Source organism: Mucisphaera sp., from assembly GCF_965279675.1.
Classification (GTDB): Bacteria; Planctomycetota; Phycisphaerae; order Phycisphaerales; family Phycisphaeraceae; genus Mucisphaera.
Genome location: NZ_CBDIIJ010000002.1, coordinates 856569 through 914239 on the forward strand (window position 1 = coordinate 856569; position 57671 = coordinate 914239).

General features: G+C 63.7%; 49 protein-coding genes (2 of these 49 cut by a window edge). 31 read left to right on the forward strand and 18 right to left on the reverse strand.

Features of this window, described 5'->3' with window-relative positions; genetic code table 11:
• Window positions 1-121 carry the 3' end of a type II secretion system protein gene (locus ACQZAB_RS03830; RefSeq protein WP_428387226.1) on the forward strand. The gene continues 707 nt to the left of window position 1, outside the view, so 121 of the gene's 828 nt are visible here — the last part of the coding sequence; its start codon lies beyond the left edge, outside the window; the stop codon is at window positions 119-121.
• Between the two features lie 9 nt (window positions 122-130).
• Here ACQZAB_RS03830 and ACQZAB_RS03835 read toward each other — a convergent pair whose 3' ends face one another.
• Complete coding sequence (locus tag ACQZAB_RS03835; protein WP_428387228.1) at window positions 131-1297, reverse strand: N-acetylmuramoyl-L-alanine amidase-like domain-containing protein; 1167 nt, start codon at window positions 1295-1297, stop codon at window positions 131-133.
• A gap of 150 nt (window positions 1298-1447) precedes the next feature.
• Between ACQZAB_RS03835 and ACQZAB_RS03840 the strand changes: the two genes are divergently transcribed.
• Both ACQZAB_RS03840 and ACQZAB_RS03845 read left to right on the forward strand, forming a co-directional pair.
• The gene (locus ACQZAB_RS03840) at window positions 1448-2779 is read left to right on the forward strand and encodes a beta-ketoacyl-[acyl-carrier-protein] synthase family protein (RefSeq protein WP_428387230.1); all 1332 of its coding nucleotides are present in this window, start codon (window positions 1448-1450) and stop codon (window positions 2777-2779) included.
• Between the two features lie 18 nt (window positions 2780-2797).
• On the forward strand, window positions 2798-4093 hold the full coding sequence (locus ACQZAB_RS03845; RefSeq protein WP_428387232.1) for a beta-ketoacyl-[acyl-carrier-protein] synthase family protein: 1296 nt from the start codon (window positions 2798-2800) through the stop codon (window positions 4091-4093).
• A 20-nt stretch (window positions 4094-4113) separates the two neighbouring features.
• Here ACQZAB_RS03845 and ACQZAB_RS03850 read toward each other — a convergent pair whose 3' ends face one another.
• Window positions 4114-6261: a methyl-accepting chemotaxis protein gene (locus ACQZAB_RS03850; RefSeq protein ID WP_428387234.1), complete on the reverse strand. Its 2148-nt coding sequence runs from the start codon at window positions 6259-6261 to the stop codon at window positions 4114-4116.
• A gap of 258 nt (window positions 6262-6519) precedes the next feature.
• Here ACQZAB_RS03850 and ACQZAB_RS03855 point away from each other — a divergent pair, with 258 nt between their 5' ends.
• A complete protein-coding gene (locus ACQZAB_RS03855) occupies window positions 6520-8940 on the forward strand; it encodes an inverse autotransporter beta domain-containing protein (RefSeq protein WP_428387236.1) in 2421 nt (806 codons plus the stop codon).
• Between the two features lie 28 nt (window positions 8941-8968).
• Here the strand turns inward: ACQZAB_RS03855 and ACQZAB_RS03860 are convergent, their stop codons facing one another.
• Window positions 8969-9994 carry an NAD(P)H-dependent glycerol-3-phosphate dehydrogenase gene (locus ACQZAB_RS03860; protein WP_428387238.1) on the reverse strand — a complete coding sequence of 342 codons (1026 nt, stop codon included), beginning with the start codon at window positions 9992-9994 and terminating at the stop codon, window positions 8969-8971.
• Between the two features lie 286 nt (window positions 9995-10280).
• On the opposite strand from ACQZAB_RS03860, the gene ACQZAB_RS03865 reads away from it, so the two are divergent.
• The 11 genes from ACQZAB_RS03865 (at window position 10281) to truD (ending at window position 27703) form a co-directional block, all read left to right on the forward strand.
• Window positions 10281-11822, forward strand: a complete 1542-nt coding sequence (locus ACQZAB_RS03865) for a polysaccharide biosynthesis/export family protein (RefSeq protein WP_428387240.1) — start codon at window positions 10281-10283, stop codon at window positions 11820-11822.
• Window positions 11823-12072: 250 nt separating this feature from the next.
• On the forward strand, window positions 12073-14175 hold the full coding sequence (locus ACQZAB_RS03870) for an exosortase/archaeosortase family protein (protein ID WP_428387242.1): 2103 nt from the start codon (window positions 12073-12075) through the stop codon (window positions 14173-14175).
• A 67-nt stretch (window positions 14176-14242) separates the two neighbouring features.
• Window positions 14243-15346, forward strand: coding sequence for a hypothetical protein (locus ACQZAB_RS03875; RefSeq protein ID WP_428387244.1), 1104 nt, complete (start codon window positions 14243-14245; stop codon window positions 15344-15346).
• Window positions 15232-18732, forward strand: a complete 3501-nt coding sequence (locus ACQZAB_RS03880) for a tetratricopeptide repeat protein (protein WP_428387246.1) — start codon at window positions 15232-15234, stop codon at window positions 18730-18732. The genes ACQZAB_RS03875 and ACQZAB_RS03880 overlap by 115 nt, the downstream gene beginning before the upstream one ends.
• 18 nt (window positions 18733-18750) lie before the next feature.
• Window positions 18751-20940 (forward strand): GumC family protein, encoded by a 2190-nt coding sequence (locus ACQZAB_RS03885; protein ID WP_428387248.1) that lies wholly within the window; start codon window positions 18751-18753, stop codon window positions 20938-20940.
• A 50-nt stretch (window positions 20941-20990) separates the two neighbouring features.
• Window positions 20991-22001 (forward strand): NAD-dependent epimerase/dehydratase family protein, encoded by a 1011-nt coding sequence (locus tag ACQZAB_RS03890; RefSeq protein WP_428387250.1) that lies wholly within the window; start codon window positions 20991-20993, stop codon window positions 21999-22001.
• Window positions 21998-23278: a glycosyltransferase family 4 protein gene (locus ACQZAB_RS03895; RefSeq protein WP_428387252.1), complete on the forward strand. Its 1281-nt coding sequence runs from the start codon at window positions 21998-22000 to the stop codon at window positions 23276-23278. The genes ACQZAB_RS03890 and ACQZAB_RS03895 overlap by 4 nt, the downstream gene beginning before the upstream one ends.
• 301 nt (window positions 23279-23579) lie before the next feature.
• The gene (gene rpsB, locus ACQZAB_RS03900; RefSeq protein ID WP_428387254.1) at window positions 23580-24437 is read left to right on the forward strand and encodes a 30S ribosomal protein S2; all 858 of its coding nucleotides are present in this window, start codon (window positions 23580-23582) and stop codon (window positions 24435-24437) included.
• Between the two features lie 82 nt (window positions 24438-24519).
• Window positions 24520-25326: a translation elongation factor Ts gene (gene tsf, locus ACQZAB_RS03905; protein ID WP_428387256.1), complete on the forward strand. Its 807-nt coding sequence runs from the start codon at window positions 24520-24522 to the stop codon at window positions 25324-25326.
• Window positions 25327-25343: 17 nt separating this feature from the next.
• Window positions 25344-26285 (forward strand): branched-chain-amino-acid transaminase, encoded by a 942-nt coding sequence (ilvE, locus tag ACQZAB_RS03910; protein ID WP_428387258.1) that lies wholly within the window; start codon window positions 25344-25346, stop codon window positions 26283-26285.
• 116 nt (window positions 26286-26401) lie between these two features.
• Entirely contained in the window at window positions 26402-27703 is a 1302-nt protein-coding gene (gene truD, locus ACQZAB_RS03915) for a tRNA pseudouridine(13) synthase TruD (RefSeq protein WP_428387260.1), read from the forward strand.
• Here truD and ACQZAB_RS03920 read toward each other — a convergent pair.
• The 4 genes from ACQZAB_RS03920 to efp all read right to left on the reverse strand — a co-directional run bounded on the left by ACQZAB_RS03920 (window position 27700) and on the right by efp (window position 32069).
• Window positions 27700-29268, reverse strand: a complete 1569-nt coding sequence (locus ACQZAB_RS03920; protein WP_428387262.1) for a glycine--tRNA ligase — start codon at window positions 29266-29268, stop codon at window positions 27700-27702. The genes truD and ACQZAB_RS03920 overlap by 4 nt on opposite strands.
• Window positions 29269-29440: 172 nt before the next feature.
• A complete protein-coding gene (locus ACQZAB_RS03925) occupies window positions 29441-30181 on the reverse strand; it encodes a class I SAM-dependent methyltransferase (RefSeq protein WP_428387264.1) in 741 nt (246 codons plus the stop codon).
• Window positions 30181-31440, reverse strand: coding sequence for a hypothetical protein (locus ACQZAB_RS03930; protein WP_428387266.1), 1260 nt, complete (start codon window positions 31438-31440; stop codon window positions 30181-30183). The genes ACQZAB_RS03925 and ACQZAB_RS03930 overlap by 1 nt, the downstream gene beginning before the upstream one ends.
• A 68-nt stretch (window positions 31441-31508) precedes the next feature.
• Window positions 31509-32069, reverse strand: a complete 561-nt coding sequence (gene efp, locus ACQZAB_RS03935) for an elongation factor P (RefSeq protein ID WP_428387268.1) — start codon at window positions 32067-32069, stop codon at window positions 31509-31511.
• Window positions 32070-32237: 168 nt separating this feature from the next.
• On the opposite strand from efp, the gene ACQZAB_RS03940 reads away from it, so the two are divergent.
• The 3 genes from ACQZAB_RS03940 (at window position 32238) to ACQZAB_RS03950 (ending at window position 35714) form a co-directional block, all read left to right on the forward strand.
• The gene (locus ACQZAB_RS03940; protein ID WP_428387270.1) at window positions 32238-33044 is read left to right on the forward strand and encodes an ABC transporter ATP-binding protein; all 807 of its coding nucleotides are present in this window, start codon (window positions 32238-32240) and stop codon (window positions 33042-33044) included.
• Entirely contained in the window at window positions 33041-34615 is a 1575-nt protein-coding gene (locus tag ACQZAB_RS03945; protein WP_428387272.1) for an ABC transporter permease/substrate-binding protein, read from the forward strand. The genes ACQZAB_RS03940 and ACQZAB_RS03945 overlap by 4 nt, the downstream gene beginning before the upstream one ends.
• Before the next feature lie 211 nt (window positions 34616-34826).
• On the forward strand, window positions 34827-35714 hold the full coding sequence (locus ACQZAB_RS03950; RefSeq protein ID WP_428387274.1) for a hypothetical protein: 888 nt from the start codon (window positions 34827-34829) through the stop codon (window positions 35712-35714).
• A gap of 199 nt (window positions 35715-35913) precedes the next feature.
• Here the strand turns inward: ACQZAB_RS03950 and ACQZAB_RS03955 are convergent, their stop codons facing one another.
• From ACQZAB_RS03955 to ACQZAB_RS03970, 4 genes are all read right to left on the reverse strand, one after another.
• A complete protein-coding gene (locus ACQZAB_RS03955) occupies window positions 35914-37563 on the reverse strand; it encodes a hypothetical protein (RefSeq protein ID WP_428387276.1) in 1650 nt (549 codons plus the stop codon).
• A 30-nt stretch (window positions 37564-37593) separates the two neighbouring features.
• Window positions 37594-38181 (reverse strand): hypothetical protein, encoded by a 588-nt coding sequence (locus ACQZAB_RS03960; RefSeq protein WP_428387277.1) that lies wholly within the window; start codon window positions 38179-38181, stop codon window positions 37594-37596.
• 14 nt (window positions 38182-38195) lie between these two features.
• Window positions 38196-38795, reverse strand: a complete 600-nt coding sequence (locus ACQZAB_RS03965) for a hypothetical protein (protein ID WP_428387279.1) — start codon at window positions 38793-38795, stop codon at window positions 38196-38198.
• A gap of 76 nt (window positions 38796-38871) precedes the next feature.
• Window positions 38872-40338 (reverse strand): MFS transporter, encoded by a 1467-nt coding sequence (locus tag ACQZAB_RS03970; RefSeq protein WP_428387281.1) that lies wholly within the window; start codon window positions 40336-40338, stop codon window positions 38872-38874.
• A 139-nt stretch (window positions 40339-40477) separates the two neighbouring features.
• Here ACQZAB_RS03970 and ACQZAB_RS03975 point away from each other — a divergent pair, with 139 nt between their 5' ends.
• The 3 genes from ACQZAB_RS03975 to rplU all read left to right on the forward strand — a co-directional run bounded on the left by ACQZAB_RS03975 (window position 40478) and on the right by rplU (window position 42185).
• Complete coding sequence (locus ACQZAB_RS03975) at window positions 40478-40816, forward strand: nucleotide pyrophosphohydrolase (protein WP_428387283.1); 339 nt, start codon at window positions 40478-40480, stop codon at window positions 40814-40816.
• 339 nt (window positions 40817-41155) lie between these two features.
• Window positions 41156-41617 (forward strand): hypothetical protein, encoded by a 462-nt coding sequence (locus ACQZAB_RS03980; protein ID WP_428387285.1) that lies wholly within the window; start codon window positions 41156-41158, stop codon window positions 41615-41617.
• Between the two features lie 256 nt (window positions 41618-41873).
• A complete protein-coding gene (rplU, locus tag ACQZAB_RS03985; protein WP_428387287.1) occupies window positions 41874-42185 on the forward strand; it encodes a 50S ribosomal protein L21 in 312 nt (103 codons plus the stop codon).
• Between the two features lie 502 nt (window positions 42186-42687).
• Here the strand turns inward: rplU and ACQZAB_RS03990 are convergent.
• Window positions 42688-43002 carry a hypothetical protein gene (locus ACQZAB_RS03990; protein ID WP_428387289.1) on the reverse strand — a complete coding sequence of 105 codons (315 nt, stop codon included), beginning with the start codon at window positions 43000-43002 and terminating at the stop codon, window positions 42688-42690.
• A 41-nt stretch (window positions 43003-43043) separates the two neighbouring features.
• A complete protein-coding gene (locus tag ACQZAB_RS03995; RefSeq protein ID WP_428387291.1) occupies window positions 43044-43895 on the reverse strand; it encodes a 6-carboxytetrahydropterin synthase in 852 nt (283 codons plus the stop codon).
• 12 nt (window positions 43896-43907) lie between these two features.
• On the opposite strand from ACQZAB_RS03995, the gene ACQZAB_RS04000 reads away from it, so the two are divergent.
• From ACQZAB_RS04000 to ACQZAB_RS04010, 3 genes are all read left to right on the forward strand, one after another.
• Window positions 43908-44945 (forward strand): tetratricopeptide repeat protein, encoded by a 1038-nt coding sequence (locus ACQZAB_RS04000; RefSeq protein ID WP_428387293.1) that lies wholly within the window; start codon window positions 43908-43910, stop codon window positions 44943-44945.
• A 32-nt stretch (window positions 44946-44977) separates the two neighbouring features.
• On the forward strand, window positions 44978-45427 hold the full coding sequence (locus ACQZAB_RS04005) for a hypothetical protein (protein ID WP_428387294.1): 450 nt from the start codon (window positions 44978-44980) through the stop codon (window positions 45425-45427).
• A gap of 174 nt (window positions 45428-45601) precedes the next feature.
• Window positions 45602-47014, forward strand: a complete 1413-nt coding sequence (locus ACQZAB_RS04010; RefSeq protein WP_428387296.1) for a glycosyltransferase — start codon at window positions 45602-45604, stop codon at window positions 47012-47014.
• Window positions 47015-47414: 400 nt separating this feature from the next.
• On the opposite strand, the gene ACQZAB_RS04015 is transcribed toward ACQZAB_RS04010, so the two are convergent.
• Window positions 47415-47744, reverse strand: coding sequence for a hypothetical protein (locus ACQZAB_RS04015; protein ID WP_428387298.1), 330 nt, complete (start codon window positions 47742-47744; stop codon window positions 47415-47417).
• Between ACQZAB_RS04015 and lexA the strand changes: the two genes are divergently transcribed.
• Window positions 47743-48363, forward strand: coding sequence for a transcriptional repressor LexA (gene lexA / locus ACQZAB_RS04020; RefSeq protein WP_428387299.1), 621 nt, complete (start codon window positions 47743-47745; stop codon window positions 48361-48363). The two genes, ACQZAB_RS04015 and lexA, sit on opposite strands and share 2 nt — an antisense overlap.
• 201 nt (window positions 48364-48564) lie before the next feature.
• Here lexA and ACQZAB_RS04025 read toward each other — a convergent pair whose 3' ends face one another.
• The 3 genes from ACQZAB_RS04025 to ACQZAB_RS04035 all read right to left on the reverse strand — a co-directional run bounded on the left by ACQZAB_RS04025 (window position 48565) and on the right by ACQZAB_RS04035 (window position 49903).
• Window positions 48565-49077 carry a hypothetical protein gene (locus ACQZAB_RS04025; protein ID WP_428387301.1) on the reverse strand — a complete coding sequence of 171 codons (513 nt, stop codon included), beginning with the start codon at window positions 49075-49077 and terminating at the stop codon, window positions 48565-48567.
• A 65-nt stretch (window positions 49078-49142) separates the two neighbouring features.
• Entirely contained in the window at window positions 49143-49439 is a 297-nt protein-coding gene (locus ACQZAB_RS04030; RefSeq protein ID WP_428387303.1) for a helix-turn-helix transcriptional regulator, read from the reverse strand.
• Entirely contained in the window at window positions 49436-49903 is a 468-nt protein-coding gene (locus ACQZAB_RS04035) for a hypothetical protein (RefSeq protein ID WP_428387305.1), read from the reverse strand. The genes ACQZAB_RS04030 and ACQZAB_RS04035 overlap by 4 nt, the downstream gene beginning before the upstream one ends.
• Window positions 49904-50115: 212 nt before the next feature.
• Here ACQZAB_RS04035 and ACQZAB_RS04040 point away from each other — a divergent pair, with 212 nt between their 5' ends.
• The 5 genes from ACQZAB_RS04040 to ACQZAB_RS04060 all read left to right on the forward strand — a co-directional run bounded on the left by ACQZAB_RS04040 (window position 50116) and on the right by ACQZAB_RS04060 (window position 56307).
• Window positions 50116-50586 carry a DinB family protein gene (locus ACQZAB_RS04040; protein ID WP_428387306.1) on the forward strand — a complete coding sequence of 157 codons (471 nt, stop codon included), beginning with the start codon at window positions 50116-50118 and terminating at the stop codon, window positions 50584-50586.
• 336 nt (window positions 50587-50922) lie between these two features.
• On the forward strand, window positions 50923-52608 hold the full coding sequence (locus ACQZAB_RS04045) for a hypothetical protein (RefSeq protein ID WP_428387307.1): 1686 nt from the start codon (window positions 50923-50925) through the stop codon (window positions 52606-52608).
• Between the two features lie 119 nt (window positions 52609-52727).
• The gene (locus tag ACQZAB_RS04050) at window positions 52728-52913 is read left to right on the forward strand and encodes a LexA family protein (RefSeq protein WP_428390133.1); all 186 of its coding nucleotides are present in this window, start codon (window positions 52728-52730) and stop codon (window positions 52911-52913) included.
• A gap of 324 nt (window positions 52914-53237) precedes the next feature.
• Complete coding sequence (locus ACQZAB_RS04055) at window positions 53238-55196, forward strand: LamG-like jellyroll fold domain-containing protein (protein WP_428387309.1); 1959 nt, start codon at window positions 53238-53240, stop codon at window positions 55194-55196.
• Window positions 55197-55296: 100 nt separating this feature from the next.
• Window positions 55297-56307 (forward strand): LpxI family protein, encoded by a 1011-nt coding sequence (locus tag ACQZAB_RS04060; RefSeq protein ID WP_428387310.1) that lies wholly within the window; start codon window positions 55297-55299, stop codon window positions 56305-56307.
• Here ACQZAB_RS04060 and ACQZAB_RS04065 read toward each other — a convergent pair.
• Window positions 56293-57234 (reverse strand): hypothetical protein, encoded by a 942-nt coding sequence (locus tag ACQZAB_RS04065; protein ID WP_428387312.1) that lies wholly within the window; start codon window positions 57232-57234, stop codon window positions 56293-56295. The two genes, ACQZAB_RS04060 and ACQZAB_RS04065, sit on opposite strands and share 15 nt — an antisense overlap.
• Window positions 57235-57452: 218 nt before the next feature.
• Here ACQZAB_RS04065 and ACQZAB_RS04070 point away from each other — a divergent pair, with 218 nt between their 5' ends.
• Window positions 57453-57671, forward strand: partial view of an acyl-CoA desaturase gene (locus ACQZAB_RS04070; RefSeq protein ID WP_428387313.1) — the start only. 672 nt of this gene lie beyond the right edge of the window; 219 of the gene's 891 nt are visible here — the first part of the coding sequence; its start codon is at window positions 57453-57455; its stop codon lies off the right edge, out of view.

Consider the following 57671-nt stretch of genomic DNA (forward strand, 5'->3'; position numbering starts at 1 on the left):
GTTCGTGTTTGCCGACGGGCACGCCGAGGCGATGACAACAGAGGCGCTGGACGACAGCGACAGCGATGGTCAGCTGGATAACGGCTACTACAACGGGTACGGCGACGCCGAGCTTCGGTGAGTTGGGCGCTTACTCGGGTTGTTCGAGCACCGGGACATCGGGGATCGTGCGGACCAGAGCGCCGAGCGGGAGCTTGATGCTCGGAGCATCCGGGCCGTCCAGTTCGACGAGGCGTTCGAGGGGGTTGTCGTTGAGGCGGAGGAACTTGAAGCCCTGGAAGTAGGCTTTGCCCTCGGCTCTTCGGCGGTCGGCGCGGCGGAGCTCGGACTGGATGTAGCCCTGAATGGATTCTTCGCGGACAACGGGTCTGGCGGAGTGGATGAGGTTGATGGCGTCGTCTTCGGTGCGGATGACCATGGTGACGTGGCCGACGTAGACATCGGTGGGGCTGGTGCCGCGGACGATGAGGGCGAGGTCGCCGGTCTGGAGTTCGGGGATGGCCCGGCCGGTTTCGCTGAAGGGGAGGTAGGTATCGACGTGCTGCTGGACGAGGATGTCGGTTTCGAGACCGAAGGTGTTTTTGAGGAAGCGGGCGCGGTCGACGCGTTGCTCGAACCGGACGACGGCGTCGCCGCCGAGGTCATCGGTGACGTCGGTGTAGAGCCAGGCGTTGGCGGGGACCCAGTCGGACTCGGTGTAGTGGTTGCGGGTGGCGACGCCGATCTGGCCGTCGCGGTAGCGGATGCGCTGGAGCATGCCGAAGAATCGGGTCCAGTCGCCGCCGAGGCCCATGGCGAGGGTGTGTTCGGCGAAGACGACGCAGTCGCTTTCACGCAGGGAGTAGAGGGGCTGGGGGTCGAAGGTCTCGAAGGGGGCTTCGCCGAGGAGGTAGATGTTGTAGGGCTGGCCGAGGTTTTTGCGGGCGAGGATGCCGATGCGGGTGCGGAGGTCGGGTTCGACGGCGTGGAGGAAACGCAGGAACTTGTGGACCTGGGCCTCGTTCATCTGGTAGAGCGGGAGCTGGCGGAGCCGGGCGACCTCGATGGGGTCGAGGCCCAGGGCACGGCACATGGCGATCTCTTCCTGGAGCATCGCGAGCGGGGCACCGGCGAACGTGGGGGTCGGTCGGCTGGTTCGCTGGGCCGTGGTGGAGGACGACGTGCGTTCGACAGTTCTGGCCGATGTCGGCCGGTCTTCGGGAGCGGATGCGGTTCCGTCCGACTGGCATCCGGTGGCCAGCAGGGCCAGACTCAACAGACAAACCCCAAGCGGCGCAACCCGTCGATTTCCACGCATGACAGCGGTCTCCATGGCTGAACAAAGATTCGCGTACTAACAGGCCATCTTACTGTCAGGCCGGCGGTTGGTTGGAGTCCACCCCGTAGAGGGATAGACTCACGTGCCAACCATGACGATGATGACCCTCCAGACACCTGAAAGATTGCGATGACGCGAAAGGTCCTGATCACCGGGCTGGGGCCCGTCTCCGGGCTCGGCGACGGCATCGAGGCTCACTGGCAAGCCGCCTGCGAGGGCAGGTCGGCGGTCAGGACGATCGAGCGGTTCGATGCTTCGGCGATGCGGTGTGCTTACGGGGCGGAAGCCTCTGATTTCAAGGTCCGCAACTACGTGCCGAAGTCGTACCGCAAGGCGACGAAGGTGATGGCGCGTGACATCGAGTTTGCGGTGGCGTGCGCGGACCTGGCGGCGAAGGATGCCGGGCTGAAGACCAAGGGCTCGGCGCCGGATGACGAGCCGACGTACGCCTCGGACCGGATGGGCGCTCACATCGGCGCGGGGCTGATCGCCGCGGACATCGACGAGCTGACGACGGCGATGGTGAGCTCGCGGAAGGCGGACGGCAGCTTTGACATGCATGCCTGGGGGCGTGAGGGGATGCAGCAGCTGACGCCTCTGTGGCTGCTGAAATACCTGCCGAACATGCTGGCCTGTCACGTGACGATCATCCACGATGCGCACGGGCCGTCGAATACGATCACCTGTGCGCAGGCGAGCGGGTTGCTGTCGGCTGGGGAGTCGCTGCGTGTGCTCCAGCGGGAGGATGCCGATCTCTGTTTCTGCGGCGGGGCGGAGTCGAAGATCAACCCGATGGGGATGCTCCGTCAGGAGTTCGCCGAGTTGGTGGCCGACCCGAAGGACCGTGCGGCCGATGAGGTGGTGCGGCCCTTCGATGAAGGGGCGACCGGGGTGGTGATTGGTGAGGGGGGCGCGATTCTGACGCTGGAAGCGGCAGAGACGTTCGGCGCTCGTGGCGGGACCGGGGCGTATGCGGAAGTCGTGGGTTTTGCGGCGAGTCAGACGGTGCATCCGGCGACCGTAAACCGGACGCCCGATCCTAGAGGCAAGGGGGCCGAGCGGGCCATCAGCAAAGCGCTGGTGGAGGCGGGGCTGACGCCTGATGATATCGATCTGATTGTGCCGGGCGGGTCGGGCGTGCCGGCTTACGACCGGGCTGAGGCGGCGGCGATGCGGGCCGTGTTCGGCGAACGGCTAATAGACATCCCGGTGGTGGCGATCAAGGCGATCGCGGGCGACTGCTTCGCTGGCGGCGGGGCGATCGACCTGGCGGTGGCGGCTCAGGCGCTGCGGTCGCAGAAGGTGCCGGCGGTGGTGAATCGCGACAAGCCGCTGGCCGGGATCGGGGGCAACCGATCGGCGTCTGAAACCGGCTTGAGGCATGTGCTTGTTTTCGGGTCGAGCGTGGGCGGGCAGAACGCGGCCATCGTGCTCAAGCGTTACGAGGGGCCTAATGGCTGAGCCAGTGAGAGAACTCCCATGACCACCAAAGTTGTTGTTACCGGCATCGGCTGGGTCACGCCCCTGGGTTATGAGATCGAGAGCGTCTGGCAGCGGTTGCTGGCGGGGGCATCGGGGGTCGGTCCTATCCAGCACTTCGATGCCTCGACGTACCCGACGACGTTCGCGTCGCAGGTGCTGGATTTCGATCCGTTGAAGCTGGTGCGTCATCCCGAGCATCACGCGGAGATCGGTCGGAACATCGGTTTTGCGCTGGGTGCGGCGGCACTGGCCTGGCGTTCGGCGGGGCTGGATGCCTTTGACGAGACCGGGAAGCTGGATCACGACCGGCTGGGGATCTACCTGGGTTCGGGTGAGGGGATTCTGGATTTCGACAACTACGTGGCGGCGCATCTGGCGGGGTGGAACGAGGAGGCGCAGGCGATCGACGGCCGGCCCTGGACCGAGGCGGCCAAGCAAGGCATGAGCGCGGCCCGGGAGCTGGAGCAGGAGCCGAACATGCCGTTGGCGCACCTGGCGCTGGAGTTCGATGCGCGCGGGCCTGCGTACAACTGTCTGACGGCGTGCGCGGCGTCGACGCAGGCGATCGGCGAGGCGATGCAGATCCTCCGGCGGGGCGATGCCGATGTGATGATGACCGGCGGGGCACACACGATGATCCACCCGCTCGGCGTGACGGGGTTCAACCGACTGACGGCGCTATCGAATCGCAACGACAGCCCGGCGACGGCGTCGCGGCCGTTTTCGCGGGACCGTGATGGGTTTGTGATGGGCGAGGGGGCCGGGATTCTGATGCTGGAAACCGAGGCACACGCCAAGGCTCGGCAGGCGCCGATCCTCGCGGAAGTGGCGGGGTACGGGTCGACGGCGGATGCGTATCGGATCACGGATATCCATCCCGAGGGCCGGGGGGCGGCCCAGGCGATGCGGCTGGCGATGAAGGGGGCCGGTGTGGAGACGACCGACATCGATTACATCTCGGCGCACGGGACCTCGACCAAGGAGAACGACGCGATCGAGACCAAGGCGGTCAAGGCGGTGTTCGGCGAGCACGCGCCGAACGTGCCGATGAGCTCGATCAAGAGCATGCTCGGGCATTTGATTGCGGCGGCCGGGGCGATCGAGGCGATCGCGTGCGTGCTGGCGATCCGGGATCAGGTGCTGCCGCCGACGATCAACCTGCAGAACCCCGACCCGGACTGCGACCTGGACTACGTCGCCAACGAGGCCCGACGCACGGAGGTTGAGGTCTGCCTGTCGAACAGCTTCGGCTTCGGCGGTCAGAACGACACGCTCATCCTCCGTCGTTACTGACCGCCCGACTCCCAGCCCCCCTACCCCTTCTGCCCGGCCGACAGGTCGAGCTTGAAGCGGCCGACAAGCGTCGCGAGTCGTTGGGATTCTTCGGCCAGGTGGTTGGAGGTTTCGAGCATGCCCTCGGCCGAGGCGGAGGTCTCCTGGGAGGTTTTGGCGATCGAGTCGACGCTCGTGGAGATCTCGCGGGAGGCGGCGGACTGCTCTTCGGCGGAGGCGGCGATATCGGTGACGAGGCCGCTGACGCCTGTGGCCGAGGAGACGATCTGCTCGAGGGAGCCACGGGCTTCGCTGGCTTCCTGAGCGCCCCGGGCGGCCTGCTCCGAGCCTTCCGAGATCCGGGTCACGGACCGGGAGGTTTCTTCCTGCATCCGTTCGATGGATTCGGTGATCTGTGCGGTGGCTTTGGTGGTTCGGTCGGCGAGCTTGCGGACCTCATCGGCGACGACGGCGAAGCCGCGGCCGTGCTCGCCGGCTCGGGCGGCTTCGATGGCGGCGTTGAGCGCGAGGAGGTTGGTCTGGTCGGCGATGTCGTCGATGACCTGGATGATCCCGCCGATTTCCTGACCACGTTCACCGAGACGGGTGACGGCTTCGGCGGCGCGATCGACGCTTTCGCGGATGGTTTCGAGGCCGGAGATGGTTCGGCCAAGCGTCTCGCCGCCGGCGTTAGCGACTTCACCGGAGGTAGCGGCCAGCCCTGCGGCTTCACCGGTTCGGCCGGCGATGGAATCGGCGCTCTGGGCCAGTTCTTCGACGGCGGCGGAGGTGGAGACGATCAGGCCGGTCTGGTCGTTCATGGTCGAGACCATGTTCCGAGAGGTTTCGGCGATCCCGGAGGTACCTTCGCGGACCGAGACGCTGGCCCGGGAGACCTGCACCAGGATGTCATGGATCATGGAGACGAAGCGGTTGAAGGCTTCGGCGAGCGCGCGTTCTTCGGCGCCGCCCGAGACGTTGAGCCGCTGGGTGAGGTCGCCTTCGCCTTCGGAGATTTCTGCCAGCGAGGCGGCGGCTTCGCGGATGGGTCGTGAGACGCGTGAGGCGACAACGAATCCAAGGGTTCCAGAGATGGCCACGACGCCGAGGCCGATGACGGGCAGCCAGAACAGCAGGTTGGCGCCCGCGGCTTCGGTGACTTCGAGGGAGGAGGCGATGTCGGCCTCGGGCATCTCGGCCATGAGGACCCAGTCCCAGGGCTTGTAGTGGTAGGCACCGACCAGCACGACCTCGCCGTTGGCGGTGGTGAGCGAGGCGGTTTCGACCTCGCCCGAGGTCCGGGCGCGTTCGATGAGGGTTTCGTAGCGTGCGTTGCCCTCGGCATCCTTGACGTCGGCGATCGGGCCGTGGATCTCACCCCAGGCGGGCGGGATCAGGAACTCGTTACCAAGCACGACAAACAACTCGCCGGTCTTCCCCATGACCTTCTCGGAGAGGGCCGTTCTGACGCTGTCGATGCTTTCGATCTTGACGCCGACGTAGAGGGCTCCGATCACCTGCTGGTTGTCGTCGAAGATGGGCTCGTAGGTCGTGAGGAACCAGTCGTTGACGACGTAGGCTCGGCCGCGGAAGGTCTCGCCCCGGAGCAGCGTGGCGACGACGGGGTTCGGCTGGCCGTCGGGGTTGTTGGCGGGGATGTAGGTGCCGATGGCACGGGTGCCGTCGTTCTTCCTGACGTTGGTGGCGACGCGGAGCATGTCGCCCCGGTCGTTGATGCGTTGGAATATCGTGCAGGTGCCGCCGACCAGCGCCTGGACGCCATCGACGGCCTGGACGGTCGTGGCCGGGTCCTTGATCTGCCCGAGCCAGTCCTGGCCGACCAGCAGGCGGGGCAGATCGACCTCGGAGACGGAGCGTGTGAACTGGTTCATCACGCTCCAGGACTCAGATTGGTTGTCCAAGCGAATGCCACCCAGTTTCTGCAGATGATTTCTGGCGACGGCGAGATCGCCTTCGAGCTTGATCTTGAGCAGGTCGTCCTGGGTCGTGCAGACGGTTTCGAGCATCGAGACGATGCCGGTGACGGCGCTCTGGCCATCGCGGGTGATCCCGGTGGTGATCTTGCCGGTCATCCCGCTGAACAGCCAGCCCACGAGCCCCAGGAGTAGGGCGACGCTGACAAGTGTCGAGAAGCCAACCAGCAAGCCGAATCGATGAGAAAGTGTCACGGCTAACCTCCGTACCTTTTTGTCGGGAATCAACGCCTTCCGCTCGAGTCGTTCATATCGTTCGCCTCAGCGGTGTACTGAAACCATCCCGTAACGGCAGTCGCGGATTTAGCTTGGGCAAGACGCTAACGCTGATTTTGGGTTAGCCGTTTGACACAAATTCAGATCGATCAAGCCTTTGACCCCCCTCAGAGGGTCTGATAGCTTCGAAAAAATCGGCTGGTGGATGAACCACTGGCGCCCGGAGTGTGGTGTTCTATGCGTCAATCCTGCTCAACGGCCGCCTGCCTCGCCGCCAGCCTGGCCCTCTCGGCGTCTCTGCCCGGCGTCTCCCTGGCTCAGGACGGCCCGCCAGAGCGTGACGGGATACTGTCGCCTCAGTACTGGGACGCCTTCTTTTCGTTCGAGGGCAAACTCGGCTCGGACCGGAACATCGGCGAGACGGATGTGCTGATCCCGCTGACGCAGCTTCAGGATCAGCTGCTTTTTGCCGACTTTCGCTTCCGGTTCGACGACGATGAGTCCCAGGAATACAACCTCGGCTTGGGCTATCGCCGGCTGGTGACCAACAACCTCATCCTTGGCGGGTACGGGTTTTACGACCACCTGATCTCGGGCAACGACAACAGCTTCTGGCAGCTGACGATCGGGGCCGAGGCGCTGCTGGAGTCTTACGAGTTCCGGGCGAACATCTATCTGCCTGAGGACAAGGAGAGTCAGTTCGGGCCGGTGAGCACGGGCGGCATCCTCGATGGGAACACGATCAACTTTGCGCGGGCACGGGGCGTGGAGAAGCCGCTGCCGGGTTTCGATCTGGAAGCCGGCATCCGCTCGCCCGTGAAGGACATCGATGCGTGGTTCTACGCGGCCTACTTCCACTTCGATGATTCGGACTTCGAGACGGTCGCCGGGCCGCGCCTCCGGGCCGAGTGGAACATCGACGCCGAGGCCATCTACCCCGGTGCGAAGATCACAACAGGCGTTCAGTGGCAGGACGACGATGTGCGGGGGAACCAGACGTTCCTCACTTTGGCGTTTCGGATCCCGCTAGGTCTGGGCGGACGGCCGGGCGCAATCTCGACGCCATTGCCCGACTGGCAGCCGGCCCGGATGACGCGGAAGGTCGAGCGCGACATCGACGTCGTGACCGGTCAGCGGTCGGTCATCATCTCGACCGAGCCGGCGACCGTGCCGGGCACGGCGGGGGCGCAGGCGTTTGGGGCGGTGGATGTGGTGCAGCTCAACGGAGACGCTGCAGCGGGGGCCGGCACCGTCGCTGACCCGACCGGCGACCTGATCGCTGCCGTCAATCTCGGGACGCCGAACATCTTTGTGCTGGGCAGCCAGACACGGTTCGATCTGGCCTCCACGATCAATCTTCAGGACGGTCAGTCGTTGCTGGGCGGCGGTTCGGTGGTCCAGATCGCCGATGCGTCGGGTACGGAAACCGCTTTCTTCAGGGTGCCCGGCTCCCGAGCCGTGATCAGCCAGGATGACACGCTAACCGACGTGGTGCGGGCCGCCAACGACACCGTGATCGATCAGATCGCTCTGGTGAATGGTCGCAGCGCCGTGGTGATTGATGGCGTCGACAATGTGGAGGTCCGTGGCTTCTTCAACCCCTTCTTTGGCGAGAGCGACACAGTCTTTGTGGGTCAGACCGGTGATCCCATCCAGATTGTCAACGGCGCAACCAACGTGCTGATTGACAATGTGGCTATACGAGATCAGCAGGCCACTTCAAACGCCTCTGTCCGCATCAACGGCGGGGCCACGAGCAACGTGACCCTGAACAACCTGGTGGTCACCGGCCCGGCAGTGGCCGGCATCGTCATCGAGAACAACGCCAGCAGTGTCGCGGTCTCGAACGTCACCGTCACCGGTTCGGGCACGACGACGGATGTTTTCCGGATCACGAACGCCGCCGATGTGAGCCTGGAGAACGTGTTTGTCCAGGGCCCGACGCTCGGGAACCGGCTGATGAACGCGAACACCGTCGACAACCTCGATATCAATGGTTTCTCGGCGGTAGGCTTCGCTTTCGGCACCGGCCCCGCAGGTGGCTTCGACAACGGTGACATCTTCCTGCTCGACAACGTGACCAACACAGATGTCAGCGACACCAACACCATCACCAACCTCGACCTCGCGCCGGTCACCGTGACCTCGACAGGGGCGAACGGCTTCAGCGGCCTGCTGGTGATCCGGAACTCGGACGACATCACCTTCAACAGCGTGCCCGCCTTCGCCGGGGACGTGCCGACGCTGCAGACGAGCGCCCAGATCACCGGGGCCCTGGTTCGGATCGAGGATTCGGGCGCGACCAACGACATCATCTTCGAGGGCTACACGTTCGATACGTCGCTGAACACCGACGCGCTGGGTGAGGCTGCCGATGCCGTGCTGTTTGCGATCGACAACAGCAACCTGACGTTCAACAACAACACGCTGATCACGCGCCAGCAGGAAGAGGGTGACCCCGCGGTGGATACGTTTGTGTTCACGGGCGCGACGATCAATCTCGACGGCAATGGCAACACGCACCTGCTGTTCAATCCGACCACCGGACTGGAGCCAGCCAACCCGGTCGTCAACGACACGGCGACGACCATCAACGGTCAGATCGACTTCGGCTCGCCTGATGGCTTCGTGGATACCGACGGGTTTACGGCGAACTAGCCGGCTTTCAGGCTCTCGATCTACGGCGTCAATTGACGCGTTCGGGTTTGAGTTCGCGGGTCATGAGGGTGGCGATGCCGTCGATGGGGTCGAGGTCTTCGAAGAGGACCCGGTAGATGGCGGTGGTGATGGGCATCTCGACGCGGTAGCGCTTGGCCAGTTCGACGACGCCCCGGGTGGTGGGGACGCCTTCGACGATGCCGGGGATGTCTTCGAGGACCTGGGCGAGTTTGTTGCCGCGGCCGAGCATCTCGCCGCAGGTGCGGTTGCGGCCGGTGGGCGAGAAGCAGGTCGTGGCGAGGTCGCCGACGCCGGCGATGCCGAAGAAGGTTTCCTGCCTGGCGCCCATCGCGACGCCGAGCCGGGTGATCTCGGCGAGCCCGCGTGCGAGCAGGGCGCTCTTGGCGTTGATGCCGGCCTTCAGGCCGTCGAGGATGCCTGCGGCGAGGGCGATGACGTTCTTGGTCGCGCCGGCGAGTTCGACGCCAAGCAGATCGTTGTTGGTGTAGACCCGGAGCCAGTGGGTCGAGAAGAGGGCCTGGAGCTGCTCGGTGAAGCCGGTGTCTTCGGAAGCGGCGCAGAGGGTGGCGGGCAGGCAGTGGGCCAGTTCCTCGGCGACGGTCGGGCCCGAGAGTGTGGCGAGGGGCCGCGGGCTGCGGTCCGGGTGATCGCTGCCGGTCGACGACTGCAGGACCTCGGCGATGACCTGGGTCGGCCGGAGAACGGTTTTCTGCTCGATGCCTTTGGAGACCGAAGCGACCGGCACGCCCGCGGGCGTGAGGGGGGCGAGCCGGTCCCAGACCTCCCGGATGTACTGGGTCGGGATGGCATTGATGATGAGTTCGGCGCCGTCGAGGGCCTCCCGGGCGTCGCTGGTGAGCAGGATGCCATCCGGGAACTTCGGCCCGGGGAGGTAGAGCACGTTCTCGCGGGCTCGGGCGATCTGCGCGAGCTTACGGGCGTTGGCCCCCCAGATGTGCACCCGGTGGGCGGGTGCGAGGATGAGGGCACAGACCGTCGCCATCGCACCGTTGCCGATGATAGTGATATTCATGGCTCTTTCATAACCCAGATCGGAGGCGGACACCACGTTGACGGGGAACGCAGGGGCATCCAGCCAATCGACCGAACCAACAGGCCCTCGGCAACGTCCGCTAATCGTGGGCTTGACCGTGGAAAAGTCAGGCCGCCGATGTACCTTTGAGTCAACCCGAAATAACCTCCCACCCCAGGACTCGCCGATGATGCATCCACAAGGTGCGACCGAGCCTGCCTTTGATTAGGATGCGAGCATCCCGTATCGGGGTGGAACCAGGGTGCCGGACCGAGGTTTAGAACGCATGCATCGAGACAACAGGTACCCGAAAGCAGGAGCTACAGGCGTGAGCAGCGAGCAGACGCAACGCAACCGTCGATCCATCGCCAAGCCGTGGACCGTTCTGGCCCTCGGCCTCGCCGTCCTTACCGGACCCGTTGGCTGCGAACTCGATTCCTACCTGGACCCCTCGGTCGTCGGCCGGTGGGAGAGAACCCCGGGTGAAGCACCCATTCTCGACCGCATCGACATCATCGAAGCCCAGGACGACAACATCCTCCCGGTCACCGAGGTGCAGCCCAGCGACCTGATCCCCGACGTGCAGGAGTACGTGATCGGCTCCGGCGACCTCGTGACCATCACGGTCTTCGAGCTGGTGGTGCCGGGCGTGGAATCGGTGCAGACACGGCGTGTGGATGAGACCGGCACCGTCCGGCTGCAGATCGTCGGCCCGGTGCGGGCGGCGGGCACGACGCCCAGCCAGCTCGAGCGGCAGATCGTGGACGTCCTCGAATCCCGGGGCATCCTCCGGGACGCGACGGTCAGCGTCATCATCCAGGAATCCCGGCAGAACACCTTCACCGTTTACGGCGAGCCGACGCTCGGCGGCGTGAACATCGGCACCTATGTCATCCCGAAGCCGGAGTTCCGGCTGCTCGATGCGCTGGCGCTGGCCCGTGGTGTCCCCGGCCGGACCAAGCGACTGCAAATTCTTCGCCAGGCGAGACTTACGGATGAATCCGACTTCGGGATCCCCGGACTCGATGAAAACCAGCCGGCTGAGCCCGAACAGCCCAACGAGTTGATCGACGACCTCTTCGAAGGCCTTGGCGACGAGCCCAGTTCCTCGGGGGTGGACGCCGACGCCGACCCGCTGGGTGAGCTCGGCATCGCCGACCCGCCCGCGACCGGCGGCGCGGCCCCCTCGGCCCTGGAACGCGGCCTCGACCCCGAAGAGGGTGCGGCCCAGTGGATCTACGTCAACGGTCGCTGGGTCCGCTCCGGCCGTCCGCAGGCACCGGTGTCGCTGCCAGGCGAAGAATCGGCCCAGACGGACGACCCGCTCGGCCAGCTGATCACCCAGCGGATCATCGAGATCCCCTACCGGGACGGTCTGCTGCAGGGCGACATGCGTTTCAACATCATCATTCGCCCGGGTGACGTGATCCGCGTGCCCGAACAGACCGGCGGCTTCGTCTACGTGATGGGCGCCATCAACCGGCCGGGTGCCTACCAGATCCCGGGCGAACGGGACCTGACCCTCAAGCAGATCATCGCTTCGGCGGGCAACCTCTCGCCGATCGCGGTGCCCGAGCGTGTCGACCTGATCCGACGCGTGGGTGACAACCAGGAGGCCTCGATCCGGCTCAATGCCCGGGCGATCTTCGACATGACCGAGCCCGACATCTATCTAAAGCCCAACGATGTCATCAACTTCGGCACAAACTTCGTGGCCGCCCCGCTGGCCGTGATCCGCAACGGCTTCCGGATGAGCTACGGCTTCGGCTTCGTGCTGGACCGGAACTTCGACGAGAGCGTCTTCGGCCCGCGTCAGAACGCCAACTGACCCGCGGTTTCGTTATCGGACCTGCAGACGGTTTAAATCCCCCAGCCTGCCAAGCTCTGGTATCTTGCCAGCCACCGGGTGGTGGCCGGCTGCTTTTGCGCCTCAGCCATTTTCTCGGCAGCCGAAGGATTGGCGAACTCTCGATGGGCACAGGACGTAGAGCCCGGACCCGCCTCAGCATGGGCGGTGATTCCGTCGATATCGATTTCGCCTGAGCCGGACCAACCGGCTCTTCTACGGGTGTTAAGAGATGACCACCGTGAGCCTGCAAAAACCCCTGGGCGAGACCCGCCCCGGCCCCTTCCTCTCCCCCGGCGGGTGGGGCCTGGTGGCCCTGTTGACCCTCACCTTCGGGCTGCTGCACTACGTGTTCCTCCGCCGAACCTGGATCTTCGCCACCACCGATTCCGACTGGTCGCACGCCCTCATCATCCCGCTGATCTCGCTCTATTACATCCGGATCCACCAGCAGAACATCTTCCGGGCCATGCCCCGGGTCAGCCCGTTCGGGCTCCTGATCATGCTCGCCGGCTTCATCGGCTATGGCCTGGGCATCTACCCGATCCGCAACGACATGGCCCAGGGCTACTCGATGATCCTGGCGCTCTTCGGGCTGGTCTGGTTCATCATGGGCCCCTCGGCGATGCGCTGGCTCTGGTTCCCGGTGGCCTATCTCGTCTTCGCCGTGAAGGTCTCGGACCGGATCTGGGAGATCATCGCCAACTTTCTCCAGGGGATCGCCGCGAACGCCGCGGTGGTGGTGCTCGAGTGCTGGGCCGTGCTGGATCCGAACCTGCAGTCGGTCAACAACCGCGGGATCACGATCGACCTGACGTTCTTCAACAGTGCCGGGTTGGTCGTGACCGAGAGCATCAACGTCGCTGAGGCCTGCTCGGGCCTGCGGATGCTGATGGCCTTCATCGCGCTCGGGGTGGCCTTTGCCTTCATCCAGAACCTGCGCTGGTGGCAGCGGATCACGCTGATCTCGCTGACGATCCCGATCGCCGTGCTGGTGAACGTCGCACGCGTGTCCGTCATCGGCGTGCTCTACATCTACAACAAGGACATGGCGACCGGCGACTTCCACGTGTTCGTCGGGATGCTCATGCTGATCCCCGCCGCCATCCTGTTCATGATCGTGACCTGGATCCTTGACAACCTCGTCGTCACCGAAGACGACGAAGGCAAACCCAAGAGCGCCCGGGCCTCTGTCGAGCAGATCACCCTGAGCGAGCAGGCCGCCGTGCCGACCGACTGGGCCAGCCCGGCGCGCATTGTGACGGCCCTGCTGGCTGGTGTGGGCGTGACGGCTCTGGCCGGTCTGGCTTACTTCAGCCTGCTGGCCAGCGCCAGACCCGACGTGATCAGCGAGAGCTTCCCGGCCTGGGCCGGTGTCGCCGGCCTCGTCGTGAGTGTGTTGCTGCTGCTGGTGGCGATCCTCAAGGTCCTGCCCGGCTTCTTCAGGAGTCTGCCCGAGGGGCTGGTTGGCGGGACAGCCAGGCAACTCGCGATCCTCGTGGTCATCGGCGGCGTCGTGACGGCCACCGCGGGCCTCAATCGCGCCGTGGCCTTCACCGAAACCGTGCTGTTCAAGGAAGCCGTCCCGCTCAGGACGCCCATCCCGCAGATCCCCTTCACGATCGGCCCGTGGATCAAGGTGCACGACACCGTGCTGCCCAAGGACGTCGTCGATGAACTCGGCACCGAACAGTACGTGAGCCGAATCTACGTCAACACCGACCTGCACCCGAACCCCGGCATCAATATCCGCAACGAACGCGAAGTCGCCGATTACCTCGCGGAAGCCCCGCTCGGCTCGGTCGTTCGCCTGCACGTGGCCTACTACACCGGCACGGTCGATACCGTCCCGCACGTGCCCGAGACCTGTTTTGTCGCCGGCGGCCTGGTCCCGCGACCCGGCTCGGGCTTCCCGGTGATCAACCTCGATCCCTCACGGCTGACCGAAGAGCCCGAGCACGGCGTCTTCCTGGGCACCGCCACCGTGAACGGACAACCGACACAGGTGCGCATCCCCGAAGCCTCGTTCCCGATGCGTCAGTTCACCTTCGGGTCTGAACTCGACCCGACCCGCGACATGCACGTGCTCTACGTCTTTGCCGCCAACGGCGAGTTTGCGACCACCGCGGAGGAAGTCCGGCTTCAGGCCTTCAACGCCACCGATCGCTACAGCTACTACTGCAAGATCGAGATCCAGCCGCTTGGCGTCGCCGACCACGACGCAGTGATTGAGACCGTGGAAAACGCCATGAATGACATGCTGCCACAGATCATGGCAGCACTCCCGGACTGGGTCGAGGTGACCGAGGGCCGATGGCCGCTCGAGTCCGATTAAGACACTAGAGGAACCACTTCAGCCATCGCTGAATCTGGACGTGATTTAAGCAAGAAAGACCGTTTCGATGCCCAAGCAGCGTATCAACACCCCGTTCGTTCTCATGCTCGTCGGCGCCCTGGTGCTGGTGATAGGCGGCGCGTCCGCCTTCTACTTCCTCGCCGTCTACCAGGACCCCGCCAGCCGTGTGGTCGAAGCGCGCCAGCACCTCGACAACGGCGACTACCGACTCGCCATCGAGCAACTGGTCGCCGCCACCAAGGCCGAGCCGACCAACATCGAGTATCAGAACCTGCTGTTCGACGCGCTTCGGGCCTCACCTGTCGCGGACATCCCTCAGGCCAACAAGCGTCTCGGCGAGCTGCGCACCATCCGGCGGAACGTCGCGACCCTCAGGCTCTCGGACCCCGAGGCCCAGCGAGCCCACTACGCCTTCCTCAACGAGCTCCGGCGTGATCTGGATCCCGGCTTTGTCAACGTCATGTACAACGAGGCCAACGAGCGGCTGCAGTCGGTCGAATCAGACACGGTCGCACTGAAGTACCGCGGTATCGCCAGCGTCCTGCGTTTTGCGCGTGGCGTCGCCGATGCCGATGAGCGGCAGCAGGCTCGGGTGGACCTCAACGCCGCCCTCGAGGCCGACCCCAACGATGGCGAGAGCCTCCACGCCCTCGCGACCTGGCTCATGCTGGAAGCCGAGCGCATCGCACGTGTCGCCGCAGCCGACCCCGAGATCGAACGCCTGCGCAGCGAAGCCGGCACCGTCCTCGACCGGTTGATCGAGGCCGCCGGCGACGACATCGGTCTCAAGCTCGATTACGTCTCACTGGCCATCCTGCCGGAGGCCCAGCGACGCAGCAACGCCGTCGAAGTGTTCAATGAAGTCGAACAGCAACTGCTCAACGCCGGTGGCTCACGCAGCAACGCCCTCACGGTCCTGAACATCCTCGGCAGGGGATCGGGTGGCGGCCGACCATCGCCAACCCCGATGACGCTGGCGGGCAGGCCGCCGCCGCCGAAGCCGATCGCCAGCGAGCGGTGCAATTCGCCGAACGCATGGCCGAACTGGACCCGCAAGACGCCTCGATCCGCCTGCGTCTGGCCTCGCTCTACAGAGCCCAGGGCGAGCCCGCGAAGGCCGTCGCCACGGCTGAGGAGGTCCGCCAGCTGACCGCCACCAAAGCGCCGCCCCTCGAAACCCTGCGGGCGCGGCTCGTTCGCCTGCGTGCCAGCCTGGAGATGACCAACGCGCTCTTCCTGCTCGCCGATCAGCAGGACGCCGAAGGCCGCGAGCCGATCCTCGCGCGCATCGACGAGATCGCGAGTGAGCTGGAGATCTCCTTCCCCGACGCCGCCGAGGTCACGCTGCTCTCCGGCAAGCTCGCTTTTGCCCGCCGAGACTTCCGGCAGGCCGGCATCCTCTTCGATGAAGCCTCGGCTCAGTACGGCGAATCCAACATCGAAACGCTCATGCTCTCAGCGCGTACACGTCGGTTCCAGCAGCAGTGGGGGGCCGCTGCTGAGCGGTACGAATCGGTCCTGGCCTCTCGCCCCAACATGGTCGAAGCCCGTCGCGAGCTCATCCAGGTCTACCTCTCGGAGCAGCGGCCCAACGATGCCCGCCGGCACATCAGCACCCTGCTCACGGCCGACCCGAACGACGCCTTCGCCAACCAGGCCCTGGCCCAGCTGGTCGTGAACTTCGGCACCGACGCCGAGAAGGAACGGGTCTTCGAGGCGATCGATACAGAAGACCCGAGCGTCGACATCCGCACCAAGCTGCTCGCCGTCCGCCTGCTCGACGACCTCAACCGGGACGAAGAAGCCCGCGACCTACTCATCGAACTCAACGCCCTGAACCCCGGCAACACCCAGGTCATCGCGCAGCTGATGGATCGGATCGACGACCAGGAGCAGAAGCTCGCCCTGATCGCCACGGCCGAAGCCGAAGGCGCAGACGAGCAGGCCATTGAGCTGCTCCGGACCGTCGCAGAAGGTGGCGACGTCCAGGACATCGTGCAGGGCATCGTGCGCGAGCGTTCCACGCCCTTCGCCCTGGCCCGTGCCCGGGCCCAGGCCGCCTTGCGCGTCCGCAACATCGAAGCCGCTGAAGAAGCCATCGCCGAAGCCGAGGAACTCGAACCCGAGAACGACCAGATCGTCGAGCTGAAGTTCGACCTGGCGATGATCCAGCAGGACTACGCCGGGGCCAGACAGGTGGCCGAGATCGCCCGCCAGCGCAACCTCGACCGGGTCAACGGTGCTTTCTACGAGGCGCGCGTGTTTGCCGCAGAGCAGCGCTACGAAGAAGCGACCGCGACGCTGCTGCGTGGCCTCGACATCAACCGTATCAACCCCGAGAGCTGGACACTGCTCGGCGAGATCTACCGCCGACAGGGCCTACTCGATCAGGCCGCCGACGCCATCGACCTCGCGCTCTCTCAGCGAGCCAACAACCTCGATGCCCTCCGGCTGCTGGCCGGTATCCGGGATGACCAGGGACGCTCGGGCGAAGCGCTCGACGCTCTCCGCCGTGCCTACCAGCTGCAGCCGGACAACGCCGGTATCCGCAACCTCTATCTGCTCTACGAAACCCGACACGGCCAGGCCGAGCTGGCCCTCGCCGCTCGCGAGCGTCTGGCGAACGAAGAGCCGACCGACTACGCCAACAAGCGTGCACTCACCGCGATGCTCGCCGAAGCCGGACGGGCCGACGAGGCCCTGGCTCTGGTCGAGAGTCTGCTCGAAGACGAAGGTGCCATCCTCGCCAACATCGCCACCCAGGCCAGCACCCTTCTGACACTGGGCCGTGGTGAGGAAGGCGAACGTGAGATCCGGCGGTACATCGCGTCCCGTGGCGACGAAGCAACCGCCAACGACTACCGGTTGCTCGCTCGCTACCGGCTGCAGGCCAACAACTTGAACGGGGCCGTGCAGGCCTACCGCGAAGGCATCACCCGGGAAGACGAGAGCCTGCCTCTGACCCGCGAACTCGCCGGTCTCCTCTTCCAGCGGGGTGAATCCGACCTGGCGACCACCCTTTATCAGAAGCTCAACCAGCGCTTCCCGGAAGAGGAGTTCGTGACGCTCCGGCTGGTCGAGTCGCTGCTGCGTGCCAACCGCCTTGATGACGCTCGGACGTTCCTCGATGAACAGACCACACAGGACGCAACCACGCTGCTGCTCCGCAGCCAGCTCGTGCTGCAGGAAGGGGATCGCGACGGCTCACTCGAACTGGTTCAGCAGTCGCTGCAGCTCAACCCCGACTCGGTACCCGCGTTGATCCGCCGGGCCAACCTCGTGGCTTTCGATGATCCCGATCAGGCCCTCATCGATCTCGACCGGGCACTGACCCTGGACCCGAGTCAGACCGCTGCACGCCTGCTGCTATCCGACGTGCACCGCCGGTCGGGCAACTACATCGATGCGGTCCGCGAACTCCAGAACATCCTGAATCGCGAGCCTCTGCAGACCCAGGCACGCCAGAAGCTGATCGACCTGCACCTGCGCACCGGCGAGCCGCAACTGGCCCGCGCCGTGGCCCAGGAAGGCCTGCAGCTCCAGCCGCAGAACACCCTCTGGCACCGCCTGGCCGCTCGTGTGGCCGTGACGCAGGGACGTGCTTCCGATGCGGTCCAGAACCTCCGCGAGGCGTTCGCCATCCAGCCCAATGCCGCCAACCTCGGCGCACTGCTCGCACTGCTGGCCGACAACGATCGACCCGACCTCGCCCTCAATCTCATCGACCAGAACCCCGAACTCACCGCCGCGGAGCCGACCATCCAGGCGATCCGTGCCCAGGCCCTGGCCATGACCGGCTCGAGAGAGGCCTCGCAGCGGGTCTTCACCCGTGCGCTCGAACGCGCCAGCAACTACCCCGAGATGAACGCCATCGCCGACCGCGTCCAGCGATCCTTCGATATCGAAACCGCGATTGACCTGCTCGTGAACACCACGCGTGGCCGCGAACCGCTCTGGTCGGAACTCGCCGCCGCCCGGCTGGAAACCAACGACGGACGCTACGACGAGGCCGTCTCCCGGCTCCGGGCCCTCGAAGGCCGGATCGAGGGCGAACCCGACGCCTTGCGGTTCCAGATGCTCACGCTCCTCGGCCGGGCCCTCCAGCTCTCGGACGCCTTCGTCGATGCCCGGGTGGCCTACGAGGAAGTCCTGAAGATCCAGCCCAGCGACCTGCTGACCCTCAACAACCTCGCCTTCCTGCTCGGCAACAACCTCGGCGAACCCGAACTGGCCGTGGAATATGCCCAGCGGGCCGTCAATCTCGCCCCACAGAACCCCAACACCCTCGACACGCTCGGCTGGGTCCAGTACCAGGCCGGCCTCGTGGATGAGGCCCGGCGAACCCTTGAACTCAGCATCTCCTTCGGACGACTCCCCGTGAATCAGTATCATCTCGCCGTGGTGCTGGCCGATCAGGGGTCGGTTGCCGCAGCCCGTGACCTGCTGGAGCAGGCCATCGAAGACGCCGAAGCGTCTGGCGATCAGGAGACACTCGAGAAGGCACGCGAACGTCTGCGCACGCTCGCACAGGGTTAACACTCAGGAAAGCATCACATGACAGCCAACCCACTCGGTGCAAGCACCCCGCCAACCGGACCGGACCCCATGCAGGGTCCCAGCAGGTTCCGCCCCATCGACCCCATCAAGGTCCTGCGCGGCCACATCATCCCTTTGATCATCACCGGGGTGATCGGCGTGCTGATCGGTCTCGGTGTCTGGTTCACGCTGCGCACCACCTCGCCACAGTTCACCTCGACGGTGCTCCTGACCTACCAGACCCCTGCGATGACACCCGAGCAGATGGGCGCTGAGAACTTCCGCGGCACCGATGCCGTCCAGCTCCGAATCTTCTCCGAAGTCCAGCGTATCCGCAGCCAGCAGGTCATCGAACGCGCGATCGCCCAGCCCGACGTCCAGAACACCGCCTGGTTCGCCCAGTTCGAGACCCCCGATCAGGCCCGAGACGCCCTGCGCGAAGACCACCTCGTCGTCCGTACCCAGCGAAACTCCCTGCTCATCGAGTTGGGCGTCTGGACACAAGACCCCAGCGAAGCCCCCCGCATCGTTAACGCCGTCGCCCAGGCCTACCAGGGCATCCTCAGCAACGCCGCCCTCGCCGGCGACGAGCAGGCCCTCGCCTCCCTCACCAACCAGGACCGCCGCCTCGACGAGGACATCGAGCGTATCCGCCGATCGCTCCGCAACTTCCTCCAGAACGAGGGCATCGAGTCCCTCCAGCGGCAAGGCAACGCCGCCGCTCAGGAGTTCGAGATCCTCAACGCACAGGCGGCGGAACTCCGCCTGTCGCTGGAACAGGCCACGGCTCAGTATCAGCAGCTCGCCGAACAGCAGGCCCAGGGCGACGTGCAGGTCACCCCCGACCTCGAAGCCGAGCTGTCGATGATGCCCGGCATCGCCCGACGCGACGAAACCCTCAGGTCCCTCCGCGAATCCAAGCGCGCTCTGCTGGCCCGCTTTGGCGACGAACATCAGCAGATAATCAACATCGATGCCCAGATCGCCGCCGTCGAGCAGGAAAAAAGCTCCGAGATGCGGCGTATCGCCCGCGAAACCCAGGCCGGCCGACTCGAAACCGCTGGCAAGATCGTCGAGCAGCTCCGTGCCACCCTCGCCGCCATGCAGCCCCGCATGGAAGAAGCCTCACGCAAGATGGTCGACCTGACCGAACGGCTGGCCCAGTACTCGCAGCTCGAGAACGACCTGCTCCGCTTTCAGCGGCAACAGGAGGTCATCCGGGGCCAGCTCAACCAGATCACCGCCCGTGGCGATCTGCGTGAGGCCCGCCTGACCATCCGCCAGATCACCCAGCCCACCGAAGCCAGCATGACCTTCCCGAGCTTCATCGTCATCGTGCCCGGCATCACCGTCGCCCTGCTCGGGCTGGTCACCGGCATCATCTTTGTCCGCGAGCTGCTCGACCAGCGGGTGATCTCGCCCACCGATATCCGGATGCTCAGCCGGGGCACCCTGCTCGGCATCCTCCCCGACGCCACCGAGGACCCCTCGGGCTCGGGCACCATCGACCGCGTCGTCGAACGCGACGCCAACGGCCTCATCGCCGAGCAGTTCCGCCAGGTCCGCACCGCCATCCTCCGCAGGATGCAGGGCTCCGGACACAAGAGCCTGCTGCTGACCTCGGCCCAGCCCGGTTGTGGCACCACGACGATCGCCCACAACCTCGCCGCCAGCCTCGCCCAGAACCACCGCAAGGTGATCCTGCTCGACGCCAACTTCCGCCGACCCCGGCTCGCCGCCCTCCTCGGGCTCAGCAATGACCGCGGCCTCGCCGATGTGCTCCGTGGCGAAACCAGCATCGATCAGGTCATCACCCCGATGGACGACTCGCCCCTGTCCGTGGTCACGGCAGGCCGCAACACCGGCGTGATCTCCGATCTGTTCGACACCGTCGCCTTCTCGAACCTCGTCGAGCAGCTGTCGAACCGCTACGACTTCGTCATCCTCGACGGCCCGCCCGCCCTTCTCAGCTCCGACAGCCAGTTGATGGCCAAGTCGGTGGATGCCGTTGCCGCAGTCGTCAAAGCCGGCACCGACAAGCGTGGCATGGCCGACCGCATGCTCCGCCAGCTCGATGGCGACAAGGCCGAAGTCCTCGGCGTCATCCTCAACTGGGTCCAGTCGTCGGCCGGTGGGTACTTCCGCAAGAGCTACCAGGCCTACTACGACTACCAGAGCGCTGATGAGTCGCAGCGGCTCTCCGCGTGAGCAGACCCCGTCCGGCCAACGCCGGACCACTCCGCGGAGGAGACCAAGCGGTGACGCCCAAGGTGATCATCACAGGAGGGGCCGGCTTCATCGGCTCGCACCTGGCTGAAAGCCTGATCAAGGCCGGTCAGCGGGTCCATATCGTCGACAACCTCTCCACCGGCTCCGCCGACAACCTCAGCCACCTGCCCCGCGACGCCTACACCTTCACCGAAGGCTCCGCCGCCGAAGTACTCCAGCAGCAGCCGGACATCTGGGAAGGGGTCGGCACCCTTTATCACCTCGCTGCGTCGGTCGGCGTCCAGATGATCCTCGAAGACCCGACCGCGATGATCCGCAACAACGTCGAGCAGACCGACGCCGTGGTCGATGCCGCAGCCCGCCACCGCGCCACCCTGCTCATCGCTTCCTCCTCCGAGGTCTACGGCCGCAGCACCGACCTCCCACTCCGCGAGCAGGGCGATCTGGTTTACGGACCCACCACCTCCGCACGCTGGGCCTACGGCATGGCCAAGGCCCTCGACGAACAACTTGTCCTAGACGCCATCCGCCAGCAGAGACTCAGCGGCGTGATCGTCCGGCTGTTCAACACCATCGGTCCCCGGCAGGTCGGTCAGTACGGGATGGTCGTGCCACGCTTCGTCGAGCAGGCCGTCGCCGGCAAGCCGCTGCAGGTCTACGGCGACGGCAGCCAGACCCGCGCCTTCTGCGATGTCCGCGACGTCGCCGCCGCCATGCAGACCCTCATCGACACCCCCTCAGCACACGGCCGGGTCTACAACCTCGGCAGCGACCGCCAGCTCTCGATCCTCGAGCTCGCGGAAATCGTCATCCGGCTCGCCGGGACAAACGCCACGATCACCAGGGTCCCGTACGATCGGGCCTACCCGCAAGGCTTCGAGGAAACACCCGACCGCGTGCCCAGCCTCGAACGCATCCGCGAAGCCATCGGCTTCCGGCCGATAACCAGCCTCGAACAAACCCTCACCGAATTGATCGATAAAGCCAGAAGCCAGACCTCCCAGTCCCCCCCGACCCGCACCGCCGAGCAAGCCACGTGAACGAAACCGCCCAAACCGCCATGACCGTCTCGGAAGTCATCGCGCCCTACATGCCGGTCTTCTTCGTGGCCTTCCTGGCGTCGCTGATCATCACCCCGATCATGCGGTCGATCGCCACCCACAACAACATCGTCGACAAGCCCGACCTCATCCGGAAGAACCACATCCAGGCCATCGCCTACCTCGGCGGGGTCGCGATCTTCCTCGGCTGGCTCGCCGGCGTCATCATGGGCTACTTCACCGAACCCCACGACGCCCACCTCCCGACCGGCCTCTCACAGATCCACTTCCCGATCTGGGTCATCGTCGGTGCCGGTCTCATCTGCCTGACCGGCCTGATCGACGATGTCTACGGCCTGAGCCCGCGCCTCAAGGTCGCCGGCCAGCTCTTCGCCGCCGCCATGCTGGCCCACGAGAACGTCGGCCCGCAGATCATCAACGAGCTGATCGTCGCGATGGAGCAGGCCACCGGCGTCATGAACCCCCTGCCCGACTGGCTCATGGCCGGAGCCTACGGCCAGGAATACCTCGGCCTCGAATACTGGCTCGGCACCGCCCTCATCGCCTTCCTCGTGATCGGGGCCTGCAACGCCCTGAACCTGATCGACGGCCTCGACGGCCTCGCCGGCGGAGTCACCGCCATCTCTGCGACCGGTTTCCTCGTCATCGCCGCTTTGGTCACGGTCCAGACCCAGGATGCCGTCCTGCTCGCCGAAGGCACACTCAGTCACCCGATACGGCTGGTGATGTGCCTGGCCATCATTGGCGCCGTGCTCGGTTTCCTGCCCTACAACTTCAACCCAGCGACGATCTTCATGGGCGACGCCGGCTCGCTGCTGCTCGGCTATCTCTGCATCGCCACCGTGCTGATGTTCGCCGCCGTCCCCGGCAAGGCCCTGCTACTGGTCACGGCGTCGCTGATCGCCTTCGCCGTCCCCATCACCGACACCTCCCTGGCCATCTTCCGCCGAAAGATGCGGGGCCAGCCGCTTTTCAGCCCCGACAGCCAGCACATCCACCACCTGCTCCGCCGGGCCGGACTCTCGGTCAAAGCCGCGGTCCTCACCATGTACCTCGCCGCCGCCTCCTTCGCCGCCATCGGCTGTGCGATGGTCGCCGTCGAGCTCCGCTGGCGCTACGCCCTGGCCGCCTTCATCGTCCTCTACAGCTTCATCATGGTCATGGCCTACAAGTACGGCGAGCACCAGTGGCTGCTGGAGAAAATGAAGGCCGACAACGATCAGGATCAGGACGGTCCCCAGCAGCCCAGTGCGTGAACAACGATCATCGGCCTAGCCTGGCAGTTCACCCCACCCAATCCTCTGACGATCCCCTCACAATCCCGCTTGCAGCCTGTGCCTGCTCGGTTTAGGATAATCGATCCCGCGAATGGACTCGCAGTCGGGGCCGGGATGCTATCCTCCGCCCCGCTTCCACGACGGAAACAGCACGAAACCCGATCTGAAACCGGTGCCGCACCGGTAGGCAGTGGGGGTCAACCCCGAGATGCGGCACAACCCTGTCCAAGGCGGACAGGTTCATCCGAATCGATCAGGGCCACCGGCCCAGGAGCGAAACATGGCGTCACTCGTCAAGGATCTTGTGGAAGCCGGAATCCACTTCGGCAGCCGCTCGACCCACTGGAACCCGAAGATGGCTCCCTACATCTTCGGTAAACGGCAGAAGATGCACATCATCGATGTCAAGGAGACCATCAAAGGCCTCCTCCTCGCCCGCAAGTTCCTGACCCAGACCGTCGCGGGAGGCAAAGACGTCCTCTTCGTCGCCACCAAGCGTCAGGCTCGCTCCATCGTCGAGAAGTACGTCAGCGAAGTCGAGATGCACTACGTCACCGAACGCTGGCTAGGCGGCACGCTCACCAACTTTCGCACCATCCGCGAACGCCTCAAGCGACTCGAAGAACTCGAACGACTCGAAGAGTCCGGCGAGATCGACAACTACTCCAAGAAGATGGAGTCGCAGCTCAATCGTGAGAAAACCAAGATCCTTCGCAACCTCGAAGGCATCCGCAACATGACCAAGCTCCCCGGAGCCATGGTCGTCATCGACGTCAATGCCGAGCTCAACGCCGTCAAGGAAGCCCGCAAGCTGGGTATCCCGACTGTCTGCCTGATCGATACCGATTCCGATCCTGAGTTCGCAGACATCCCCATTCCGGGCAATGACGACGCCATGCGAGCCATCGAGGTCGTGGTCTCCAACCTGACCAAGGCCATCGCCGAAGGCAAGCACAACCGCCAGCAGGTCGCCGAGCAGGCCAAGGCTCAGGCCGCCGAAGCAGGTGGCGAAGAAGCCCCCCGCCGACGCAGCAAGCGCTCGCAGTTCAGCGCCGATGCCCCGACCCCTCAGGACGACAACGCCGAGCCCGTCGCCGCCTCCACGGCCGACGCCGAAAGCTCGACGCCCGCCTCCTGATCCCTCAGCAAACCCCGTCGACCGGCCCCAACGGCCGGCCAAAATCCAACTTATTTCCAACCCCGAATTGGGAGTGTGAACCATGGCGATTACCGCCAAGGACGTGATGGCCCTTCGCAAAGCAACGGGCCTCGGCATGATGGAATCCAAGGCCGCCCTCGAAGAAGCCGGAGGCGACTTCGACGCCGCTGTCGAACTCGTGCGCAAGAAGGGCCTCGCCAAGATGGACACCCGCACCGATCGCGAGTCGTCCGAAGGCCGCGTCGGCATCGCCGTCAGCGACGACAAGACCAAGGCCGCCATCGTCGCCGTTCACACCGAGACCGACTTCACCGCCAAGAACCCCGACTACGTCGCCATGGTCCAGGGCGTCGCCGACGAAGCCCTCAAGGGAGCCGCCGGCCCCGTCGAGAAGAACGACACCATGCAGGGCCTCATCGACAACGTCCGACTCACCACCAAGGAGAACGTCCAGTACGACAAGGGCGAAGTCCTCGGCGGCGGGTCCACGAAGATCGGCTCTTACCTCCACCACAACGGCAAGGTCGGCGTTCTCATCGAGGTCGAAGGCGAGGCCTCCGACGAGCTCCTCTCCGACCTCTGCATGCACGTTACCGCCATCGTTCCGGCTCCGCTCGGCGTCAACCCCGAAGACGTCCCCCAGGAAGCCATCGACAAGGAACGCGAAATAGCCATCGGCCAGGCCATGGAATCCGGCAAGCCCAAGGAAATCGCCGAGAAGATGGTCGAAGGCAAGATGCGCAAGTACCTCGACACCGTCGTCCTCCTCCGCCAGCCTTTCGTCAAGGACGATAAGAAGCAGATCCAGGACCTCCTGCCCAAGGGCTCGACGATCAAGAAGTTCGTCCGCTACCAGGTGGGCGGCTAAACCCTAAGGACACCGCCGTGTCACAGACCGACGCCTCTCCAGGTGCTTTGCCCAACGCCGAGTCCATCCCGGTCGGGCGATCGGTCTGGATCGACGGTCAACTCGTCCCCTCTGAGAAAGCCGCCGTCAGCGTCTACGACCACGGCGTGCTCTATGGCGACGGCGTCTTCGAAGGCATCCGCATCTACAACGGCCGGGTCTTCAAGCTCCGTAGCCACCTCCAAAGACTCGAGGAATCCGCCCGCGCGATCCGCATGGAACTGACCTACACCATCGATGAGCTGTTCGATGCCGTGAAGCAGACCGCCGCCGCCAACAACCAGACCGACGGCTACGTCCGGCTCTGCGTGACCCGCGGCTCCGGCACCCTGGGCCTCAACCCCTTCCGCTGCCCCCGGCCGGTGGTCTTCATCATCACCGACGCCATCAAGCTCTACCCCGAAGAGATGTACCGCGACGGCATGGCCATCGTCACCGCCGCCACCATCCGCAACCACCCCGCCGCGCTCTCTCCACGCATCAAGAGCCTCAACTACCTCAACAACATCCTCGCCAAGATCGAAGCCATCGACGCCGGCGTCATGGAAGCCGTGATGCTCAACCATCAGGGCTACGTCGCCGAGTGCACCGGCGACAACATCTTCATCGTCAAGACCATCGCCTCAGGCGAGACCGTCATCCGCACGCCCCCGCTACACGCCGGCATCCTCGACGGCATCACCAAGCAGACCGTCGAGATCCTCGCACACAAAGCCGGCTACCGCGTCGAAGCCATCGACCTCACGCGCTACGACCTCTACACCGCCGACGAGGTCTTCCTCACCGGCACCGCCGCAGAGGTCATCCCCTCGACGCACATCGACGGCCGCACCATCGGCGACGGCAAACCCGGGCCCGTCACCCGCCGACTCATCGACGACTTCCACAAACTCGTCGCCAAAGACGCGCCCGAAGACTAAACCCACAAGCTCACCTTTCAGCCGCGCATCATGGGTAGACATGTGGCGCATTAGCGATCGCGCGCGAACCCTACGATTAGCCAGACAACCACCGCCGCTTCGCATACCCTCACGGCATGTCACTCACCGCCAACCTCGCCAGACTCACCAAAGACCTGCCTGGCATCCAAGGCGTCATCAAAGAACGCCCCGAAGACTTCCTCGTCGAAGAACAGCCGCTCTACGAACCCTCCGGCGAAGGCGAACACCTCTACCTGTACATCGAAAAACGAGAGATGACCACGGCCGACGCCGTGCGTCGCATCGCCAAGGCCTTCCGCGTCAGCCGCAGAGAGATCGGCTATGCCGGTCTCAAGGACAAGCACGCCGTCACCCGCCAACTCATCTCCGTCCGTCTGCCCAGCCCGCAACATCAGGACGAACGCCTCGCCAAGGTCGAGATGCCGCCCCGGCTCAAGGTCCTCTGGCACGACCGCCACACCAACAAGCTCCGCCGCGGCCACCACGCCGGCAACCGCTTCGTCATCCGCATTCGACGCGTCGAACCCACCGCCGTTGTCCGCGCCAAACCCATCCTCCAACGCCTCGAACAACAAGGCGCCCCCAACTACCTCGGCCAGCAACGCTTCGGCTACCGCGACAACGCCCACCTCATCGGCAAGGCCCTCCTGCTCAACGAATACCAGCAAGTACTCGACCTCCTCCTCGGCAACCCCCTCGACCACGAAACCCCCAAACTCCAGGAAGCCCGCAGAGCCTACGAGCAGGCCGATTACGACAAAGCCCTCCAGCTCTGCCCCAAGTCCCTTCGCAACGACCGCCAGGCCCTCGAAGCCCTCCGCCAGGGCGCGAGCGCCGACAAAGCCGTCAACGCCATCGACCTCACCCAGCGGCAGCTCTACCTCAGCGCCCTCCAGGGCGCGATCTTCAACGACATCCTCAACCAGCGCATCCAGGCCGGCACGTTCGACCAGCTCCTGCCCGGCGACCTCGCCTGGAAACACGACAACGGCTCCGTCTTCGCCGTCGATCAACCCACCGCCGACAAAGAGAACGCAGCCAACGGCCGCATCCGCCAACTCCTGATCTCACCCTCCGGCCCGATGTGGGGGCCCTCCATGCTCAAAGCCTCAGGTCAAACCGCCGAAGCCGAACAACGGGCGCTCGAAGCCCAGGGCCTCACCGAACAGCACCTGGAAGCAGCCGGAAAACTCGATGTCCCCGGCCAGCGGCGGCCCCTGCGCATCTTCATCAAAGACACCGAGCTCGAAGGCGGCGCCGACGAACACGGGCCCTTCGTCAAGGTCGCCTTCGAACTTCCCCGCGGCGCCTTCGCCACCATGATCCTCCGCGAGATCATGAAAAACGACGTCCCCGACGCCACCCTCGAACGCTTCAAACCCAACGCCGAGGCTTAGTCCTCAAGCCGCTCGCCTAGGAACTCATCCACCTTGTCCAGGCTCACGCGCTCCTGCGCCTGCGTATCCCGATGACGCACCGTCACCGCCTGATCGCTCGCCGTATCGCCATCGACCGTGAAACAGAAAGGCGTACCCGCCTCATCCATCCGGGCATACCGCTTGCCGATCGACTGCTTCGCGTCCATCTGCACCGCATACTTCTGCCGCAGATCCAGGTACAGCTTCTGCGCGATCTCCGGCATCCCGTCCTTGTTCACCAGCGGGAACACCGCCGCCTTGATCGGCGCGAACTTCGGCTTGAACTTCATGAACAGCTTCGAGGCCCGCGAGTCATCAGGCGTGAACGCCTCACACAGCAAAACCAGCACCGCCCGCGTCAGACCCGACGCCGGCTCGATCACGTTCGGGATGTACCGCTGCTTCGCCTTGTCCGGCTCGGCCTGATCGAAGTACTCCATCTTCGCGCCCGAGTGCTCCTGATGCTGCGTCAGGTCGAAACACCCGCGGTGCGCCACCCCCTCCAGCTCACCAAAACTGGGAGCCGTAAACGGATACTTGTACTCCACGTCCACGCACATCTTCGAGTAGTGCGCCAGTTCGTCCTGATCGTGATCCCGGAACCGCAGGTTCGACTTCTCGATGCCCAGCGACTCCCACCACCGCATCCGCTCGTGCTTCCAGAAGTCGTACCACTTCGGCGAATCATCAGGCGCACAGAACCACTCCAGCTCCATCTGCTCGAACTCACGCGACCGGAAGATAAAGTTCCGGGGCGTCACCTCGTTTCGGAACGACTTGCCCACCTGCGCAATCCCGAACGGCACCTTGACGCGCATCGTGTCCAGCACGTTTTTGTAGTTCAGGAAGATCCCCTGAGCCGTCTCCGGCCGCAGATACGCCTTCGCGTCTTCGTTCCGTATCGCACCCGTGTACGTATCGAACATCAGATTGAACTCGCGAGGCTCCGTCAGCGTCCCCGCCTCATCCACATCCGGACCCACCACCGCCAATTGCTCGTCTCGCGACAAATCGGTGTACACCCGATCCGGCTCCTGAGTGATGAGCTCCCCGCCACCCGTCTTCTTCACCAGCTTCTCCGCGCGCTTGCGCCAGACCTCCGCGTGCGCGTCCCCCTCCAGCACAGACAGGTGCCCCAGACTCTGCCGCTCGCCCTTACGCTCGACCAGCACCTCGCCAACCATCAGGTGATCCGCGCGGTACCGCCGCTTCGAAGCCGTGCAGTCCACCATCGGATCATTAAACCCACCCACATGCCCCGAAGCCTCCCACGTCTTCGGGTTCTGAATGATCGCCGAGTCCAGCCCCACGATCGATAGCGGGTCGCCATCCGGCCCGATTGGCGGGCACTCGACCGTCTGCTTCCACCAGTGATCCCGGATGTTGTTCTTCAGCGCAATCCCCAGCGGGCCGTAATCCCAGAACCCGTTGATCCCGCCATAAATGTCTGAGGCCGGATAGACAAACCCGCGACGCTTGCACAGCGCCACGATCTCCTCCATCGACTTCTGTTCCGGGCTCAACGTCGCAGCGACCTCACTCATCACAAACTCCTGCCACACACGCTTGGCGTACCGTGCGCGCTTCGGGGACCGACAAACACATCTGAAAACGACTCCACCGGCTCAAACCGGTCAGGCATGGTACCGCCTGAAACCAGAACCCGTGCCCAAAGCCGCCACCCCTCGCAGCAAACCACCCAGCCCGCCCAATCCCTCACCGTTTCACGGCCGTAAACAGCGACCACGGCAGCTCCGTCTCCGCCAGTTCGGCCTCAAACCCCGCCTCCTCGAACAGCCGCAGCCAGGTCGCCAGCGGAAACGCCGCACACCGATGCTCATCCCGATACGTCCGCCGCTCACCCGTCTCCAGATCCTCCACCTCGATCTCCAGCAGCATGCCGTAATTGAACCGCTCATCCAGCTCCGACACCGTCGACGTCAGCCGATACACCCGCCCCTCCTCCTCCCGCTCATCCGTCGCCCGCTCCGACGCATCGAACGTCTCCGCCGTGTTGTCCGGCGCCGTGATCAGCAGACCGCCCGGCTCCAGGTGCTCACCCGCCGACCGAAACGTCGCCAGCAGGTCCGCCTCCGTCAGCAGATAGTCGATCGCGTCATGGATCAGCACCACATCGAACACCCGCTCGAGCCGCACCCCGCGCATGTCCGCCACGATCGTCTCCACCTCCGGATTCAACGCCCGGCACGCAGCCAGCATCGACGCAGACAAGTCCGAAGCCACACACCGATGCCCCCGCTTCAGGTGATAAAGCGTGTGCCCGCCCCCCGCACCGAGTTCCAGGACCCGCTTGCTCCCCGCTCCAAACGTCCGACCAATCAGCCCCCGGATGATCGCCGCCTCCGGCCCGTAATCCTCGGCAGGCGACAGCTTCGGCCACAGCTCAGACAGATCCCCATACAGCCTCGGCAGCGCCGGCTCGTTCACACCGCCCATCAATCATCCTCCCCATCCGGCACCCGCCGCCTGCTCAAAAACTCAACCTCTGCCGGGATCTGTGCCGTTAACAGCCACGCCACCACCTCACCCGCGAGCCCCGACCCTGCACCCAGCCTCGTCTCATGCCCCTCAATCTTCAGGATCGCCTCGCCAAACGGCACCCAGGTATCGATCACCAGATCCGCCCGCCCCCGACGATTCGCCAGCCCCAGCCTCGCATACACCCACACCACCCCCTGACCCGCCGACCGATACCGCCCCGCCTCACCCCACCACGGATCGCCAGGCGGCAGGTGCGTCCCCACCGCCACCACCATGTCGCCCCGCCCCGCACGCACCGGCCGCCCCCGATGATGAAGCGGCCTCAGCACACCCGGATCACCCGCCAACCGCCCCCCCAGATGCCAGACCGGCTGAGCCCCGCCAGGCATGACGTACACCGACCCGCCATCGGCCATCACCCGCCCGCCCCGTCGAGCCGCCGCCGACACCGAAGGCCAACTCGCCGTGCCGATGTCCCGCAGAAGCTCACCCGCCGCATCCAGATAAGCCTCACCCAACACGCCTCCGGGGATCGGATCGAGCCACCGATCGTGCACAAACCGCTGACCCGCATACCGAACCGACCGCCGCCGCACCCGATCCACCTCCTCCGCCACCCGGATCACAGGGATCCGCTCCCGCCTGACACACGCAGAAAACAACTCCGCCTGAAAGGCCCACGCCGCCAGCGTGTGCATCACCGTCTGCGTCGGCGCTCCCACCTCCGCCTCCGGATCCTCCCCGCTATCCAGCAGCACATCCACCACACCCCGCGCCTCTTCCAACAACCCATGCCGTTCAAACCGCCGATGCGATCCCAAACCGATCAGCACCCCCGACCCCTTCAGCCCGCGCGCCTCCTCAATCTGCCCCCGCAAAAAAGCCGCTTTATCCAAATCACTAATCGGCCGCACACCAAATACATACAGCACCGGCTCACCCGTCCGCCCCGGCTCACCCGACACCAGCGCCAACGACCCCGCCGACCGACTCAGCTCCGCCGCCAACCCCTCCGACCCCATCACGCCCAGCGACAACGCCCGCTCAACCAACACCTCAGCCACAAGGTCCGCCGCCTCGGTCACCGCAGGCATCTGCTCACGCAACCGCTCAATCCCCGCCTCGATCTCCTCCAGATACGCCCGCGCCGCCGGCAACTCATCCAGCCCTTCAGGCTGAGCACTAACCGACCCCGGCAGGCCCACGAGAACCAACCAGACCCACAGCCCCCAAACAAACACACGACCTCCGCGCAACCCGACAGCCACGCAGCAACCCATCATCAGCCGTTCTGACGACTCAGGTACTCGCCCGTATCCGTCGACACACGCACCACATCACCGTTATTGATAAATGGCGGCACCCGCGTCTTTAGACCCGTCTCTAGCACCGCCTCCTTCAATTGATTCGTCGCCGTCGCGCCCTTGATCCCAGGCGGCGTATCCGTCACCTCAAGATCCACCGTCGAAGGCGGCTGCACGCTCATCACATTGCCCTGATACACCAACGCCGTGATAACCGTGTTCGGCTTCACGTACGAAAGCACATCGCCAAGCACGTCCTCCGACACCGTCAACTGGTCATACGTCTCGTTGTCCATGAACACCGCACCCGAACCATCCGAGTACAGATACTCCATGTCACGCTTGTCGAGCGTCGCCTGCGTCACTTCCTCCGAAGAACGCAGGCGCTTCTCGATATGGTTGCCCGTCTGCAGGTTCTTCAGCTTCACCTGCGAGTAGGCCGGCCCCTTACCCGGCTTCACGTGCTCCAGATTCACCACCATCCAGACCTGGCCATCCATCTCAAGTGCCATGCCCGTTCGTACTTCGTTGGCCTTCACAAGTCGCTCCTGCTGCAACGCCAGCCGGCGTGCGGGTTCACAATCGAAAGCGTCTCGCCGCCTGTCAACATCATCGGCCCATCCACCCCAGCAGAGTGAACGCCATAGCGAGCCCGACATTATGGCACGTTTCCCTGCGGAAGCCATCCCAGCCGTTAGGATGCCATCATGGCCCCGCAGGAGCACCCGCCGCCACGGATCGAGCTGCGAGACGTCACCAAACGCTTCGCCGACCACGCCCTCGCCGCCGACCAGATCAACCTCGCCATCCAACCCGGCGAAAAACTGGTCCTCGTCGGCGAGTCCGGCTGCGGAAAAACCACCACCCTCCGCCTCATCAACCGCCTCATCGACCCCGATCACGGCTCCGTGCTGATCGATGGCGTCGACCTCGCCACCCGAAACCCCGTCCAGCTCCGCCGATCCATCGGCTACGTTATCCAGGAAGTCGGGCTCTTCCCCCACCTCTCCGCCACCGAAAACATCGGCCTCGTCCCACGCATCCTCGGCTGGAACCCCAAACGCATCCGCGACCGCTCCCGCGAACTCCTCGAACTTGTCAACCTCGACCCCGCCCAGTTTGCCGACCGGCTGCCCGCTCAGATGTCTGGCGGGCAACGCCAACGCGTCGGACTCGCACGAGCCCTCGCCGCCGAACCCCGCATCATGCTCATGGACGAGCCCTTCGGCGCCGTCGACCCCATCAACCGCGCCGCCCTCCAGGACGAGTTCCTCGCCATCCACCAACGCCTCGATCTCACCACCGTCATCGTCACCCACGACATCGGCGAGGCCCTGCTCCTGGGCGACCGCATCGCCATCATGGCCGCCGGCAAAATCCTCCGCATCGATACCCCAAAGGCCATCGCCAAAGACCCAGGCACCGACACCGCCCGCCAGCTCATCCACGGCCCCCTCGAACACGCCGCCAAACTCGCCACCCTCATCCAAACAGACAACGGAGCCAACCCATGACCGACTGGGCCCCGCTCCTGGAAGGCACCGGCCGACTCCTCGCCTGGCACCTGCTCCTCGTGCTCATCGCCATCGCCATCGCCTCAGCGCTCAGTGTCCCGCTAGGTATCTACCTCGCCAGAGGCCACGACCGCCTCCGCGCCCTCGCCCTCGCCGCCGCCTCCGTCCTCCAGACCATCCCCGGCCTCGCCTTCCTCGCCCTCATCTTCATGCTGATCGTCGCTCTCAACCAGGGCATCTCCAACCTCACCGGCAGCGACGAAACCACCTTCCGAGCCATTGGACTCCTCCCCGCACTCATCGCCCTCACCCTCTACGCCATCCTCCCGATCCTCCGCAACACCATCGTCGGCATCCGCGCCATCGACCCCAAACTCCTCGAAGCCGCCGACGGCATGGGCCTCACCCTCAACCAGCGCCGCCGCTGGCTCGAACTCCCCCTCGCCGCCCCCGCCATCCTCGCCGGCATCCGCACCGCCACCGTCTGGACCGTCGGCATCGCCACCCTCTCCACCCTCATCGGCCAGCCCTCCCTCGGCGACCCCATCATCGCCGGCCTCCAAACCCTCAACGAACAGCAGGTGATCCTCGGCTGCCTCCTCGCCGCCGGACTCGCCATCATCCTAGACGGCCTCCTCGCCGGACTCGAACACGCCGTGGCCAACCGAAAGACAGCCCGCGCCCTCGCCTTCACAGGATGCCTGCTCGCCTCCGCCGTCGCCGCCGCCATCACCCTTATGCCCGCCGCCACCGACACCTCACGCCCCACCTTCATCGTCGGAGCCAAAACCTTCAACGAGTCCTACGTCCTCGGCCACCTCCTCGGCCAGCAACTCGAAGCCACCCACACCATCGAGCACCGCACCGGCCTCGGCTCCACCGTCGCCTTCGAAGCCCTCCGCAACAACGAGATCGACGCCTACGTCGACTACTCCGGCACCATCTGGGCCACCCTCATGAACCGCACCGAAGCCCTGCCCGCCGCCGAACTCCGCGACCAGGTCCGCGTCTGGCTCGAAGCCGAGCACAACGTCATCTCGCTCGGCAGCCTCGGCTTCGAGAACGCCTACGCCCTCGCCGTCCGCCGATCACTCGCCGAAGAACACAACCTCCAAACCCTCGAAGACCTCGCCCGACACGCGCCCCAGCTCAGCATCGCCGCCGACCCCGAGTTCTATGGCCGTGCCGAATGGCAACGCGTCCAGGCCATCTACAACCTCAACTTCGGCCAGCGACTCTCGATGCAGTCCACCCTCCTCTACGAGGCCGCCCGCTCCGCCGAGGTCGACGTCATTACCGCCTACACCACCGACGGCCGGATCGTCAGCCACGACCTCGTCCTCCTCGAAGACCCCAAAGCCGCCTTCCCCCCCTACGAAGCCCTCATCCTCCTCGCCCCCAACGCCGGCCAGAACCCCGACATCAAAGCCCGGCTCCAACCACTCATCGGGGCCATCTCCGCCGACCTGATGCGCGCCATCAACCTCCGCGTCGACCAGGAAGGCCTCCTCCCCGCCCAGGCCGCCAACGACATCCGCCTGGCCATCGACACGCCCCCGCCCAACCCGTGAATCGAACCGCCCCCATCTCAAGCCAGCCACCTCAGCCTTCCCAGCTTCACACCAACCCGCGTCAGAACCGGAAAACACCAAAGAAAAACACGTTAGATAGTTGTAAACCCCAACACACAACATCAAATCATCGGTTACGCTTGCAATAGTCGATCTCTGGGAGGGGATCGATCACAGCCTGCCAACGACAGGGAACGAGAGGAAAACCACGATGCACCGTCGCACCTACGCGCTCGTAGCCGCGAGCATGGCCGTCACTACGTCGGCCCAAGCCGTCACCATCACCTTCGACGACACCATCAGCCGCACCACCGGCTCAGGCGTCGTCAACTACGACCTCGCCCATGGCGACGTCATCACCTCCGGCGCCCTCCGCTCGGCACTCCGCGAAACCTACGGCGTCCGCTTCAACGTCGACAACTTCCACCAGACGCTCAACGCCAACAACCCCAACGCCTTCAACGACCCCGGCGTCATCTTCGACTCCACCCTCACCGTCACCCGCGACGACGACCTCGAAGACCCCTGGGAAGGCGGCAACCTCCCCGCCTCAACCATCCTCGGCAACATGCTCATCATCCAGGAAGCCGGCGTCTCACCCAGCACCCCCGACGACGAAGGCCGACGACCCGCCGGCACCATCAACATCCGCTTCGACGACCCCATCAGCTCCTTCGGCTTCGACATCATCGACCTCGAAAACGGCGCCGAGGCCAACGGCAGCAACATCCTCACCATCGAACGCGTCGAAGGCTCACGTAACGTCCGACTCGATATCCCCTTCACCGAGTTCGTCGACGACACCTCACCCTTCTACGTCCCCGGCCTGGAGTTCGGCGACAACTACGCCAACGAAATCCCCGCCTTCGATATCAGCCTCCTCAACGACGTGATCGACGCCAACAACCTCGCCAACGGCACCAGCCGCCCCACCTTCACCGAGGGCATCGACCGCGTCCGCATCACCCTGGGAGGCTCAGCCGCCATCGACAACATCACCTTCGACACCTTCATCCCCCCGCCCCCCATCATCCCCACCCCCGCAGGCTTCGCCGCCGGCCTCGCCCTCATGGGCCTCGTCGTTGCCAAACGACGCTAACGCAAAACCAATACAGCACACCACACGCAACGCCCGCTCACACCCGAGCGGGCGTTGTTCTTTAAATCCTTCCATCAATAACACCCTGGGTGGCTGTGGTCAGCTCTGCTGGCCACAGAACCAAAAGTCTCACGAGCTCGCGAGCCGCGGTTTATCGCCGCGGCTCTGCATGAGACCACCCACGAGATCAGATGAACTTTCACTCCCCCGCATAAGCCGGATGAATCCGACCAAACAACCGCACAAACCCCGTCGTCCCCGCCAACGGAGCCACCAGAGACCTCCCACCCTCCAGCACATGCAACCCCGCCCGCCCATACTGATCCTGCACCGTCAACCGCCAACCCTCATCACGATACGCCCCCAGCAACTGCCCATACGTGATCCCGGGCAGCACACCACGATCCAACAGCTCCTGCAGCATCGCCTCGTCAGGCGTCCGAGCATCCCGCCCCCCCAAAGGCAACGGCCACCCCGCCTCACCGTGGAGCGACAACGTCGCCGCCGCCCAGTCCGTCTCGTAACACACCTCACCCGACGTCGCCCACCGCCGCTGCTCCAGCCCCGGACCCGTCGGCAAACGCACGTAACGCAGCTGCGCCAGCTCCGTCTCCCCAGGCGGCCCCAATCCCGCCAACACCAGCCGCGACCCTGGCTTGCCCTCCAACGCCAACTCAATCGTCTGCCCCTTCTCAAGCATCAAGGGCACCACGTAATAACGCTGCGCAAAAGCCTCGCAGTAACGCGTGTCCGCACGCGCCGACGCCTTCAACAGCGCCCCGCTCGCCGCCGCAATCACCCCCGCCAGCACCAGCGTGTTATCGTCGTTATTCAGCCCCGCCTGCGTCGCCGCCAGCCCCCCGTAGAGCAACCCCGTCCCCGCAATCGCCTTGAACGTCCGCACATCCTCCAGGTTGTTCCACCGGTGGTCCGTCGCCATTCGATTCACATTCGTCACCACCGGAAACGATCCAACCCCCTCGCCCCCCACCGACACCCGCAGCTTCTCCAACCCCGAACCCGTCCGCGCCCGAAACACCGCCAACGCCCCATCCAGCCCCTCCGCCCGCTTCGCCGGACCCAGCCCCCAACCCACCACCAGCACCGTGTTATACGCCCGCGCCCGTAGCGTCTTCACCGTCTCGTCCAGACCCACCACCAGCCGATCCGCCAGCGCCAGGTTCTCGTTCGCCTCCTCCTCCCGAGCCAGCTGCTGATTCGCAATCCCCGCCAGCAAGTACCCGAGCGCATAATCCGATCGCTCCGCCACATACCCCGCATCCAGATAATCTTCCTCCGCATCCTCCGCCGTCGCACGCTCAGCGATCGCCGTGATATCCAGCTGCTGCCCCTCGTCATCCTCCGTCCGAAAGTCCCGCAGATAAAACAGAGCGTTGTCCAACGCCGCTCGCGCATTATCCCACGACCCCAGCGACGCCTGCTGCAACCCGTAATACGTAAACGCCAGCGCCTGTTCGAACGGCTCGCCCTTCCAGATCTTCACGTTCTCATTCACCACGATCGACGCCACCGTCCGATCCGCATTGAGCCCCTGAATCCGAAGCGTGTCGTACAACTCCTCAAATAGCACGTTCGCCGCATGCGGGTACCCGTCCGCCATCGTCATCACCGCAGCCCGCATCCGCGTCAGGACGTAATCACGATCCCCCCTGTCCTCCGCCAGCCGGTCATGCAGCTCCACCCGCACCCGCCCGTAATTCCCGCTGTAGAGCGCCCCAGCAATGTCCGGCTTATACGCAGCCTCGCACCCCACCAGCAACAACAACCCCGCCAGCAGCGCCCCACCACTCAGCACCCGACCCGCCACGCGTTGCATCAACTCCATCATCGCGCTCACCCGTCGTAGAAAGCCGCCGGCCTAATCCCAGATGTGACCGACCGCCGCACGCTTGAACCCCGCGTCGTTCTGCCAGATCCGCTGGCCCGTCTGCAGATCGATGATCTCGAACGTCACGTAATAAGCATCCGTCCGCCGCTTCGCCGACAAACGCGTCGCAGAGTTGAACGTCGCGCTCAACGTGTGCGTCGGCCGTCGATCCGCCGCGAACTGATCCAGCTCGATCAAACCCGTCTCTCGCGACCGCCGCACGTCCGACATCGGCACCACGAAGACAATATTCTTCATCGCCTCCAGCTGCGCTAATGGCGACGCCGACACAATCCGACGCACCGTCGCCCGCTGCTCCGACGCCGTGATCACCTCGCTCGACAGATTCTGCATCCGATCCGCCACGATCACCCACCGCTCCGAATCCGACCGACGCTCCGCCACCACCGCCGAAGCCAGCAGCGCCTCCGCCATCGAAGCACTCGCGTTCACCAGATCATCCGCCTCGGTCCGCGTCGTCCGCGCCGGCCCTTCACAACCCAGCGCACCCAACACCATCACCGACACCAACAGACAGCCAACCCGCCGCACGCGCCAGTCATCACAGCTCGCAGACAAACCGACCACAGCCCTCAGCGGTCCACCACACGCTTCGACTCATAACTGTTGTTGAAGACGATCTGCCCGCTGCCCAACTGAATCAGATTGAACTCCAGGTAATAAAGGTTCGTCCCGCCCCGCGTCGTCCGGTAGAAGTTCCCCGACAACGCGTACGTCATCTCCGGATCCAGATCCGGATTGTCACGCAGAATCCCTTCGGAAGCCGCGATCGCATTCACCCGCGCCGACCGCTCGATAAACCGGATCTGCTGACGACCCACCCGCGAGTTGATCAGCGTCCCCGTGATCTTCCGGGCCACGATCTCAAAGTCTCGCGTCGACACAATATCCGTGTCGTTCGACAGATCACCGATGAAAATCGTCGGCTTCTCCGAAGACGCCCCACCAAGCTCAGGCGTGTTCCGCGTCTGCAGGCCCAGCACAGGCAACTCCGCCAGATCCCGGATCAGCTCCGTCGCCGCCTCGTCCGCAAACACCTCCAGCTCCGTCAGCTGTACCTGCGCCGACCGACGCTCACCCTCCGTCGTCTCACCCAGATCGAAAAACCCCGTCCGCTCCCCGCAACCCGCAACCAGCAACACCATCAGCGACAACACGGTCAACAGCTTCATAATCGGTCTCCTGCCTGAAAAAGGCCTGTCGTTCCAATACGCAGATTCTAATCCCCGGGATCGCTCGCGAACACACCTATCGCCGCTGCTTGTAACTCGCACTCAGAATCCGACCCGCAATCCGCGTCGGCGCCATCACTCCCGCCCGAATGTTCGAATAAAACACCGAACTCGTGAAAACCATCGCCTCCCGCGTCCCCTTCGCCCTCGGCTCCTTCAACTGCATCACGAACAGCAACCCGATCACCCGCGTTAGCAGCACCATCAAAAACACCACCGCATGGAAGGTGATGATCGACCCCGTCACCGGAGCCACCCAGTACAGATCCGCGTACTCATACGCATAAAACGCACCCAGAAAGCCCCCAATCATCCCACCCAGCGACACACACAACGCATTGATCGCCGGATACGCCGAACCCGCCCGCTGCCTCGGCTGACCGTCCCGCTGCTTCCGGTTCCCCGACATGTCCACCAGAAAATTGAAACTCGCCACCTCCAACGCCGTCCATCCCACGTTCACCAGCAGCACCAGCACGTAACCCGGCCAGATCGACTCAGGCGTCATCAGCAGCCAGTTCAACGACCCAGGCAGCAACAGAATCATCCCGATCACCATCACCGGCTTGTTGCCCATCCGATCCACCACCGGGCCCCACAGGTGCATGATCCAGAACTTCAAAATAAACGGAATCCCCAGAATCAGAATGTTCAGCTTCAACGCCGACCAGCCCAGAATCTCGATCCCGTAGTGGAACGCATACCCCCCCATCAAACCCATCCCGATGTTGAAAAAGAAACTGAACCCCAGGTAATACCGAAACTGCGGGTCCAGCAACGGCAAAAACAACGACCGCACAGGCGTCGGATTCGCCTCGCGATGCTTCGGCCCAGGATCCGGCACCGGCAGAAAACACAGAATGTCCAACACGCCCATCACCCCCGCAAACACAATCACACCCGACGTCACCGCCAGCAGATAATCCGCCGCATTCGATTCTGTCCACTCCAGCAGCCAACCCACCAGAAACGTCGCCGCGATCGCAGGCACCAGCGCCCAACGCTGACGCTGACCGAAATACGTCCCGCGAATCCGACGCGGGATCACATCCGACATCCAGTTCATCCACGCCGGCACCCCCGCATCCATCGTCAACCGCGAGATCCCGAACAGCACCAGATAGATCGGCCACCACCACTCCTCCAGACCCGGAAGAATCCAGGGCAGCAGCCCGATCAGCACCCACATCGCCCGACCCACCGTCAGCGACACCAGAAAAAACAGCCGCCGATGACCCACCGTCTCGATGAACAGACTCGCAGGCAGCTGCGCCAACGGCCCCAGAAACACCAACGCCCCGCAAACCCCGAACGCCCAGTCCGGCATCCCCAGCGCCAACCCGAAAATCGTGATCGCCGAACCCTGAATCGTCCACAACCACCACGACCCAAACAACCACGCCACAAGCACCCAACGAAGCTGACGATTAAGCTCCGCCGCACGCCCACGATCACTACCCAATCCCGCTGCTGGCCTCTGCACAAGCGCCTCCGGGCGGCCATGCCGCCTGTAGAAGCCGACCATGCTAGAGACCTGCTCCCAAGCCGCGAGCACAAATCCCCCACATTCAGATATTTTCTGCCTTTTCCCTTAACGCCACCGCGCTCCCCGAAAGCACCCCATGACCCCACCCGACGACCACACCGCCACCCTCCAGCAGCTCAAAGACCGCGTCGCCCACTTCGTCACCGAACGCGACTGGGACCGCTACCACCAACCCAAAAACCTCGCCATGTCCATCGCCATCGAAGCCGCCGAACTCATGGAACTCTTCCAGTGGGACCCCCACGACAACCCCGTCAAACCCCTCACCCCCGAAGCCCACAAGCAACGCGTCCGCGAAGAACTCGCCGACACCCTCGCCTACCTCCTCAGCCTCGCCAACAAAATGGACATCGACATCACCCAGGCCTTCGAAGCCAAAATGACCAGCAACGAACAACGCTACCCCGCCCCCTAACGACCCAATCCCAAGCACGGGTGCCACGACCATGTCCGAAGGACAAGCCGCGATCGACCACCACAAATCTCGGGTGGCTGTGGTCATGTCGAAGACCCGCCTAAGGCGGCGCCACAGAACCAATAATCCAAAATCATGAGCCGGGTGCCACACCTTGTCCCGAAGGGCAAGGTGTGCCGACCCCCAATAACCCCAACTCTCAGCCGGGTGCCACGACCCTTCAGCGTCGTGCCCGAGCACCCACAGCCACCAACCCGCCCCCGCATGCCGCAAACCCCACCCTTGGGCCCAACCCCTCCCAACCCTACAATGACCCTCATCACCCCTAGGAGCCACGCCATGATCCGTACCGGCCTCACCCTCCTCGCCGCCCTTACCCTCATCGCCTCCACCGGCTGCCAAACCGACCCAGGCATCAAAGCCGGCTGGGTCGCAGGCGAAGAAACCTCCCAGGTCATCGCCTCCGATGCCGACCTCCGCAACAAACTCCGCTCCGGCAAGCCCATCGTCACCCCCTCCTCCGCCGACAAGCCCCTCGAAGTCACCGTCCCCATCCGCCTCACCCGCGGCTCCAAACCCGTACCCATCCAATACCGCTTCTCCTTCTTCCTCAGCAACGGTGCCCCCGTCGACCACGAAGCCGCCTGGCGAACCGCCGTCCTCGACCCCAACGTCCAGGAATACCTCACCGGCTCCTCCGTCGACTTCTTCGCCGCCGACTGGAACCTCGAAATCCGACCCACCGACGATGGCTCACGAAGAAGCCCCCTCAACCCCCTCGGCCTCGAAAACCCCTTCTAATCCCCTCAAACTGCTTTTTTCCAGCTCCTAGTGCCACGACTTTGTCCGAAGGACAAGTCGTGATCGACTACCAACAAACATGGGTGGCTGTGGTCAGCTCCGCTGGCCACAGAACCAGAAATCCGCCCACCCACCCCACTCCCCAAGCCGGGTCGCGACGCGACCCAGGCCCCCCACCCCCCGCTCGCTGGACACCCCCCCACCACCTGCTAAACTACGTGGCTCGGCCAACCCGGCCCCAACCGAGGATAGACCCATGTACGCAGTCATCGAAGACTCCGGAACCCAGATCAAAGTCGCCGAAGGCGACACCATCCGTGTCGACATCCGCGACCTCCCGGAAGACGCCAAAACCCTCACCTTCGACAACGTCCTCTTCGTCGGCGAAGGCGTCACCTCCAAGCTCGGCGAGCCCTACATCCAGGGTGCCTCCGTCGAGGCCGACATCATCGATCACACCAGCGACAAGATCGAGATCGTCAAGGTCAAGCGACGCAAAACCTACCGCCGCCGCAACGGGCACCGCCAGCACTACCTCGAAGTCAAAATCACCAAGATCTCCGCCTGACCCCCACAACCACAAAGACCCCTCCCAAAGCCCCGACCATCTCGGGGCTTTTTTTTATGCGTGGCTCGATCGAGCCGCGGCGTATCACCCCGGCCCTGCTTCAGGCCACCATCACCGCCTAAACACCCCCCTCCCAGTGCAGCGACCCTACAGGGTCGTGCCCAATCACCTACAACCACGGGTGGCTGTGGTCATGTCGAAGACCCGCCGAAGGAGGGGCCACAGAACCAGAAACCTCACTCCCTGAGCCGGGTCGCGACGCGACCCAGGCCCCACCTGAAAACGCCATACAAGTCCCGCCCCAGTGAGCCGGGCCGTGTCGGCCCGGACCCCTCTATCACCCTCACACCCCAGCCGGGTGCCACACCTTGTCCCAAAGGGCAAGGTGTGCCGACCCCCAATAACCCCAACTCTCCGCCGCGTGCCACGACTTTGTCCAAAGGACAAGCCGTGATCAACCACCCGTAACCTCACCACAAACCAGTCCCCCTTTAGCCCAACCTCAATCATCACCCCGCCGCAAAGACCCGTTCTGCCCAGGCTCACCCTCGTCCTCATCATCCGAATCATCAGCCTCATCCGGGGACACTTCCGGGGTCGTTTCCGGGGGCGTTTCCGCCCGCTCCCCCGCCAGCGACCACGCATCCCGGTCATCCGTCGCCCGCCGCTTCCGATCCCCCGCGATCTGATGACGCCACGACGAAAACAACCCCGACACCACAAACACCAGGGGCGCCAACACCCCCGCAATCAGCAGCACATACACCGCCGTGCTCAAACCCAGATCAATCCGCTGTAAGGCTTCTGGCCAGCTCACCCCCACAGCCTATCACGACCACCCCCGAATCCCATCCACCCTCACCCCCCGCGATAACGACACGCCGTCTTCCCCGTCTCCCACACCCGCACCTCATCCAGCACCACCCCCTCACCCAGCTCCCCCGTATGCCCCGCCAGCATCCCCCAGATCACCTGCGCAATATGCTCCACCGACGGATTCAACGCCGCAAACGCCGCCACGTCCTCATTCAGATGCTGATGATCCAGCACCTCAATGACCCGCCGATCCACCCATTCATCCAGCACCTCCACCATCAGCACGTGCCCCGCCCCATCCACCGGACACCCCACCGTCACATCCAGCCGGTAGTTATGCCCATGACCCGCCGGATTCGAGCACTTCCCGAAGATCTCCCGGTTCTCCGCATCGCTCTTGCCCGCCAACGCCAACCGATGCGCCGAAGAAAACTCGTAACTCTGCGTCATCAACACCCGTTCCATCGCATCAACCTCCATCCTCAGGCTCACCCAAGGCGTCAACCGCATCTCCAGAAACCGAACCCCATCACCCACCTCAGGACCCACCGCCCGCAACAGATCACCCATCAGCCGCCCCATTCCCACCGCCTCACCCGAAGCCAAAGCCGCCCCCATCACCGCCATCCCCCGCTCCCGCACCACCCGATCGATCAGCCGAATATCCACCAGATACCCCGTCGCCGCATCCGGCGTCCCCTCGTACCCCACCGTCACCTCGTAATACCGCCCCAACCCCCGCACCGCCGGCCACGAACTGTAAGCATTCGCCACCGCACTCTCCGACGACGGCACCCGCCCCGCTTCCTCCACAGGATCGTTCACACAAAGCCGCACCGTCCGAGTCAACTCAACCACAGCTATCCTTACAAAATACCCGCCACTCAGTTCCATCCTAGGTCCCCCATGCCCCGCCCCGCCGCACAAGCCATCCTCGCCCTCACACTCGCCGCCTGCCTCGCCCTCCCCGGCTGCAGCGAAGACACCCCCGACCCCCAAACCACCCCCGCCCAGCCCCAACTCACCGAAGAAGAAGCCGTCATCTCCATCGCCACCCAGGAACAACGCCTCCTCGACGCCATCAACCAGGGCACCCTCACCGCCCAGCTCCAGAAAGACATCCACCAACTCGCCAACCGCCTCCCCGACGACCCCTCCGCCCAGTCCCTCGTCGCCCGCATGCACCTCGCCGCCGGCCGCGCCCAACGCGCCTACGCCGCCGCCCTCAAATCCCTCGAACTCGCCCCCGACCAGGCCGAACTACGACTCCTCGTCGCCACCATCGCCCTCGAACTCAACAAAAACCAGCTCGCCCTCGACGACCTCCAACTCGTGCTCAACCAACGCCCGGAAGACACCAAAACCCTCCTCCTCTACGGCACCGCCAGCCTCCGCCTCGGCCAACTCAGCCAGGCCGACAACGCCTACCTCCAGGCCATCGCCCTCGACCCCACCAACCATCGCGGCCATGGCGGACGCTCCGCCGTCGCCCTCGAACAGGACGACCCCGCCGCCGCCCTCCGACACCTCCGCACCGCCATGGACCTCACCGACGACCTCGCCGAACCCCAAACCTGGCGCGCCTACACCATCCGCAAAGCCCGAATCCTCCGCTCCCTCGGCCGCCCCGCCGACGCAGCCGCCGAACTCCGCCAGCTCCCCGTCGACCAACTCGCCCACCACGAGGCCTCCCGCGAATACGCCCTCGCCCTCGCCGACGCCGGCTCCCCCGCCGACGCCGCCCGCCACTTCCAGCAGCTCGCCCTCGTCCTCCCCGAAGACGCCACCCTCGCCGCCGAAACCGCCCGATGGCTCGCCCGTGCTGGCGACACCCGAAACGCCCAGACCTGGCTCGACCGCGCACGCTCCCTCAACCCCCAACTCGACATCCTCCCCGAAATCCAGACCGAAATCGACCAGCCAAACCCCACCCCCAACCCCTGAACAACCCGCCCCTCATCGCCTAAACTGACGCCATGACCACCACCACAGCCACCGACCTCTTCGCCGCAGCCCTCGAACCCCTCAAAGCCTCCGGCCAGTTCGCCGAAGTCACCCTCGACGGCCAAACCCTCACCGCCAAAGCCGACGGCCCCGAAGAAGACGCCTTCTACATCGCCGCCGCCGACGACCAGGGAACCATCACCCTCGGCTGGTACACCAAAGACCGCTGGCTCTCCGAATCCATCGAAGCCGACCTCATGCACACCGGCGACGACCTCTCCGAACTCATCGAAGAAGAACTCGTCGAACTGAACATCCCTCACCGCTTCCCCAACCTCGACCACTTCCGCGACGACGACAAACGGTACGTCTTCCGCGCCACCTGCCCCACCTTCGCCTCACCCGACGAGTTCACCCGCACCCTCCTCGCCTGGGAAGCCGCCTTCCGTCAACTAGGCGACATGGAACCAGACGAAGACTAAACCCCCTCCGTCTCCCCGGGTAAGCCCCCATCCCCCCCGGATTGGACACCCCACCAAGCCCTGCTATCTTGAACACCGATCCGATCGGGACGAGTCCTTCCCCCGACTCACCCCGCCACAACGGATCCAGCCACTGACGCCTGCCCGTTCCTGCTACCACGAGGGAAGTCGCACATGCGCGTGCTCATGCTGGGCTGGGAGTTCCCGCCCTACATCACCGGTGGACTCGGCACCGCCTGCTACGGGCTGACGCGCGCGCTCAGCCGTAAAAACCACGACATCACCTTCGTCCTGCCCAAGGCCGTCAGCGAAGAAATCGCCAACCACGTCCGACTCCTCACACCCCAGGACCGCAAGGCCGCCCAAGGCGACCGCAGCCCCGAATCCGTCGCCTCCACCTTCAAGGCCGACCCCGCACCCGCGTCCACCTCAACAACGTCAGACACCACCGAGCCCGCATTCGGCACCGAAGGCCTCGAAAACGTCACCTTCAAAGCCGTCCCCTCCCGACTCCGATCCCCCTACCCCCAGGGCCACGAGTTCTACGAGGGTCCCAAAGAGGGCATCGGTTACATCGACCCCAACGCCCGTCCCCAGCCGATGGACCCCGCCGCCACCACCGACGGCACACCCCCCGAGCCCGCCACTGGACCCAGCTACCACGGCGACATCATCGCCGAGGCCCGCCGCTACGCCGACCTCTGCCTCGACCTCGCCGCCGACAACGACTTCGACATCATCCACGCCCACGACTGGCTCACCTTCCCAGCCGCCCAGGCCATCGCCGACAAAACCGGCAAGCCGATGATCGCTCACATCCACTCCACCGAGTTCGACCGCTCGGGCGAGAACATCAACCTCGCCATCTACCAGATGGAACGCGAAGGCATCCACGCCGCCTCCAAAGTCATCGCCGTCAGCCACCTCACCAAAGACATCCTCCAGAACCGCTACGACGCCCCAGCCGACAAGATCACCGTCGTCTACAACGGCATCGACCACAACGGCAAACCACCCGCCCAGCCCGACCCCGAACACGACGCCATCCGATCCGACGAAAAGATCGTCCTCTTCCTCGGCCGCGTCACCATGCAGAAGGGCCCCGAGTACTTCGTCCGAGCCGCCAAACGCGTCCTCGACGTCGTCGATGGCGTCCGCTTCGTCATCGCCGGCACAGGCGACCAGATCCGCAACCTCATCGAACTCTCCGCCGAACTCAGCATCGGACACCGCTGCCTCTTCACCGGCTTCCTCCGAGGCGAAGAGGTCGACCGCATCTACCAGATGGCCTCCGTCTACGTCATGCCTTCCGTCTCCGAACCCTTCGGCATCGCCACCCTCGAAGCCATCTCCCACGACGTCCCCGTCATCGTCTCCAAGACCTCAGGCGTCTCCGAAGTCCTCACCCACGTCCTCAAAGTCGACTTCTGGGACACCGAAGAGATGGCCAACAAGATCATCGCCATCCTCCGACACCCACCCCTCGCCACCACCCTCCGCACCCACGCCACCCTCGAAGTCCGCAAGCTCACCTGGGACGGCGCCGCCACCAAGTGCGAAGACCTCTACACCACCCTCACCCCCTGACGCACATAACCACACCTCTCCGGGTGCCACGGTTTCTTGACGACGAAGTCGGCAAAAGCCGTGACGATCACCATTCACACCCCCGCCCGATAACCCACCCCCCGTTCAACTCCACCAAGTACCCTAACACCCCGTAACCCCAACCAACACCACCCCTTGCATCCACACTTGACGTTCGGCGTTGATTTGGGTAACGTAACCCAAACAGATATACGCCCCAAACTTCAAGCAACCACCCCAACACCGTCGACATCTCATCCAGCAACCGCCGGATACCCCAACATCTGGGGACCCGCACCCCGGCGAACGCTAGATAGGATCAACCATGACCACCCCCCTCCTCATGCTCGGCCAAGGCGACTACACCGCCACCTACAACCCCGGCCCCGCCGGACGCCTCTCACGCGCCACCCAAACATCCACCAGCACCGAAGGCGACGGCAACCAGCCCGGCTACCACCGCCAACCCCGTCAAAACCGCCCCGCCCGCCAGCCCCGCCAGGACCGCTTCGAGGCCTCCGGCCAACAACCCGCCTACACCACCAGCCACGACGCCATCGAGGAATCCACCCTCCTCGCCGCCGCCTCCGCCTGGCTCACCGAACAGATGAACCGACTCGCCGACGCCTCCGCGTCCCTCCACCGGCTCCGCAACCACCTCATCCACGACCAGAGCCGAAACCCACAAACCATCCTGCCGGCCCTCGCCGGCGTCACGGAGAACCACCATGAACCTCACACCCAAACAGCTGCACATCCTCAGCCGCGTCCGCGACATCCGCTTGGCTCGGGGCTACTCACCCACCATGCAGGAACTCGCCGACGAACTGGGCGTCAGCAAGGTCACGGTCTTCGAACACGTCGAAGCACTCATCAAGAAGGGAGCCTTGCGGCGACAGCCGAACAAGGCGCGCTCTTTGGAGCTCACTGAAGACGTCAACCTCCCCGATGAGGAAACCGGCCTCCGACTCCCCCTCGTCGGCACCATCGCCGCCGGCTCACCCATCGAAGCCGTCGAAGAACGGGAACACCTCGACCTCGAGTCCATGTTCACCCCCCCAGGATCCGCCGCCGACACCTTCGTCCTCCGCGTCCGAGGCGACTCCATGATCGACGAGCACATCGCCCAAGGCGACTACGTTATCTGCGAACGAAGAAACGCCGCCCGATCCGGACAAACCGTCGTCGCCCTCATCGACACCGGCGAAGCCACCCTCAAAAAGCTCTACCACGAACCCAACGGCCGCATCCGACTCCAACCCGCCAACGACAAATACGAACCCATCATCGTCGAAGCCGGTTCCGTCCAAATCCAAGGCGTGGTCATAGGCGTCGTCCGAGCCTATTGAACGGCTGTTAACCGGTACGTCTGCCAGCCATTCGATCTGATCTTGAGTCTCAGCGCAGGTATTGATTCTCACCCGTTCGGCGACAACAGGTCACTGTCAATCGCCCGGAAAGCGACATCCCTGACGTGCAAGAATAGAGAAGTCGGGCTCCACGCGCGAGATGGAAGTCAAACGCATCGAACCGGCTGGCGAGATAACCCTTCACTGTGTCTGACGCGTAAAGATCCAGAAATAGGTCTGCTTCGTGGTCTCTTCCGGACCAGCATCGAGCATCAGGATCTCGCGGTGCGTGCGGAACATGCCCCAGAGACTGGAATCGAATCGGTGCTCGGTCAGTAACCGATAGTCCGCGTCGTACTGTCGCACCTCCGCATTCACAAAGGCAAAGAGCGGCAGGCACGAGGCTATATCGGCCTCGACATAAGCAGCGCCAGAAGTCTCATCCGCCTCCTCACCGAAGACATGCAACTCAGAGTGCAGCAACGGGAGCACCTTCAGATCGTAAAGGCTCTCGTCGTCAGGGTGCACAGCGGTGAGCTGCTCAAGATCACCAGCAAGCTTCGCAGCCCGGGTAACGGAATCGGCCAGTGCATGACTCGATGAGCTTGGGCTATTCACGGCGGCGGAGGTGAAGTCGTAGTTGCGGTCGCTGCAGCCAGCGAGACCAGCGGCAACAAGCACGGCCGCAGCGGCAGCCAAGGTGGTGGCGTACATCGTCTGAGTTTCCTAAGAGAAATCGAGTCAAGGGTTGGATGCGTCCCAGGTCACAAGCTCTGGGATCACGCGGGAGGATCATTGGGCGTACCGGGAGTAAGACCGGTTCCACCTGAAATGGAAGACAGCGGGACAGACTGGCCATCAAGCTCGGCCTGGAAGACCGCAGCGAGAGGCTGACCCAACGCGTGCGCAATCAGGATCGCCAGTTCGAGGCTCGGCGCGTACTTGGCTTTCTCAATCGCAGCGATCGTCTGCCGGGTACAGCCCGCCCGGTCGGCGAGGTCCTGCTGAGTCATCTCGTCAGCGTCAAAGCGCAGCCGGCGGATCGTGTTGGTAATCCGGAGCTTGGCCTTCTTCATGCACGACACCCACCCACGCTCTGGCAAAGATCGCCAAACCGGTAACTCGCCAAGCGGATCGTGTTGCCCAGTAGGTCCCCTGCAGCGAAGCAGAAGAACAACACATTCAGCGCGATAATCGTGTCAACACCCACAGCCAGTGTGATGAGCAGGGCCATGAACCCGACACCAGCCGCGACGAGCGTGACACCCATGCCATACAGCTGGAACTTCCGGTCCCGCTCATCAATCAGGTGGGGCCGGTGACGATCGGAGCCGAAGATCCTGACCAGCAGCATCAGCGCCACGTTGAGCCCGATGGCCGCAGGAATCACCCAGACAACATTCCTGGCCCACACGTTGACGGCATCAGGCGCCGCGAGCGAGCCGTTGGCGTACAGCTGAGCGATCCGGATGGCAGCAGCCCCATTCACGAGCAGGCCGACGGCCAGAGCGATTACGCAGTTGCGCTGTTCGGGAGTCATGGGACCGGGGTCCTCAAAGTCGACGTTAGATCGGGTTGGTGTGAATGCCATACGACATAATGTAAGATTAATCATTGTCGATGTCAATTATGATTTACATCCTGTCTAAAATAATGTAGATCATGCCCCTTCTCACGGCTCGCACAGGCCATGAGCCCCCAAGCACGCCGAGGGTCACCCGAAGCCTCGGGACCCGATAAAGGAGCAACCCCGTGTTAAGAACCGCCTTGGACTTGTTCGTCAGTCGTGAACCACTGCTCTCAAAGCTGCTTCAGGACGTGCCCGAAACCCGCTGGGCAGAGCAGCCAGCAGGTCTCCCAAACCACGCCGCCTGGACCATGGGTCACCTGTGCCTCGCACACAACGTCCTGCTCTCGCTGCTAGGCGATAAGCCCAGATGTCCCGCCGAATGGAAGCAGCACATGGACATGGGCACCCAGCCGGTATCGGATCGGAACCTCTACCCCACCTGCGAGGCGCTGTGGACGGCCTACCGCGAAGGGCAGGCCGCAGTCACGGCCGCCGTGCGCGCAGCCGACCCCGAGATGATGTCGCAAACGATGCCGATCGAGTCATTCCGCGTTTTCTTCCCGACGATCGGCCACGCCACGCTCTACCTGCTGTGTACGCACGAAGCCACCCACCACGGCCAGCTACAGACCTGGAAGCGAGCGCTGCATTAGCGTAGAGACGCCACTCGCTCCGGCCCTTTCTCATCCACACCCCTCCCCACCCCCATCGCCATCATGCCCGCCCATAGAAGACCAAACCATCCGACTTCTTGCACAAGGCGAAAGTTCCAGAACCAGAAGCGTGCCTCACGCCGCTGAGGAGGCTATCCAGGGGACAATCGTGAAAGTTTGCGCAGATTAAACCTTGACATAGATTATTCCTTGGTACATACTGGCATGAAGCGGCGCTGTTGGTCTGGATTCACGGTTTCGATTAACTAGAAGGGAAGAGGCATGGTTGGTCTTCAACGTGCTGGTCAGGCATGGGTGTTAGTTGGCGTCCTGGGCATGTCGATTGGCTCTGCGGAAGCAACGCAGACCTTCTATCTGGATTTTGACACGATTATCGAGGGGGTGGATGACGGCTCCCTGGTACCCGGTGTGACCCCCGGCGTACCACCGATCGATGAAATCTATGACTACGACAGCGAGCAGCGGAGTTTCGTGGTCGACTACCTGAACATGAATTTCGAGCAACACGGGATGGTTTTTGTGGATGGTCTGCCAGCAATCGCAGGCGCTGGCTCGGTGATTCAGATGAACAAGGGTTTCGGTGCCGGGGCAGAAGGGGTCGACTTCCGAAACCTCGATGATGACGACAGCGCATCAGTGAACATGCTGAGCATCTATAAGTTCCTGAGTTACCCGCTTGAGACGCTATCACTCATGGACGTGGCGATGTCGACAGCCAACACGATCGGACATGAAGCGATGCACCTCATGGGAACGCGTCATCACGATGCGTACGGGCCAATCGGGACGGGGATCGGTACCTTCCCGACCGACTTTCTACCAGTCTCCTCAGCCCCCGTGGGTGCACCGTTCACGCCGGAGAACTTCATGTCGATACACGCGGGTGGGGCAGGATTCGGCTTGGGCTTGTTCACGCCGAAGTTTGTCTCTGAACGAAGCACCATCAGACTGGAGGTGGCCAAGCCCTTCTCGGATGGATTCGTCGACGCCGAACTGGGCGGAAACAACACCTTTGAGACGGCACAGTTCATTGACGTGGACTCGGGCGGGTTCGATGTCGGCTATCCGATGCGACCGTTGCCCGAACCAGATCGTTCGACGCCGGGGACAACACCCGCGCCAGAGATTCCTGTGGCGTTGACAGGCTTTGCGAAGGTGGTCACCGGATCGTTTGACTCGAAGCCGGCACCTGAAAGCGACAAGTTCTTCGGAGACTACTACTCGTTCTTCGGTATCGCTGATGAGATGTGGACGTTCGAGGTGATGTCGAAGATTCTGGAGGGTGGCGATCGGTATGCGGACACCGCGGATCCAGCGGTGGTCATCCTCGACCCGACCGGAGCCGTGGTGCCGTACTACGGCGACCCGTTCGGCGCCGCGAATGATGACGATGATGACGGGGAATTGGGAGCCACAGTGTTCGATGTGATCCTACCAGTGACAGGCTTCTACAGGATCGAGATCATCGTGGCGGATGAGTTCTTTTCGGGCCCGCCTAAGACCGGGCTGGATGGTGGGTCGTATGAGTTGTTCATGTACTCTGCGACGCCAGCAGTCGAGATTCTCGGAGACTTCAATCTTGACAGCGTCCTGACGATCGATGACCTGGACTTGCTCGTGGACGCACTTGGCACGGCGGACGGATTCTTCGATCTGGTCGGCGACCCCGTCGTCGATGAGATCGATCTGTTCTTCTGGGTTGAGTTGTTGTTCGGAACGATTCAGGGCGACGCCAATCTGGACCGAGTCGTGGACCTGATCGATCTGTCGTCACTGGCCTCATCGTTCGGTGCCATTGACGCTGGCTGGGCTGGCGGGGACTTCAATGCAGACGGCATCGTGGATCTGATCGACCTGTCACTCCTCGCATCTAACTTTGGCTTCGATGGCACAGAGGATGCTTTCCCCGATCCAGTACCGGAGCCGGCGAGCGCGTTACTGCTGGCCGGTCTGCTTGGGATGGGTACCAGGCATCGGGTGTCAGCCGCCGCTGAGCTGTAAAGCAGACCTGTCCTTCTGAAACAACCACAAATCAGTTGAATCTCTGGTTCCCACCAAGAAGCGACAAGGTTTAGCCGCTGATTCACTTCGTGAACGACTCGCAGACCAGCTAGCTCAATCTGAAGCGACGACTTCTCCAACTCACGCTCAGAACCTTCCTCCCACGCCGCCCTAAGCCACTTCACCGCAGATCCAACGGCCGCATCCGACTCCAACCCGCCAACGACAAGTACGAACCCATCATCATCGAAGCCGGATCCGTCCAAATCCAAGGCGTCGTCATAGGCGTCGTCCGGGCGTACTGATAGTCCTCAGCTCCGGCAGATAGACCTAGAGATAGCACAGGCCAGACGGTCTGTGTTTTTGTTTGTCCTTAGCAGCCATCAAGAAACTCAAGTCAATCATTAACCAAGTACTAATGTGAACGCGATTAACAACAAATAATGACTTGGTGGTTAAAACGAGGTTGCCAACTTTATTTCGGATATTTGTAACTAAAATATCTTTTTACGCGCAGCCTTCTTTTTTGTGCTTCGTACCCAAGCAACAACAAGCCAACCTCAGCACTCTACTCGGCGCCATAGAGCTAACTGAAAAACAACCCGGCGCTTCCGAAGGGAAAACGAATCATGGCAACTACCCACCCAACTCTAACGACAGCCGCAACACTAACTATCCCCTTAGGGCTCACTCTATCGTTACCGGTACACGCGACTGACCTCGACTGGAAGCAATACCCGGGCAACGATCATTGGTATGCCATTGTTGAAGGACCTGTCACCTGGGGCGAGGCACAGGCCATCGCCGCCAACCAGGATGCTTACTTGGCGACGGTAACCAGTGCCGAAGAAGACAACTGGCTTCAATCCACATTCGGCGTTGGTGCCCTCAACTCGAACTACTGGTTCGGTCTCGAAAGAGAACCCACACCTGGTGAATGGCGTTGGGTAACAAGTGAGCCACTCGATTACACCAACTGGAACCCCAATTACCCCAGCCCACCTTGGCTGCCTTCAACACCCGAGCATCGAGGGATTTACAACGACGACGGCACTTGGATCCACCGCAACGGCTTCGACCGTAGTGTTGCAGCGGGTGGTTTTCCATGGAACGCTGTCATCGAACGCGAAAGTCTGCCAGTTCCTACGCGAAGTGCCTTCTACGAAAGCTTCGAACTGGGCACCCCGGGTACCTACCCCGACGGATGGTCCGTTCGGTTCGGCGCTAATCGCCAGAACATCTCCCAGAATCTCGCCTCGCAGGGCACGCAATCCGCGAAAATGGATGCACTGGCATTCGGTGCTGTAGAGAGCTTCGTCTCCATCCCCCAGCTCCGAACTCCCTTTACCCTCTCTTATGACCTCTACTTAGACAGCGCTTCAAACGACAAAGGTGATCTCTACGTCAGGTACGAATCCGAAGACTTCACTGTCACAGGCGGTTTTCTACGGACCGATGACGGCGACTTCACACTCTCTATCTCCAGCGTTGGTGACACAGGCATCGTGCTGAGTCAGGACCGGTGGTACGGGCTGAAGATGAGAGTCGATCCTGCAAAAGGCATGGTCGATTACTATCTCGACAACGAACTCATCGCACACAACTCCCCAATAGGCGGTTCCTCTCGACCTTCACGCATCGTCATCCACGCCGGCAACATCGATGACTCAAGCCTCACCGGCTACATCGACAACATCGCCCTCAACCTCGACCGTGTCCTCCCGGACGGCGTGATCGCTGGCTACTACTTCGATGGCAACTACACCGACGCCGGACCCAACGGCCTCGACGGCACACCCACCGCCGAAATGCAGCTCGTTCCGAGCATGCCGGGCAAAGGCGAGGCCGCCAGCTTCACCGACCGCTCCACCACCCGCATCGCACTCGGTCAGCAGGACGAGTTCGACCAGATGGGCAACCAGTTCACCACCGCCTTCTGGATCAATCCCACCCATTGGGGCATTATTCAGGATCACGACATCATCGGCAGCAGCAATCGTGATTGGGTCACTGTCATCGAGAGCACAGGTGTCCTTCGTTTCAGTATCAACAACGTCGGCTACGATTCAAACACTGCCATTCTTAATGATGGCTGGCACCACGTCGCCTTCCGTCGCGATCAGGCCGCAGGCACCCTCGAAATTTTCATCGATGGCGTGCTCGACGCCGTCTACACCGGCATCTTCAACGACCTCACGGCCTCCACAGCCATGAACATCGGCCCCTGGGAACTGGGCAGCCCATCCAACTTCGACACAGGATTCCTTGGCGAACTCGATGAGATGTTCTTCTCCAGCGAACTACTCAGCGATAGCGAGATCCGCAGGCTTGCAGACGCCCCCGGCGACGCCAACGCCGACGGCTTCGTCGACATGCAGGACCTCTCCATCCTCGCCCAGAACTTCGGCGGCCTCACCCCCGCACAAGCCTGGGGCGGCGACTTCAACGCCTCCGGCGACGTCGACCTCATCGACCTCTCCATCCTCGCCCAGTTCTTCGGCTTCGGCCTGCCTCAAGCCGCCACCGTCCCCGAACCCGCCAGCCTCTCCCTCCTCGCTCTCTGCGCCCTCCTCACCCGCCGCCGCTAAAAAGCAGCCATCAAACCCTCGCAACTCGGGCCGGAGTCAAAGCTCCGGCCCTTTCTAATTTACACCCCTCCCCACCCCCATCCCCTATCATGCCCCTCCCATGGAAGACCCACCCATCGGACTCCTCGCAGGAGGCGGCCGACTACCCATCATCGAAGCCCAGGGCATCCGCGCCGCCGGACGAAAGGTCGCCTGCGTCGGCTTCACCGGCCAGTACGACAAAGACCTCCCCGACTACTGCGACCACTTCGAAACCGCAGGCATCGTCCGACTCAACCGCTGGCTCAAACTCATGCACCGCTGGAACGTCCAGCAGGCCATCATGGTCGGCTACGTCCGCAAAACCCGCATGTACCAGCCCTTACGAATCGTCTCCAACCTCCCCGACAGCCGCGCCATCCGCCTCTGGTATCGTGTACTACGCAACGACAAGCGCTCGCAGCAGATGCTCGGCGCCATCGCCGACGACCTGCGCCAAGACGGAGTCGAACTCATCGACACCACCGCCTTCATCAAAGACCACCTCGCCGAGCTGGGCGTCATGACCAAAACCCAGCCCTCCTCCGAACAGCAGCTCGATATCGAGTTCGCCAGCCCCATCCTCGCCCGCATGAACGACCTCGACATCGGCCAGGCCATCGCCATCAAGGAACGCGACGTCATCGCCGTCGAAGCCATCGAAGGCACCGACAAGATGATCAAACGCGCCGGCGAACTCTGCCGGGCAGGCGGATGGACCCTCATCAAAGGCGCCAAACCCTCCAAAGACCTCCGCTTCGACGTCCCCACCATCGGCCTCTCCACCATCGAGAACCTCAAGGCCGCCAAAGCCTCCTGCCTCGTCCTTACCGCCCACAACGTCATCATGATCGACAAACAGGACGTCATCGACGCCGCCGACGCCGCCAACATCGTCATCGTCGGCATCGAACCCGTCGAAGACTCCGGCCTCCCCATCGAAACCCTCGCCAAATACGCCATCCCCGCCGAACCCCTCCCCGACATCCCCGAAGAACTCACCCCCACCGCCGAAGTCCAGGCCGAAGTCGCCGAGTCCGAATCCACCGACACCCCCCAAACCGCCGACGCCGACACCTCAGCTCAGAAGTGACGCCGTAAAACTCCCTCCATCACGCTCACGATCCCACCCCTCCGCCGGCCCCACCCGACGCTCGTAATCCCGCCACAACTCAAACCAGTACGCCAGAAACCGGTAAGGCCGCATCGGCTCGTAATACGCCTCGATCATCGGCTCCAGCAGCTTCGGGTTCTTCGGCCGCTCCACCCCCTGCGTCAGACAAAAGTGCCGATACGTCTCCGTATCGATCGCCAGCGTGTCGTAGTGCCCCAGCAGCTGCGCCATGTTCGCCGCCGCATACGGCCCGATCCCATGCAGCTTCCGCAGCTCAGCCAGCACCTCTTCCTCCGTCCGCTCATCCGATTCATACCACCCCGCATCGATCTCACCCGCCAACACCCCCCGCGCCAGCCCCTCAATCCGCTCCGCCCGATACCCCACCTTGCACACCTCCTTCAGCCGCTTCGCCCCAAACCGAGCCACCTCCCCCGCCGTCGGAAAGCCCCCCTTCCCCACATGCTCCACCAGCAGCTTGTTCATCCGAATCGTGCTCGTCCACGTCGTGTTGCACCCCGTCACCGTCTTCACCAGATCCTCCCACATCGTCGCCGACCGAAACAGCCGACCAAACCCCCTCTTCTTCGCCTCCGGATTCAGCCGCCACCAGTCCCGCAGATCCTCATCCACCCGCAGCATCCGCCCCACCTGCCCCTTCACCTCCCCCTGATGATCCCTGTTCAATCTCTCCCCACACCGAATCAACAGCCCCCTCCCCGACCCCGCCTCCGTCACCCGCACCCCCACCCGACCCTCACCTCCCACACGCAGCACCGTCTCAAACGCCTTCGCCTTCGGATCCCAGTGATTCGGAGCCAACAGAAAATACCCGTACGAGCACACCGCCCGCCCCAGCCGAAACCCCCGCGGAACCTCCAAAGCCAGCCGCGATCCACTCAGCATCCTGCTACGATCCCTCAACAAAAGAGAAAAGGTTCGCCGATTCCCAAAGAAGGGAATACCCTGCCACGCGGCAGTGCTATGATGCCAACCCCCAAACGGGCTATAACGCCAAACATACGTACCCCTACAACCACAAGCGTCCACTGTCCCCACGGCGATCTGACCCGGAGTCCATCTCCTCGACCAGATGCCAAAGACAACGACGGAGCCAACCAAACGTGATCAACGCACTCCTCAACAAGTTCCCCAGCTTCCGCTGGCCCCTCTCCGCCAAAAACTCCACCCACCCCTCACTCCGAGGCGGGCTCGACTGGTCCGTCATCCTCGGACTCGCTTTCCTCCACGTCGTCGCCATCGCCGCCCCCTGGACCTTCACCTGGTCCGGACTCGCCATCCTCATCCTCCTCTGGTACCTCACCGGCGGACTCGGCATCGTC

Coding starts and splice junctions, on each gene's coding strand:
- ACQZAB_RS03835 (WP_428387228.1), bottom strand. CDS start 1,297: ATGCGTGGAAATCGACGGGTTGCGCCGCTTGGGGTTTGTCTGTTGAGT.
- ACQZAB_RS03840 (WP_428387230.1), top strand. CDS start 1,448: ATGACGCGAAAGGTCCTGATCACCGGGCTGGGGCCCGTCTCCGGGCTC.
- ACQZAB_RS03845 (WP_428387232.1), top strand. CDS start 2,798: ATGACCACCAAAGTTGTTGTTACCGGCATCGGCTGGGTCACGCCCCTG.
- ACQZAB_RS03855 (WP_428387236.1), top strand. CDS start 6,520: ATGCGTCAATCCTGCTCAACGGCCGCCTGCCTCGCCGCCAGCCTGGCC.
- ACQZAB_RS03860 (WP_428387238.1), bottom strand. CDS start 9,994: ATGAATATCACTATCATCGGCAACGGTGCGATGGCGACGGTCTGTGCC.
- ACQZAB_RS03865 (WP_428387240.1), top strand. CDS start 10,281: ATGCATCGAGACAACAGGTACCCGAAAGCAGGAGCTACAGGCGTGAGC.
- ACQZAB_RS03870 (WP_428387242.1), top strand. CDS start 12,073: ATGACCACCGTGAGCCTGCAAAAACCCCTGGGCGAGACCCGCCCCGGC.
- ACQZAB_RS03875 (WP_428387244.1), top strand. CDS start 14,243: ATGCCCAAGCAGCGTATCAACACCCCGTTCGTTCTCATGCTCGTCGGC.
- ACQZAB_RS03880 (WP_428387246.1), top strand. CDS start 15,232: ATGGCCGAACTGGACCCGCAAGACGCCTCGATCCGCCTGCGTCTGGCC.
- ACQZAB_RS03885 (WP_428387248.1), top strand. CDS start 18,751: ATGACAGCCAACCCACTCGGTGCAAGCACCCCGCCAACCGGACCGGAC.
- rpsB (WP_428387254.1), top strand. CDS start 23,580: ATGGCGTCACTCGTCAAGGATCTTGTGGAAGCCGGAATCCACTTCGGC.
- tsf (WP_428387256.1), top strand. CDS start 24,520: ATGGCGATTACCGCCAAGGACGTGATGGCCCTTCGCAAAGCAACGGGC.
- truD (WP_428387260.1), top strand. CDS start 26,402: ATGTCACTCACCGCCAACCTCGCCAGACTCACCAAAGACCTGCCTGGC.
- ACQZAB_RS03920 (WP_428387262.1), bottom strand. CDS start 29,268: ATGAGTGAGGTCGCTGCGACGTTGAGCCCGGAACAGAAGTCGATGGAG.
- ACQZAB_RS03925 (WP_428387264.1), bottom strand. CDS start 30,181: ATGGGCGGTGTGAACGAGCCGGCGCTGCCGAGGCTGTATGGGGATCTG.
- ACQZAB_RS03940 (WP_428387270.1), top strand. CDS start 32,238: ATGGCCCCGCAGGAGCACCCGCCGCCACGGATCGAGCTGCGAGACGTC.
- ACQZAB_RS03945 (WP_428387272.1), top strand. CDS start 33,041: ATGACCGACTGGGCCCCGCTCCTGGAAGGCACCGGCCGACTCCTCGCC.
- ACQZAB_RS03950 (WP_428387274.1), top strand. CDS start 34,827: ATGCACCGTCGCACCTACGCGCTCGTAGCCGCGAGCATGGCCGTCACT.
- ACQZAB_RS03955 (WP_428387276.1), bottom strand. CDS start 37,563: ATGATGGAGTTGATGCAACGCGTGGCGGGTCGGGTGCTGAGTGGTGGG.
- ACQZAB_RS03965 (WP_428387279.1), bottom strand. CDS start 38,795: ATGAAGCTGTTGACCGTGTTGTCGCTGATGGTGTTGCTGGTTGCGGGT.
- ACQZAB_RS03975 (WP_428387283.1), top strand. CDS start 40,478: ATGACCCCACCCGACGACCACACCGCCACCCTCCAGCAGCTCAAAGAC.
- ACQZAB_RS03980 (WP_428387285.1), top strand. CDS start 41,156: ATGATCCGTACCGGCCTCACCCTCCTCGCCGCCCTTACCCTCATCGCC.
- rplU (WP_428387287.1), top strand. CDS start 41,874: ATGTACGCAGTCATCGAAGACTCCGGAACCCAGATCAAAGTCGCCGAA.
- ACQZAB_RS03995 (WP_428387291.1), bottom strand. CDS start 43,895: ATGGAACTGAGTGGCGGGTATTTTGTAAGGATAGCTGTGGTTGAGTTG.
- ACQZAB_RS04000 (WP_428387293.1), top strand. CDS start 43,908: ATGCCCCGCCCCGCCGCACAAGCCATCCTCGCCCTCACACTCGCCGCC.
- ACQZAB_RS04005 (WP_428387294.1), top strand. CDS start 44,978: ATGACCACCACCACAGCCACCGACCTCTTCGCCGCAGCCCTCGAACCC.
- ACQZAB_RS04010 (WP_428387296.1), top strand. CDS start 45,602: ATGCGCGTGCTCATGCTGGGCTGGGAGTTCCCGCCCTACATCACCGGT.
- lexA (WP_428387299.1), top strand. CDS start 47,743: ATGAACCTCACACCCAAACAGCTGCACATCCTCAGCCGCGTCCGCGAC.
- ACQZAB_RS04015 (WP_428387298.1), bottom strand. CDS start 47,744: ATGGTGGTTCTCCGTGACGCCGGCGAGGGCCGGCAGGATGGTTTGTGG.
- ACQZAB_RS04025 (WP_428387301.1), bottom strand. CDS start 49,077: ATGTACGCCACCACCTTGGCTGCCGCTGCGGCCGTGCTTGTTGCCGCT.
- ACQZAB_RS04030 (WP_428387303.1), bottom strand. CDS start 49,439: ATGAAGAAGGCCAAGCTCCGGATTACCAACACGATCCGCCGGCTGCGC.
- ACQZAB_RS04035 (WP_428387305.1), bottom strand. CDS start 49,903: ATGACTCCCGAACAGCGCAACTGCGTAATCGCTCTGGCCGTCGGCCTG.
- ACQZAB_RS04045 (WP_428387307.1), top strand. CDS start 50,923: ATGTCGATTGGCTCTGCGGAAGCAACGCAGACCTTCTATCTGGATTTT.
- ACQZAB_RS04055 (WP_428387309.1), top strand. CDS start 53,238: ATGGCAACTACCCACCCAACTCTAACGACAGCCGCAACACTAACTATC.
- ACQZAB_RS04060 (WP_428387310.1), top strand. CDS start 55,297: ATGGAAGACCCACCCATCGGACTCCTCGCAGGAGGCGGCCGACTACCC.
- ACQZAB_RS04065 (WP_428387312.1), bottom strand. CDS start 57,234: ATGCTGAGTGGATCGCGGCTGGCTTTGGAGGTTCCGCGGGGGTTTCGG.